Origin of the sequence: Rhodoblastus sp. 17X3 (genome assembly GCF_030056575.1) — a bacterium.
Taxonomy (GTDB): domain Bacteria; phylum Pseudomonadota; class Alphaproteobacteria; order Rhizobiales; family Beijerinckiaceae; genus Rhodoblastus.
In genome coordinates, this window is the sequence record NZ_JASHHX010000008.1 from 57,672 (window position 1) to 112,978 (window position 55,307).

Annotated in this window: 54 protein-coding genes (2 of these 54 cut by a window edge); 31 read left to right on the forward strand and 23 right to left on the reverse strand. The window is 64.4% G+C overall.

Annotated elements, in window-relative coordinates; genetic code table 11:
• Both fdxA and QM467_RS09630 read left to right on the forward strand, forming a co-directional pair.
• Window positions 1-170 carry the 3' portion of a ferredoxin FdxA gene (fdxA, locus tag QM467_RS09625; RefSeq protein WP_283366091.1) on the forward strand. Its footprint begins 169 nt before the window's first position, so only the last 170 of its 339 coding nucleotides appear in the window; its start codon lies off the left edge, out of view; the stop codon is at window positions 168-170.
• Between the two features lie 645 nt (window positions 171-815).
• Window positions 816-1,409 (forward strand): CarD family transcriptional regulator, encoded by a 594-nt coding sequence (locus QM467_RS09630; RefSeq protein WP_283366092.1) that lies wholly within the window; start codon window positions 816-818, stop codon window positions 1,407-1,409.
• A 154-nt stretch (window positions 1,410-1,563) separates the two neighbouring features.
• Here the strand turns inward: QM467_RS09630 and secB are convergent, their stop codons facing one another.
• The gene (secB, locus tag QM467_RS09635; protein WP_283366093.1) at window positions 1,564-2,031 is read right to left on the reverse strand and encodes a protein-export chaperone SecB; all 468 of its coding nucleotides are present in this window, start codon (window positions 2,029-2,031) and stop codon (window positions 1,564-1,566) included.
• Window positions 2,032-2,336: 305 nt separating this feature from the next.
• Between secB and QM467_RS09640 the strand changes: the two genes are divergently transcribed.
• The 4 genes from QM467_RS09640 (at window position 2,337) to QM467_RS09655 (ending at window position 5,903) form a co-directional block, all read left to right on the forward strand.
• A complete protein-coding gene (locus QM467_RS09640; protein WP_283366094.1) occupies window positions 2,337-2,984 on the forward strand; it encodes a Tim44/TimA family putative adaptor protein in 648 nt (215 codons plus the stop codon).
• A 68-nt stretch (window positions 2,985-3,052) separates the two neighbouring features.
• Window positions 3,053-4,183 (forward strand): murein transglycosylase A, encoded by a 1,131-nt coding sequence (mltA, locus tag QM467_RS09645; RefSeq protein ID WP_283366095.1) that lies wholly within the window; start codon window positions 3,053-3,055, stop codon window positions 4,181-4,183.
• A 32-nt stretch (window positions 4,184-4,215) separates the two neighbouring features.
• Window positions 4,216-4,809: a Smr/MutS family protein gene (locus tag QM467_RS09650; RefSeq protein WP_283366096.1), complete on the forward strand. Its 594-nt coding sequence runs from the start codon at window positions 4,216-4,218 to the stop codon at window positions 4,807-4,809.
• 65 nt (window positions 4,810-4,874) lie between these two features.
• On the forward strand, window positions 4,875-5,903 hold the full coding sequence (locus tag QM467_RS09655) for an adenosine kinase (protein ID WP_283366097.1): 1,029 nt from the start codon (window positions 4,875-4,877) through the stop codon (window positions 5,901-5,903).
• A gap of 238 nt (window positions 5,904-6,141) precedes the next feature.
• Here the strand turns inward: QM467_RS09655 and purH are convergent, their stop codons facing one another.
• The 3 genes from purH to QM467_RS09670 all read right to left on the reverse strand — a co-directional run bounded on the left by purH (window position 6,142) and on the right by QM467_RS09670 (window position 11,158).
• Window positions 6,142-7,731: a bifunctional phosphoribosylaminoimidazolecarboxamide formyltransferase/IMP cyclohydrolase gene (purH, locus tag QM467_RS09660; protein ID WP_283366098.1), complete on the reverse strand. Its 1,590-nt coding sequence runs from the start codon at window positions 7,729-7,731 to the stop codon at window positions 6,142-6,144.
• 177 nt (window positions 7,732-7,908) lie between these two features.
• The gene (locus QM467_RS09665) at window positions 7,909-9,639 is read right to left on the reverse strand and encodes a heparinase II/III family protein (protein WP_283366099.1); all 1,731 of its coding nucleotides are present in this window, start codon (window positions 9,637-9,639) and stop codon (window positions 7,909-7,911) included.
• A gap of 94 nt (window positions 9,640-9,733) precedes the next feature.
• A complete protein-coding gene (locus QM467_RS09670; RefSeq protein WP_446737758.1) occupies window positions 9,734-11,158 on the reverse strand; it encodes an RsmB/NOP family class I SAM-dependent RNA methyltransferase in 1,425 nt (474 codons plus the stop codon).
• 175 nt (window positions 11,159-11,333) lie between these two features.
• Between QM467_RS09670 and QM467_RS09675 the strand changes: the two genes are divergently transcribed.
• Together QM467_RS09675 and gluQRS are read left to right on the forward strand one after the other, a co-directional pair.
• Entirely contained in the window at window positions 11,334-11,546 is a 213-nt protein-coding gene (locus QM467_RS09675) for a DUF1674 domain-containing protein (protein WP_283366100.1), read from the forward strand.
• Window positions 11,547-11,549: 3 nt separating this feature from the next.
• Complete coding sequence (gluQRS, locus tag QM467_RS09680; RefSeq protein ID WP_283366101.1) at window positions 11,550-12,458, forward strand: tRNA glutamyl-Q(34) synthetase GluQRS; 909 nt, start codon at window positions 11,550-11,552, stop codon at window positions 12,456-12,458.
• Window positions 12,459-12,535: 77 nt separating this feature from the next.
• Here the strand turns inward: gluQRS and QM467_RS09685 are convergent, their stop codons facing one another.
• The 3 genes from QM467_RS09685 to QM467_RS09695 form a co-directional block, all read right to left on the reverse strand.
• The gene (locus QM467_RS09685; RefSeq protein WP_283366102.1) at window positions 12,536-13,066 is read right to left on the reverse strand and encodes a L,D-transpeptidase; all 531 of its coding nucleotides are present in this window, start codon (window positions 13,064-13,066) and stop codon (window positions 12,536-12,538) included.
• A gap of 219 nt (window positions 13,067-13,285) precedes the next feature.
• A complete protein-coding gene (acs, locus tag QM467_RS09690) occupies window positions 13,286-15,223 on the reverse strand; it encodes an acetate--CoA ligase (RefSeq protein WP_283366103.1) in 1,938 nt (645 codons plus the stop codon).
• Window positions 15,224-15,489: 266 nt separating this feature from the next.
• Window positions 15,490-16,134 (reverse strand): invasion associated locus B family protein, encoded by a 645-nt coding sequence (locus QM467_RS09695; protein ID WP_283366104.1) that lies wholly within the window; start codon window positions 16,132-16,134, stop codon window positions 15,490-15,492.
• 192 nt (window positions 16,135-16,326) lie between these two features.
• Here QM467_RS09695 and QM467_RS09700 point away from each other — a divergent pair, with 192 nt between their 5' ends.
• The 4 genes from QM467_RS09700 to QM467_RS09715 all read left to right on the forward strand — a co-directional run bounded on the left by QM467_RS09700 (window position 16,327) and on the right by QM467_RS09715 (window position 19,569).
• Entirely contained in the window at window positions 16,327-17,307 is a 981-nt protein-coding gene (locus QM467_RS09700; protein WP_283366105.1) for an NADPH:quinone oxidoreductase family protein, read from the forward strand.
• 108 nt (window positions 17,308-17,415) lie between these two features.
• Window positions 17,416-18,012, forward strand: a complete 597-nt coding sequence (locus QM467_RS09705) for a LemA family protein (protein ID WP_283366106.1) — start codon at window positions 17,416-17,418, stop codon at window positions 18,010-18,012.
• 55 nt (window positions 18,013-18,067) lie between these two features.
• Window positions 18,068-18,961, forward strand: a complete 894-nt coding sequence (locus QM467_RS09710; RefSeq protein WP_283366107.1) for a TPM domain-containing protein — start codon at window positions 18,068-18,070, stop codon at window positions 18,959-18,961.
• Window positions 18,961-19,569, forward strand: coding sequence for a TPM domain-containing protein (locus tag QM467_RS09715; RefSeq protein ID WP_283366108.1), 609 nt, complete (start codon window positions 18,961-18,963; stop codon window positions 19,567-19,569). The genes QM467_RS09710 and QM467_RS09715 overlap by 1 nt, the downstream gene beginning before the upstream one ends.
• Here QM467_RS09715 and QM467_RS09720 read toward each other — a convergent pair whose 3' ends face one another.
• From QM467_RS09720 to QM467_RS09760, 9 genes are all read right to left on the reverse strand, one after another.
• On the reverse strand, window positions 19,570-20,748 hold the full coding sequence (locus tag QM467_RS09720; RefSeq protein ID WP_283366109.1) for a lytic murein transglycosylase: 1,179 nt from the start codon (window positions 20,746-20,748) through the stop codon (window positions 19,570-19,572).
• A 50-nt stretch (window positions 20,749-20,798) separates the two neighbouring features.
• Window positions 20,799-21,404 carry a 3-isopropylmalate dehydratase small subunit gene (gene leuD, locus QM467_RS09725; RefSeq protein ID WP_283366110.1) on the reverse strand — a complete coding sequence of 202 codons (606 nt, stop codon included), beginning with the start codon at window positions 21,402-21,404 and terminating at the stop codon, window positions 20,799-20,801.
• A gap of 72 nt (window positions 21,405-21,476) precedes the next feature.
• Window positions 21,477-21,902: a metallopeptidase family protein gene (locus QM467_RS09730; RefSeq protein ID WP_283366111.1), complete on the reverse strand. Its 426-nt coding sequence runs from the start codon at window positions 21,900-21,902 to the stop codon at window positions 21,477-21,479.
• Window positions 21,902-22,420: an OsmC family protein gene (locus QM467_RS09735; RefSeq protein ID WP_283366112.1), complete on the reverse strand. Its 519-nt coding sequence runs from the start codon at window positions 22,418-22,420 to the stop codon at window positions 21,902-21,904. Before QM467_RS09735 ends, QM467_RS09730 begins: the two co-directional genes overlap by 1 nt.
• Window positions 22,421-22,436: 16 nt before the next feature.
• Window positions 22,437-23,855, reverse strand: coding sequence for a 3-isopropylmalate dehydratase large subunit (gene leuC / locus QM467_RS09740; RefSeq protein ID WP_283366113.1), 1,419 nt, complete (start codon window positions 23,853-23,855; stop codon window positions 22,437-22,439).
• A 202-nt stretch (window positions 23,856-24,057) separates the two neighbouring features.
• Window positions 24,058-24,459: a 50S ribosomal protein L19 gene (gene rplS, locus QM467_RS09745; protein WP_283366114.1), complete on the reverse strand. Its 402-nt coding sequence runs from the start codon at window positions 24,457-24,459 to the stop codon at window positions 24,058-24,060.
• A gap of 252 nt (window positions 24,460-24,711) precedes the next feature.
• Complete coding sequence (locus tag QM467_RS09750) at window positions 24,712-26,250, reverse strand: heme biosynthesis protein HemY (RefSeq protein WP_283366115.1); 1,539 nt, start codon at window positions 26,248-26,250, stop codon at window positions 24,712-24,714.
• 66 nt (window positions 26,251-26,316) lie between these two features.
• Window positions 26,317-27,618, reverse strand: coding sequence for a hypothetical protein (locus QM467_RS09755; RefSeq protein WP_283366116.1), 1,302 nt, complete (start codon window positions 27,616-27,618; stop codon window positions 26,317-26,319).
• A 77-nt stretch (window positions 27,619-27,695) separates the two neighbouring features.
• Window positions 27,696-28,577 carry an HpcH/HpaI aldolase/citrate lyase family protein gene (locus QM467_RS09760; RefSeq protein WP_283366117.1) on the reverse strand — a complete coding sequence of 294 codons (882 nt, stop codon included), beginning with the start codon at window positions 28,575-28,577 and terminating at the stop codon, window positions 27,696-27,698.
• 200 nt (window positions 28,578-28,777) lie between these two features.
• Here QM467_RS09760 and QM467_RS09765 point away from each other — a divergent pair, with 200 nt between their 5' ends.
• Entirely contained in the window at window positions 28,778-29,473 is a 696-nt protein-coding gene (locus QM467_RS09765; RefSeq protein ID WP_283366118.1) for a carbonic anhydrase, read from the forward strand.
• 65 nt (window positions 29,474-29,538) lie between these two features.
• Here the strand turns inward: QM467_RS09765 and QM467_RS09770 are convergent, their stop codons facing one another.
• On the reverse strand, window positions 29,539-30,573 hold the full coding sequence (locus QM467_RS09770) for an aspartate-semialdehyde dehydrogenase (RefSeq protein WP_283366119.1): 1,035 nt from the start codon (window positions 30,571-30,573) through the stop codon (window positions 29,539-29,541).
• 77 nt (window positions 30,574-30,650) lie between these two features.
• A complete protein-coding gene (locus QM467_RS09775; protein WP_283366120.1) occupies window positions 30,651-31,430 on the reverse strand; it encodes an RluA family pseudouridine synthase in 780 nt (259 codons plus the stop codon).
• Between the two features lie 120 nt (window positions 31,431-31,550).
• Between QM467_RS09775 and ftsY the strand changes: the two genes are divergently transcribed.
• Window positions 31,551-32,810 (forward strand): signal recognition particle-docking protein FtsY, encoded by a 1,260-nt coding sequence (gene ftsY / locus QM467_RS09780; RefSeq protein ID WP_283366121.1) that lies wholly within the window; start codon window positions 31,551-31,553, stop codon window positions 32,808-32,810.
• A 167-nt stretch (window positions 32,811-32,977) separates the two neighbouring features.
• The gene (locus QM467_RS09785; protein WP_283366122.1) at window positions 32,978-33,625 is read left to right on the forward strand and encodes a septation protein A; all 648 of its coding nucleotides are present in this window, start codon (window positions 32,978-32,980) and stop codon (window positions 33,623-33,625) included.
• 123 nt (window positions 33,626-33,748) lie between these two features.
• Here the strand turns inward: QM467_RS09785 and QM467_RS09790 are convergent, their stop codons facing one another.
• Together QM467_RS09790 and acnA are read right to left on the reverse strand one after the other, a co-directional pair.
• Entirely contained in the window at window positions 33,749-34,270 is a 522-nt protein-coding gene (locus tag QM467_RS09790) for a Cache 3/Cache 2 fusion domain-containing protein (protein WP_283366123.1), read from the reverse strand.
• Window positions 34,271-34,601: 331 nt separating this feature from the next.
• A complete protein-coding gene (gene acnA / locus QM467_RS09795) occupies window positions 34,602-37,328 on the reverse strand; it encodes an aconitate hydratase AcnA (protein ID WP_283366124.1) in 2,727 nt (908 codons plus the stop codon).
• A 142-nt stretch (window positions 37,329-37,470) separates the two neighbouring features.
• Here acnA and ccmA point away from each other — a divergent pair, with 142 nt between their 5' ends.
• Window positions 37,471-38,148: a heme ABC exporter ATP-binding protein CcmA gene (gene ccmA / locus QM467_RS09800; RefSeq protein ID WP_283366125.1), complete on the forward strand. Its 678-nt coding sequence runs from the start codon at window positions 37,471-37,473 to the stop codon at window positions 38,146-38,148.
• Window positions 38,148-38,819 (forward strand): heme exporter protein CcmB, encoded by a 672-nt coding sequence (gene ccmB, locus QM467_RS09805; RefSeq protein ID WP_283366126.1) that lies wholly within the window; start codon window positions 38,148-38,150, stop codon window positions 38,817-38,819. The genes ccmA and ccmB overlap by 1 nt, the downstream gene beginning before the upstream one ends.
• Window positions 38,820-38,875: 56 nt before the next feature.
• Here ccmB and QM467_RS09810 read toward each other — a convergent pair whose 3' ends face one another.
• Window positions 38,876-39,598, reverse strand: a complete 723-nt coding sequence (locus QM467_RS09810) for a carbonic anhydrase (protein WP_283366127.1) — start codon at window positions 39,596-39,598, stop codon at window positions 38,876-38,878.
• Window positions 39,599-39,777: 179 nt separating this feature from the next.
• Window positions 39,778-42,369: a bifunctional aconitate hydratase 2/2-methylisocitrate dehydratase gene (acnB, locus tag QM467_RS09815; protein ID WP_283366128.1), complete on the reverse strand. Its 2,592-nt coding sequence runs from the start codon at window positions 42,367-42,369 to the stop codon at window positions 39,778-39,780.
• 323 nt (window positions 42,370-42,692) lie between these two features.
• On the opposite strand from acnB, the gene QM467_RS09820 reads away from it, so the two are divergent.
• The 13 genes from QM467_RS09820 (at window position 42,693) to trpB (ending at window position 54,341) form a co-directional block, all read left to right on the forward strand.
• Complete coding sequence (locus QM467_RS09820) at window positions 42,693-43,445, forward strand: heme ABC transporter permease (RefSeq protein WP_283366129.1); 753 nt, start codon at window positions 42,693-42,695, stop codon at window positions 43,443-43,445.
• Window positions 43,442-43,585: a heme exporter protein CcmD gene (ccmD, locus tag QM467_RS09825; RefSeq protein ID WP_283366130.1), complete on the forward strand. Its 144-nt coding sequence runs from the start codon at window positions 43,442-43,444 to the stop codon at window positions 43,583-43,585. Before QM467_RS09820 ends, ccmD begins: the two co-directional genes overlap by 4 nt.
• Window positions 43,582-44,181, forward strand: coding sequence for a DsbE family thiol:disulfide interchange protein (locus tag QM467_RS09830; RefSeq protein WP_283366131.1), 600 nt, complete (start codon window positions 43,582-43,584; stop codon window positions 44,179-44,181). The genes ccmD and QM467_RS09830 overlap by 4 nt, the downstream gene beginning before the upstream one ends.
• Window positions 44,182-44,212: 31 nt before the next feature.
• Window positions 44,213-45,559, forward strand: a complete 1,347-nt coding sequence (gene aroA, locus QM467_RS09835; RefSeq protein WP_283366132.1) for a 3-phosphoshikimate 1-carboxyvinyltransferase — start codon at window positions 44,213-44,215, stop codon at window positions 45,557-45,559.
• Window positions 45,556-46,188, forward strand: coding sequence for a (d)CMP kinase (gene cmk / locus QM467_RS09840; protein ID WP_283366133.1), 633 nt, complete (start codon window positions 45,556-45,558; stop codon window positions 46,186-46,188). Before aroA ends, cmk begins: the two co-directional genes overlap by 4 nt.
• An 85-nt stretch (window positions 46,189-46,273) precedes the next feature.
• Window positions 46,274-47,173, forward strand: coding sequence for a hypothetical protein (locus QM467_RS09845; RefSeq protein ID WP_283366134.1), 900 nt, complete (start codon window positions 46,274-46,276; stop codon window positions 47,171-47,173).
• 223 nt (window positions 47,174-47,396) lie between these two features.
• Window positions 47,397-49,121, forward strand: coding sequence for a 30S ribosomal protein S1 (gene rpsA, locus QM467_RS09850; RefSeq protein ID WP_283366135.1), 1,725 nt, complete (start codon window positions 47,397-47,399; stop codon window positions 49,119-49,121).
• 70 nt (window positions 49,122-49,191) lie between these two features.
• Window positions 49,192-50,499, forward strand: a complete 1,308-nt coding sequence (locus QM467_RS09855) for an Hsp70 family protein (protein WP_283366136.1) — start codon at window positions 49,192-49,194, stop codon at window positions 50,497-50,499.
• 50 nt (window positions 50,500-50,549) lie between these two features.
• Entirely contained in the window at window positions 50,550-51,518 is a 969-nt protein-coding gene (sppA, locus tag QM467_RS09860) for a signal peptide peptidase SppA (protein ID WP_283366137.1), read from the forward strand.
• A gap of 35 nt (window positions 51,519-51,553) precedes the next feature.
• Window positions 51,554-51,859 carry an integration host factor subunit beta gene (locus QM467_RS09865; RefSeq protein ID WP_283366189.1) on the forward strand — a complete coding sequence of 102 codons (306 nt, stop codon included), beginning with the start codon at window positions 51,554-51,556 and terminating at the stop codon, window positions 51,857-51,859.
• Between the two features lie 26 nt (window positions 51,860-51,885).
• Window positions 51,886-52,248 carry a LapA family protein gene (locus QM467_RS09870; RefSeq protein WP_283366138.1) on the forward strand — a complete coding sequence of 121 codons (363 nt, stop codon included), beginning with the start codon at window positions 51,886-51,888 and terminating at the stop codon, window positions 52,246-52,248.
• Between the two features lie 6 nt (window positions 52,249-52,254).
• The gene (locus QM467_RS09875) at window positions 52,255-52,908 is read left to right on the forward strand and encodes a phosphoribosylanthranilate isomerase (RefSeq protein ID WP_283366139.1); all 654 of its coding nucleotides are present in this window, start codon (window positions 52,255-52,257) and stop codon (window positions 52,906-52,908) included.
• Between the two features lie 191 nt (window positions 52,909-53,099).
• The gene (gene trpB, locus QM467_RS09880) at window positions 53,100-54,341 is read left to right on the forward strand and encodes a tryptophan synthase subunit beta (protein WP_283366140.1); all 1,242 of its coding nucleotides are present in this window, start codon (window positions 53,100-53,102) and stop codon (window positions 54,339-54,341) included.
• 55 nt (window positions 54,342-54,396) lie between these two features.
• On the opposite strand, the gene QM467_RS09885 is transcribed toward trpB, so the two are convergent.
• On the reverse strand, window positions 54,397-54,846 hold the full coding sequence (locus QM467_RS09885) for a VOC family protein (protein WP_283366141.1): 450 nt from the start codon (window positions 54,844-54,846) through the stop codon (window positions 54,397-54,399).
• 54 nt (window positions 54,847-54,900) lie between these two features.
• Between QM467_RS09885 and QM467_RS09890 the strand changes: the two genes are divergently transcribed.
• Window positions 54,901-55,307: the 5' portion of a MarR family winged helix-turn-helix transcriptional regulator gene (locus tag QM467_RS09890; protein ID WP_283366142.1), read on the forward strand. Its footprint extends 40 nt past the window's final position; the window shows 407 of its 447 coding nt (coding positions 1-407); the start codon lies at window positions 54,901-54,903; its stop codon lies off the right edge, out of view.

The following is a 55,307-nucleotide window of genomic DNA, read 5'->3' on the forward strand; positions in this document are numbered from 1 at the left end:
CCGACACCGAGCCGGATCTCGAAAAGTGGCTCGGATTGAACGCGGAATACGCCCAGCTCTGGCCGAATGTCACGATCAAGCGCGATGCTCTGCCGGAAGCGAAAGAATTCGACGGGCGCGAAGGCAAGTTTGACGCCTATTTCAGCAAGAACGCCGGCCAGGGCGACTGACCACGCCCCCGTTGTCGGGGTTTCTCGTTTTGGCCGCCGCGCTTAACCATCGCGCTGCCCGTTTTCGCGCCGAATCAATTAATCTTTGATTCGCGCGTTAACTTGTGATATTGGTCTTTACCAGAACAATCTGGCCCATCGCTCGCTTAATTTTTGACATTGTCAGCGGCTCCCGCTCCGGCGCGGAGCCTGTTTTTACCTCAGGCCATTAAATTTCCGGGTCGCCCGTCACGGGAGACAGGGAGTTTGTGTTTTGCGGTAATGCGAGGCTTCCGGCAGGTTGTTTCACGCGACCCGACGTCATGATCTCATTTCCATGATTTCATTTCGGAGGGTTGACCATAGCGCCGCGCTCCACTGGAGTGCGCGGGCGATCTGCTAAGGGTGCGTTCTGAAAACAAGCTCCAGACATCAAGATAGCGGGTTTTGCGCTCCCCAAATGCGCCGGCCGTGAGGAATCGACGATTCGTCACGGCCTGAATTCAGCTGAAGAGTCGACTGGCGTGGTTTCTCCTGAACCGATTCAGCTGTCAATGTGGACCTCGAACCATCAGTGATTGGACCAAGGTGACGCAGAAAAAATCAACTCTGGCGGCCGATGCCGCTCCGTTAGCCCCTCGTTCCTCCGATCCGAGCAAAGTTACCGTGTCCCAGACAAAAATCCCGAGCAAAGTCGCCAGCCCCAAGGCCAGCTTCAAGGCCAATGAATTCATCGTCTATCCGGCCCATGGCGTTGGCCAGATCGTCGCGATCGAGGAGCAGGAAGTCGCCGGCTTCAAGCTTGAACTTTATGTCATTTCCTTCGCCAAGGACAAGATGACGCTCAAGGTTCCGACGCCCAAGGTTGCGTCGGTGGGCATGCGCAAGCTGGCCGAGGCGGATGTCGTCCGCAAGGCGCTTGACACCCTGATGGGCCGCGCGCGCATCAAGCGCACCATGTGGTCGCGCCGCGCTCAGGAATATGAAGCCAAGATCAATTCGGGCGACCTCGTCGCGATCGCCGAGGTCGTGAGGGATCTTTATCGTTCGGACGTTCAGCCGGAACAGTCATATTCGGAACGCCAGCTTTACGAAGCGGCGCTCGACCGGATGGCTCGTGAAATCGCCGCCGTGCAGAAGATTGGCGACCCGGAATCGCTCAAGCTGATCGAAGGCCAGCTTTCGAAGGGCCCGCGTCGCCTGGCGAAGGGCGAAGAAGCCGCCGTCGTCGAAGAGACGGACGTCGACGAAGCCGCGTGAAACTTCCATTCGCGCCTGATTTCAAACCCCCGCCGATCGGCGGGGGTTTTTTCGTGCTGCCGGAACGGCGAACAAAAGGAAAGGCGGGCCGTTCTGGCGAAGGGCCCGCCTGAAATTATTGCTTCTTGCGACGAATGGTCCCGGTTCAGGACCTTCAGTTCGGCTGCGTGGCCTGCGCCTGCTGCATGCGCTGCGCATAGAGCGCGGCGAAATCGATCGGATCGAGGTACAGGGGCGGGAAGCCGCCGTTGCGCACCGAATCCGCCACGATCTGCCGGGCGAAGGGGAAGAGAAGGCGCGGGCATTCGATCATGACGACCGGATGGGTCTGTTCCGCCGGGATGTTGACGAGCCGGAACACGCCCGAATAGGTCAGCTCGAACTTGAAGAGCAGATCAGCGCCTTCGCCCGCGGAGCCTTCAAGGAGCAGCTCGACTTCGAAATCGTGCTCGGCCAGTTGCTTGGCGTTGACATTGACCTGGATATTGATGTTCGGGCCGCCTTCCTGCGGGCCGAGCGAGCGTGGCGCATTCGGGTTTTCGAACGAAAGGTCTTTGCAATATTGCACCAGGCAGTTGAGCGCCGGCGCGGCGTTGGCCTGTCCGCCGTTGGTATCCGTCATGAAAATCTCCCGCTAAAGCATGGAATGACGGAGCCAGACCGCCATTTCTTCGTGTGGTTTGGCCGAGATGGCGGAAAAGCCCGAGTTCAGCGCCGGACGCCCGCATCCGGCCGGACAAACCTGCCGCCCGGTAGCACGAAACGCCGGGAAAAAACAAGGTCCGCAATCGGCGACGCTCTGGCTCGCGGGGAATTCCGCATCGGGACTCTGGCGCTTGCTGGCGCCTTGCGGCAATGCTACCCATCGGCGTGTTGCTCAGTCTCGCGCAGCGATCCGCCTGCGTGAAAATCGAATCGGGAGCTCAGATGCAGTTGGATCCGGCCACAGTCATTTTTGCCCTGCTGGCGGTGTTCGTCCTGTGGAAGTTGCGGTCGGTCCTCGGCGAGCGCACGGGCATGGAGCAGCCGCCGGGCGTCGGGCCTTCCCCAAACGCGCTCGCCCCGCAGCCGGCCCCGATCGACGAGACCTTGCGGTGGAAGGATTTCGCGGAGCGCGGCAGCCCTGTCTGGTCCGGCCTCGACGAGGTTTCGCGCGCGCAGCCGGGATTTGACCCCCGCGCCTTTCTCGACGGGGCCAGCCAGGCCTATAAGCTGGTCGTTCAGGCTTTTTCCGCTGGCGACGAGGCGACCCTGCGTTCGCTGACCAGCGACGACGTCTTTGGAAGCTTCAAGGCCGCCCTGGCCGACCGCGCCGCCAAGGGCGAGACGCTGGAGACGACCTTTGTCGGGTTTCAGGACCTCAAGATCGTCGAGGCGGCTTCGGATCCTGTCGGCTGTCGGATTTCCGTCCGCTTCGACGCCCAGTTCATCACGGTGACGCTCGATCGCGCCGGCGAAGTGGTTGAAGGCGACCCCGCGAAGACGTCGAGCATTATCGATATCTGGACGTTCGCCCGGCGCAATGACTCAAGCGCTCCGAACTGGACGCTGGTCGCGACCTCGCCGACGCAATGAACTCATCATTTCCGGCAAGGCGTCTTCGCCACAGGCCGCCTCGCCCGGGAGTTGTCGCGCTCGCCGCATTGCTGAGCGCCTTCACTGTCGCCGGCTCACGGGGCGAGACGCTTCAGTTTCATTTGACGCCCGTCGCCTTTCGCGACCTGCCGGGTTTTTCCGAAGACCGGCTGGACGAGGCGCTGAAAGTCTTCGCAAGGACCTGCGATAGGCCGGCCCGGAGCGAAAAACCCATCGAGGGCTTTAGCCCAGCGGCGCAGGCGAAAGTTTGTGCATCCGCCCGCAAAGGAGAAGGCGCGTCCGACCCGCGCGCTTTCTTTACCCGCCATTTCCGCCCTTGTCTCGTCGCGGCTGATCCGTCAGCCGACGCCTTTTTCACCGGCTATTATCAACCGGAAATTCCCGGTTCGCTCGTCAGAACCAGGGCCTTCGCAACGCCGGCCTATGGCTTGCCGCCCGATCTCGTGACGCTTTCGCGCCAGCAGAGGGTCGGGGCTTTCGCCGATCTGACCGCCGCGCGAAAGGGACCGGACGGCGCGCTGACGCCTTATCCGGATCGCGGGGCCATCGAAGACGGCGCGCTGGAAAAGCTCCCCGGCGTCAAGATCCACGTTTACCTCAGGGACAATGTCGATCTTTTCCTCGCGCAGGTGCAGGGCTCGGCGCGCGTCCGCCTCCCCGACGGCCGCGTGCTCAGGCTCAGCTTCGCCGGCCGCAACGGACAGCCCTATACGGCGCTGGCGCGGGTGCTGGTTCAGCGCGGCGTCGCCGCGCCCGCCGAAATGACCATGCGCCGGCTGACCGACTGGATCAGGGAGCATGGCGTGGCGCGCGGCGAAGCCGGCGACGATCTGCTGCGGCTCAATCGGTCCTTCGTTTTTTTCGACGGGCGTCTCGACACCCGGCCCGACCAGCAGCCGGAAGGTGGAAGCGGCGCGGCGCTGACCCCGCTCCGCTCGATTGCGATCGACTCCCGGATCTGGCCCTATGGGCTGCCCTTTTTCATCGACGCCAGAATGCCGTGGCGCAGCCCGGAGCCGGAGCCGTTCCAGCGGGTCATGATTGCGCAGGACACGGGTTCGGCTATCGTAGGTCCGGCGAGAGCCGATGTTTATTTCGGCCTGGGCGACACGGCGGGCGGGCGCGCCTCCGAAATTCGTCATCATGGCCGGTTTTACCTGCTCTTGCCGATAGATTGACCAGCAAGCACTGCTCGACAGGGGATCGTAGGATGAAAGGCGGCGGGGAGTTCAAGCGTGCGCCGCGCATTCGCAGGCTTTCGCGCGAGGAACTGGCGCTTTGGCGCCACGCGACCGCGGATGTCAAGACGGCGAGGGAACGGACCCGCCCCGACCCGGAGTCGGCGCCGCCAGCTCCCGAACCTCCGGTCGCGCCGCTTGTCGCTTCGCCGGTTCGAACCCCGCCCCGGATCGTGGAGGAAAAGCCAAAAACCCCGGCTCTGGCTCCGCTGGCGCCTTTGGAGCGCCGGATGAAACGCCGGCTGTCGGCGGGCAAGGCGCAGGTGGATGACGTTATCGATCTGCACGGCCTGACCCAGGCGCAGGCGCATCGCGCGCTGAATAATTTCCTCTGGCGCTCCGCCGAGAACGGCGCGAAACTGGTGCTGGTGATCACCGGCAAGGGCGCGCCAGCCGGCGAGGAGGAGCGTTATGACAGCGAACGCGGCGTGCTGCGCCGCAATGCGCCGCACTGGCTACGGACGCCGGAATTGCGCGCCATCGTCCTCTCGATCGAGGAGGCAGCGCGGCCGCATGGCGGGTCGGGCGCCCTTTATGTCCGCCTGCGGCGGCGCTCCCCCGGCTGAGGAAAGAGCTTGACCCCGCTTCCATGCGGGGGCAAGACCCTGACGTTTCCTGAGAGAGTTTCACCATGACCGCCCATCGATATGACGTCCTCGGCCTTGGCAATGCGATTGTCGACGTCATCGCGCCCGTCGACGAGGAGTTCCTCGTCAAAGCCAAGCTTCGCAAGGGCGCGATGCAATTGGTCGACGAACAGCAGGCGCAATGGCTCTATGACGCGATGGGCGCGACGACGATCGTGTCGGGCGGTTCGGCGGCGAACACCATCGCCGGCCTGGCGAGCTTCGGCGGAAAAGGTGTCTTCGTCGGCAAGGTTGCGGCGGACGAGGCGGGCCGCGCCTTCGCCCATGACATCAAGGCGGCGGGCGTTCATTTCGCGACGCCGCCCGCGAGCGACGGCCCCTCCACGGCGCGCTGCCTCGTGCTCGTCACGCCGGACGGCCAGCGCACGATGAACACCTTTCTCGGCGCCTGCCAGAATCTGACCTGCGCCGATCTCAACGCCGCCGACGTCGCCGCGTCGAAGATCATTTACCTCGAAGGCTATCTGTGGGATCCGCCGGCGGCGAAGGAAGCCTTCGTCGAAGCGTCGCGGATCGCCCACGCCGCCCGGCGCGAAGTGGCGCTCACCCTGTCGGACGTGTTTTGCGTCGATCGCCACCAGCAGGAATTCCTGCGGCTGATGCGCGACGGGATCGTCGATATTCTGTTCGCCAATGAATCCGAGCTTCACGCGCTCTATGAAACGGCGGATTTTGCGACCGCTGTCGCTGCGCTGCGTCAGGAAAACGTGCTGGCCGCGATCACGCGCTCCGAGAAAGGCGCGGTCGTGATCAAGGGCGACAAGACCTGGGAAGTTCCCGCCGCGCAGATCGATCGCCTCATCGACACCACGGGGGCCGGCGATCTGTTCGCGGCTGGCTTCCTGACTGGCTATACGAGAGGCGAGCCGCTTGACGCCTGCGCGCGTCTCGGCGCCCTGGCGGCGAGCGAGATCATACAGCATTTCGGCGCGCGTCCGGAGGTCAACCTCGCGCAACTGGCCGAACAGAGCGCCTATCTGCACGCTGACGGCGTGGCGCCACAGAGCGCCTGAACCGAGGGAGCCTGATCAGGCTCAATATTTCAAGGCGGTCATGATCGTCGGCGCTCCAATCGGGCGCCGACGTTTTTTTGCGACTTATACCAAGACTTACAGGTGAGAATCTGTGAGTCTTGGTTAGGCGCGACTGCGCCCAATAGCCCGTCGCAAGACGGGCGTCTTGCGACGCCCTTTGGGCTTACGCGAGGGACTCCTTGACCACGACGAGTCGCGGTCAAGGAGAAGCGGTAAATTAGTGGCGGAAGTGGCGATAGCCGGTCATGACCATCGCCAGACCGGCCTCGTCGGCCGCCTTTATCACTTCATCGTCGCGCATCGAACCGCCGGGCTGGATGACGGCCGTCGCGCCCGCTTCCGCCGCGGCGAGCAGGCCGTCGGCGAAGGGGAAAAAGGCGTCGGAGGCGACCACCGAGCCCTTGGCCCAGCTCTCCGCCGCGCCGGCGGCTTTGGCGGCTTCGGCGGCTTTCCACGCTGCGATGCGCGAGGAATCGACGCGGCTCATCTGGCCAGCGCCGACGCCGACCGTCGCGCCGTTCCTGGCGTAGACGATGGCGTTTGACTTGACGTGCTTGGCGACGCGGAAAGCGAATTTGAGATCGGCCAGCTCCTGCGCCGTGGGCGCGCGCCTGGTCACGACCTTCAGTGGCATGTCGTCGACCACCGCGTTGTCGCGCGACTGGAACAGAAGGCCGCCCGCGACCGAACGGACGCCGAGGCCCGGCGCGCGCGGGTCCGGAAGGCCGCCGGTGAGCAGCAGGCGCAGGTTCTTCTTCCCCGCGACCAAAGCAATGGCCTCTTCATCGGCGTCGGGCGCGATGATGACTTCGGTGAAGATCTTGACGATTTCCGAAGCCGCCTCGGCGTCCAGCTTCCGGTTCAGCGCGACAATGCCGCCGAAGGCGGAGACGGGATCGCAGGCCTGGGCGCGGAGATAGGCCTCCATCAGCGTTGCGCCCTCGGCGACGCCGCAGGGATTGGAATGCTTGATGATCGCCACCGCCGCCGTGCGGGCGGGATCGAATTCCGCAACCAGTTCAAAGGCGGCGTCTGTGTCATTGACATTATTGTAGGAGAGCTGCTTGCCCTGCAGCTGGCGCGCGGAAGCGACGCCGAGGCGGTTCTCGCCGGTCAGATAAAAGCCGGCGTTCTGGTGGGGGTTTTCGCCATAACGCATCGGCTCGGACAATTTGCCGCCCACGGCCCGATATTCGGGGGCGTCGACGCCGATCGCCCGCGCGAGCCAGTTGGAGATCGTGGCGTCATAGGCCGCGGTGCGCGCATAGGCCTTCTGCGCGAGCTTTTTGCGCAGGGCGAGGTCCGCTCCGCCGCCATGCGCGTCCATGGCGGCCAGAATGACCTGATAATCCGCCACATCGACGACAACGGCGACGTCTTCGTGGTTCTTGGCGGCGGCGCGGATCATGGCCGGTCCGCCGATGTCGATATTCTCGATGGTTTCGTCCCAGTCGGCGCCCTTGGCGACCGTCGCCTCGAAGGGATAGAGATTGACGACTAGGAGGTCGATCGGGTCGATGCCATGCGCCAGCATGGCGGCTTCATGTTCGGGGTTTTCGCGGATCGCCAGCAGGCCGCCGTGAACCTTCGGATGTAGCGTCTTGACGCGTCCGTCCATCATTTCGGGAAAGCCGGTGACGTCGGACACGTCCACGACCGCGATTCCAGCGTCGGCGATGGCCTTGCGCGTGCCGCCCGTCGAAATCAGGGTGACGCCGCGCTGGCTCAACGCGCGCGCGAAATCGATCAGGCCGGTCTTGTCGGAAACGGAAAGCAGCGCACGTTTGATGGCGCGAATGTCTGACATGGGCTTACTCTTCAATGGCTCCGCCTCGGCGCCGGGCCGCGCGCGGCGAATCGGGAGCAGGTCTGCGGGCGCAATATCGGGTCGGGCGGCTTGCGGCTCTATGGCTTGCGCCGCGCTTAGCATGTTTCGCCGCGAACGAAAATGCGTCACGCGCCAGACAAAACAAGGAATTTTCTCTCAAACCCGCTCCAGTCGCGAATCGGCGCGTTGGAGCGTGAAGGACCAGTCGACCTCAGCGATATCGGCTGAGGCGCCATAAACGACGATCTGTTCGCAGGCGCGGGGCCCCTCCGGCGCAGCGAACAGGATGCTTTCTTCGATGACGAGCGGCAGCCCCCCGGCCTCGAAGGCCAGTTTCGCGCCGCCGGGCAGTTCCAGAAGCACGCCGGCTCCGTCGCGGATCTGCGTCAGCGTCGCCGCGGGGTGGATATGGAAACGGATGGCGTAATTGACATTCGACCGTTTCGACCCATCGGCCGCGATCAGGCGGTCCTTGCCCTGAAGGCGGCCGCCATCGGCCTGAAGCAGCCAGCGCCGTTCGTGAATGAAGCCGAAACGGCGCAGATAGCCGTCATGCGACGCCAGAACCATCGAGCCCTGGGCGCTGTCCTCGCGGATCGCCGGCACGCGTTCGGGGCCGAGCAGGATTTCGTCGTCGAACCATCGGGCGGTCCCGATCTGCGCGCTGAACAGGCAGGACGAGGAATCGTTCAAAGCCAGCGTCGAGTGAGCGGCGGTGAAGCGCGCGCTCGCCCGCAGCTTGGGGCGAGACGGGCCGGGATTGCCGCAATTGATGACGACCTTGTCCGCGCCCAGCGAGAATTCGAACGACAGGCAGCCGGCGTGAGCGTCGCGCGAGCTGAGCGGCGGCGGCGGGCGGCCGGCGTCGAGGATGACGAGCGCGTCCTGCGCCTCGAGCCGCTGGTAGCCGGAATATCTCGCGTTGAACACCGGCTGGTTCCGATTGTCCTCATAGGCCAGCGCGATGGCGATCCCGTCCGGGGCCGTGACGCCCATGCCATTGAACAAAGCGAGCGAACCATCGCCATGGCGAAACATGCGTAAGGCGGGCGTCATGCGATCGATGGCGTTGAGCAGATCCGGCGGCGGCGAAAGCCCGCGCGCCGCAAAAGCCTGGCGCAGCGGCAAGAGGTCGAACAGCAGGTCGAGCAGGGCTTGCGGGTTGCGGCCGACGGTCCCGCCGTCGGGCAGCACCTGCCGGTTCAACTGCTCGTTCAGAACGGCCACCGAGCGCTTCAACATCGACGCTCCGCCCTGGACGCACAAGGAATAGGCGGTCATGGCGACCGCCATCGTCAGTCGCGTTTCCCCCGCCAAGCCACTGTCGAACTGGCGTCTCAGCCGCCAGTAGCCGCAGGTCAAGACGCGAAGGACGCGGCGGTAATCGGGATAGTCGACGCCTTCCAGCAGCATCGGCGACTGGCTCAGCCAGGAGAGCGTGCGCCGCGCGACGACTTCGGGCTCCCAGGCCGGATGGGCGCGCGGCTTTCCCAGCAAGGCGAGAAATTCTTTCAGAAGCGATCGGGCGTTGGCGCGCGCCAATGCGGTGTCCGCCGCGCGCAAATGGCGCAGCCAGTTGAAGCCGTTCAACTCGCGCGACCAGTCCGCCGAAGGCGGAGGCAACGCGAAAGGTGACTGTCCGTGCGCGTTGACGATTTTTCCGCAGAAGGCGTAATAGCCGGCGTAAATGTCGGCCGCCACGGTTGGATCGCCAGTGCGGATATCCTGAGGCGCGATGAGAAGCCGTTCCGGCGGGCTGCAGCGCCATTCCTCGAAAGACAGAAAAGGCCATTTCGCGACGGAGCGCAGCTTCAGCGCGCCGCGGGCGATCGCCAGGCGGACGAGGCGAAGGCGTTCGGCGAGGGGCAGGGCGCGCGAAATCGTCAAAGGCGGTCCACACTCCGGTCGGCGGGTTCGGGACGCCGGTACGGCTACGCCGCCAGCTGCCTTCCGACTTTCGCCGATCGTGGTTAATGAACGCCTAACGCAAACGTCCCAGTCTCGCGATGAAGAATCCGTCGAGCCCCCTTTGGCGCGAGTCCTCATCCGGGAGCAGGCTGGGCAGCAGACGCAGCTCGCCTTCGGCGTTCGCGGCCTCCGCCGGCAGGCCATAAGCCGCCGGATCGATCGGGTCGCGGACCGCGTCCGGATTGCGCCTCAGCAGCGCGGCGATCTGCGCTTCGCCTTCCTCCGGCTCGAGCGAACAGACGCAATAAACCAGAATGCCGCCGGGCTTCAGCAGGCTGAAGGCGCGATCGAGGATCTTGGTCTGGATCGCGGCGAGCGCTGCGATGTCGCCGGGTTTTTTGGTCCAGAGCACGTCGGGAGAGCGGCGCGCGGTTCCGGTGGCGGAACAGGGGGCGTCGACCAGAATGGCGTCGAAGGGCTCGGCCTTGAAGGAAGCGGCGTCGCCGACGGAAATGGCCGCCTCGAGCTTGAGGCGGGCCAGATTGGCGGAAAGCGCCTTGAGGCGCTCGGCGGATCGGTCCAGCGCGGTCACGCGCGCGCCGGCGGCGGCGAGTTGGGCGGTCTTGCCGCCGGGCGCCGCGCATAGGTCGGCGACGCGCTGTCCAGGCTTGGCGTCGAGGATGCGCGCGGGCAAGGCCGCCGCCGCGTCCTGCACCCACCATTCGCCTTCCTCATAGCCGGGCAACTCGGGGATCGGCGCATGGCTTTCGAGGCGGATCGATCCGGTCGGCAGCAGCCGGCCGCCGAGCTTTTCGGCCCAGGCCGTGGCGTCCGCCTTGACGGTGAGGTCGAGCGTCGGCTCGTCCCCGAAGGCCGATGCGATCCCATGCGCCGCGTCTTCGCCATAGATGCGCCGCCACCGTGCGGCGAGCCAATGCGGAATGTCGTCGTCAAGAGGATCGGACTGTTCGAGAAATTCGTCGCGGCGTCGAATCAGGTTGCGCAGCACGCCATTGACCAGATTGGCGAAACCCGCGTTCTTCGGCTCCAGCCGCGTTGCTCGCACCGCCAGGTCGACGGCGGCGTGATCCGGCGTGTCGAGGAAGAGAATCTGCGCAGCGGCGGCGATCAGATTCCATTCCAGCATGCCGCAATTGCGCGGCAGGCCCTTTTCGACCAGCTGGCTGAGCGCGAGGCGGATCGTTCCGAGCCGCCGCAACGCGACCGTGACAATGGAGCGGGCGAGGCCGCGGTCGCGCGGGTCGAGACCGGCCAGCCGCGAAGGGGCGGCGTCGGACAGGAATCGTTCATCCAGCGTGTGTCCGCCCTGGACGATGTCGCAAAGGATCGCGGCGGCGGCGACGCGCGCGGCAAGGCCCGGATGGGCGAGCATGCTCTCGGGCGCCTGATCCGGCCGGGCGCCTTTCGCCCGCAGACCTTGCGTAGCTGTCCTGCCCTTGCCGGAGCGGCCGAAATTATTGCCGTTATTGGTGTTCATTCGCCCCGTGACCAGGTCGGAGTTGCGCGCAGGAAGGTTTCGATTATGAATCGGCCTGCTGGATTTTTACTATAGCGCCGCGCGCGCGGAAATGCGCGTCCGCGCCGGTTCGGACCTGCTGTTTTCGCTTCGGACCCGGTTCCATCGGCGGGCGCTAGGATTGGAAGGCTTGACCATGGCGGCGAAAGACAATGGCGGTCCCGGGGCCGGGGAGGCTGAAAAGCCGAAGGTTTTGAGCCCCGAGGCCCGGCGCGCCCTCGCGGAAGCGGAGGAGCGCCGCCGCAATGCGATTGAGGCGTCCCTGCCCCGCGAAATCAATGGCCCCAAAGGCCCCGAGCCGATTCGTTATGGCGACTGGGAGCGCAAGGGCATCGCGAGCGATTTCTGACTCATGGCGCAGGAGGACGCTCCGGACGGCAAGGCCGCGACTCAGCCCGTATTTCGCTTTGCGCCCTCCCCCAATGGCTATTTGCATCTGGGACACGCTTTTTCGGCGCTGCTCAATCTGAAATTGGCGAAGGCCCATCACGCTCGGATGCTCCTGCGCATTGAGGACATCGACCCCGAACGGTCGCGTCGGCACTTCGAAACCGCGCTGATGGAAGATCTGAACTGGCTCGGCTTCCATTGGGACGAGCCGCCGCGCCGCCAGTCCGAGCATCTGGCGGATTACGCCTCAGCCCTTGAGGGGCTGGTCGAACGGGGGCTGGCCTATCCCTGCTTTTGCTCGCGCTCCGATATCGCCCGCGCCTGCGCGGCAAAGACGGATTGGCCGCGCGATCCCGACGGCGCCTTTCTCTACCCGGGCGTCTGCCGCGCGCTTTCGCCGTCCGAACGGGGAGCGCGCATGGCGTCGGGCGCGCGTTTTTCCCTGCGCCTCGACATGGCGAAGGCGGTCGCGGCGATTCGGGGGCCTTTGACCTATCGGGAGTTTCACGAAGGCGAAGACGGCCTTGCCGTTATCGCGGCGCCGGAGCCTTGGGGCGACGTCCTTATCGGGCGGCGCGACGTGCCCGCTTCCTACCATATCGCCTGCGTCCTCGACGACGCCGCGCAGGGCGTGACCGATATCGTCCGGGGCGCCGACCTCGAAGCCGCGACCGGGCTGCACCGGTTGCTACAGGCGCTTCTGGGACTGCAAACGCCCAATTACCGGCATCATCGGCTGGTGACGGATGCCGAGGGCTGCAAACTTTCGAAGAGCAAGTCTTCGCCCTGTCTCCGCGATCTGCGCGCCCGAGGCGCGAGCCCGGCCGGGATCCGCGCCGAATTGGGGCGACTGATGAACGTCGAATTCTGACGATTCAAAAAAAACAGGCCCGGATCTCCCGCATTGCGCTGCGGGATCCGGGCCAGAACTTGCGAGGCGTCGTTCGATCAGGGCTGCATGACCACGGCCGTGCCAACATCGACGCGCTCATAGAGGTCGGAGACGTCCTCATTCAGCATGCGAATGCAGCCATAAGACGCGCGGGAGCCGATTGAGGCGCGCATGCTGCTGGTGGTGCCGTGGATCGCTATTTGATCGCGGTCGAGCACCATGGCGGCGACGCCCATCGGATTGCGCGGCGAGCCGCCCGGGATGAAATTGGGCAGTCTGGGATGGTCGGCCTTGACGATGGCCGGCGGCGCCCAGTCGGGATGAGAATATTTGCCTTGAATGCGGGCAGGCCCGAGCCATTCCTTGCCCGGCTTGGCGACGGCGACGGGGTATTGGATCGCGCGTCCATCGTCGAGGACCAGATAGAGTTTGCGCTGGCTCATGCTGATGACGATGGTGCCAGCGTCATATTGAGAATGGAACGAGACGAGATGGGTATTGGCGTTTGCGGCGCCTTGGGGCGTCGCGAGGCCAAGGAGCGTCGCGCCAAACAACGCAGCCGTTCGCAAGCTCTTGAACTGAGGCATCTATTTTCTCCGGCAGGCGGAATCATTCGACGAGGATCATTTTCCGCAAACTGCCTTTGAATCGCCTTAATAACTAGAGCATGGGCGCCACACTTCGTTGGAATGTCGCCGGACGAGGGAATTTGCTGCAATTGAAGTTATTAAAACTTTAATTGCTGAAAAGACGAAAGCCGGACGACATGCGCCCGGCTTCCATCAATTGCGATTTGCGACGAATGATCAGCCGCCGCGGTTCTGGATCAGGTCGTCCACCACAGTCGGATCGGCAAGGGTCGAGGTGTCGCCCAGCGAGCCGAATTCGTTCTCGGCGATCTTGCGCAGGATGCGGCGCATGATCTTGCCCGAACGGGTCTTCGGCAGGCCCGGAGCGAACTGAACGACGTCCGGCGACGCGATTGGGCCGATTTCCTTGCGGACCCAGGCGACCAGCTCCTTGCGCAGGGTCTCGGTCGGCTCGACGCCTTCCATCACGGTGACATAGGCGTAAATGCCCTGGCCCTTGAGGTCGTGCGGATAGCCGACGACAGCAGCTTCCGATACCGCCGGATGGGCGACGAGCGCGCTTTCGACTTCCGCCGTGCCCATACGGTGGCCGGACACGTTGATGACGTCGTCGACGCGGCCCGTGATCCAGTAATAGCCGTCCTCATCCCGGCGGCAGCCGTCGCCGGTGAAATATTTGCCCGGATAGGTCGAGAAATAGGTCTGCTGGAAGCGCTCGTGATCGCCATAGACGGTGCGCATCATGCCCGGCCAGGCGTCGGCGATGACAAGATTGCCCTCGCAGGCGCCTTCGATGATATTGCCCGAGGCGTCGACGATCTGCGGCTGGACGCCGAAGAACGGACGGGTCGCGGAGCCCGGCTTGAGCGCGGTGGCGCCCGGCAGCGGGGTGATCAGGATGCCGCCGGTCTCGGTCTGCCACCAGGTGTCGACGATCGGGCAGCGCTCTTCGCCGACGACGCGATAGTACCATTCCCAGGCTTCGGGGTTGATCGGCTCGCCGACCGAGCCGAGCAGGCGCAGGGTCTTGCGCGAGGTTTTCTTGACCGGCTCCTCGCCGGCGCCCATCAGCGAGCGGATGGCGGTCGGGGCGGTGTAGAAGATGTTGACGCCGTGCTTGTCCACCACGTCCCAGAAGCGGGAAATGGACGGATAGTTCGGGATGCCCTCGAACATCAGCGTGGTCGCGCCGTTGGCGAGCGGGCCATAGACGATATAGCTGTGGCCGGTCACCCAACCCACGTCGGCGGTGCACCAGTAAATGTCGCCGTCATGGTAGTCGAAGATGTACTGGTGCGTCATCGCCGCATAGACGAGATAGCCGCCGGTGCAATGCACAACGCCCTTGGGCGCGCCGGTCGAACCCGACGTATAGAGAATGAACAGCGGGTCTTCGGCGTTGATCTCGGTGGGGGGGCAGTCCGGCGAAGCCTTGGCGGTTTCTTCATGCCACCAGCAATCGCGGCCTTCCTTCCAGTCGATCTTGCCGCCGGTGCGCTTGACGACGATCTGGGTCTGGACAATGTCGCCGGTCTTGTCGATGGCGACATCCGAATTGGCCTTGAGCGGGACCTTGCGGCCGCCGCGCAGACCTTCGTCGGCCGTGATGACAACCTTGGACCTGGAGCCTTCGATGCGGCCGGCCAGCGAATCAGGCGAGAAGCCGCCAAAAATGATGGTGTGAATTGCGCCGATGCGGGCGCAGGCCAGCATGGCGTAGGCCGCCTCGGGGATCATCGGCAGGTAGATCGAGACGGTGTCGCCCTTGCCGACGCCCTTGGCCTTCAGCACATTGGCGAAGCGGCTGACTTCCTCATGCAGCTGCTTGTAGGTGATCTTCTTGGATTCGTCGGGGCTGTCGCCTTCCCAGATGATGGCGACCTGATCGCCGCGCGTGGCGAGGTGGCGGTCGATGCAGTTCATCGAAACATTGGTAGTGCCGTCTTCGAACCATTTGATCGACACGTTATGCGGATCGAAGGATGTATTCTTGACCTTGGTGAAAGGCTTGATCCAGTCGATGCGCTTGCCGTGCTCGGCCCAGAACCCCTCCGGGTCGGAAACTGAGCGAGCGTACATTTCCTTGTACTTCGCGTCATTGATGAACGCGTGGTTTTCCCACTCCGTCGGAACGGCGTAAACTTTCTCCGACATAGACTTCCTCCCGGACAAAAACCGACGCCGCTGCTTGCCTGCAGCGCGCGCCGTTCAATCGGGGGGCATTATGGCCCATCGGCCTGAAGCCTCACAAGCGTCGCGGCGTCACACTTTGGTCCTGCGACCTTGGGGGGAAGCGGGGCCGAAACGCCGTTTCAAGCCATAATTTTGGGCAGAACCAGGCAAAATGGCCGAGCGACGATAAGGGCCGAGCCCGTGGACGCGACCCGATTTGCGTCAGACGAGAGCTTCGCCGCGCGCCCTTACTGGCAATCCTTGCGGACCTTGTCCAGCGCCTGGCCGATGCCGGAGAGGGAATAGGTGTCGGTCGTGGCCTTGCCCTTGGTGGAGGTGGCCTTCACGATCAGCTTCGAGCCCTTTTTCATCGCGTCGATCAGCCGGCCTTCTTCCGCAGGGTTTTTGACCCAGGCGTTGGAGCCCTTCGCGATCAGGCTGAACGAGGCGTCGCCAATTTCCGCCGTCGCCTCGCCGCCATCCTTCATGGGAAAGCCCATGATGACCGAAATCTCGCTCTTCACATTTTCCGCTGGCCGGGTCGAAATGAAGACATAGGCGGAATCGCGCTTCACCGATGACGGCTCCCGGGTCTTCGGCTGCGCCAGGGCGTAGCAGGTCTTGGATTTGCCCTGGGTCGCATAGGCGCCCCATTCGCCGAAGGTCCCCAGCAGGGCGGCCTTCCCTGGCTCGGCAGTCTTTCCGCCTTTGGCGTCCTTGCCCTTCGCGTCCTTGCCCTTGGCCGCGTCTTGCGTCGCGGCGGCCTTGTCCGTCTTCGAATGGCTGGTTTTTTCCTTGGCCAGAACATTCGGCGCGGAGCCGACCATGCAGACGAGGGCCAAGGCGGCGCCGGCGAGAAGGTTGCGCGCGCGAAGAGGGGCGAAGGCTATCATGATGCGACCATGAAAGAGGTTGGCGGGAACGAATCAATTGATCGGATCATAGCGCCAATCATGTAAGCGCTGGAATCCGGCGGCGCTGGCTTTATGCGCTGAAACAGGCAAAAATCGGACCTGTGATCGGCTTGGACGAAACGGCGCCTTTGGCGTCGCCGGGCACCCTGCCTTGAAACGGAAAGAGATTCAATGATCGCCGCGCTTTGTGAAATTCATGGCCCGCCCGAGAGCCTCGTCCTGCGGGAATTGCCGGATCCGGCGCCGGGCCCGGGCGAAGTGCTGGTCGCCCCGAACCGGGTCGCCCTGAATTTCTTCGACACCCTGATCATCGAGAATAAATATCAGCTCAAGCCGGCGCTGCCCTTTTCGCCGGGCGGCGAATTTTGCGGAACGGTGCTCGCGCTTGGCGCCGGCGTGGACGGCTTCGCCATCGGCCAGCGCGTCGCGGGCTATTGTTCCTATGGCGCCGCGCGTTCGCGACTCGTCGCGCCGGCCTCGATCCTGACCTCGGTGCCCGACAATCTGAGCGACGATCAGGCGGCTGGCCTTTTCATCACCTATGGCACGTCGATGTATGGCTTGCGGCAAAGGGCCAATCTGCAGAAAGGCGAGACGCTCGCCGTTCTCGGCGCCTCGGGCGGAGTCGGATTGGCGGCGGTCGAAATCGGCGCCGCGATGGGCGCGCATGTCATCGCCTGCGCCTCCTCGCCCGAAAAGCTCGCCTTTGCGCAGCAATATGGCGCCCATGAGGGCCTCGATTATGCGCGCGACGACCTCAAGGAGGGCCTGAAGCAGCGCACCGGAGGCAAGGGCGTCGATTGCGTTTATGACGCCATCGGCGGCGCCTATAGCGAAGCCGCCTTGCGCGCCCTGGCCTGGAAGGGCCGCCTGCTCGTCGTCGGCTTCGCCGCCGGGGAAATCCCGAAAATCCCGCTCAATCTCGTCCTGCTCAAGGGCTGCGCCATCCTCGGCGTCTATTGGGGGGAATTCGTCAAGCGCGAGCCGCAGGCCCATCTCGAGAACATGGCCCAGATTTTCGACTGGACCGCGAAGGGACTCCTGTCCGCCCATGTCCATGCGGAGCTGCCGCTGCACGACATCGCCAAGGCGCTGACGATGCTCAAGGAACGCAAGGCGCAGGGCAAAATCGTCCTTTCCATCCCGCGATAAGGCTTTTTTGCTCTGGCCTCGCCGGAAAAGCCTGCCTAGATTACGCCCATCTCAGCCCCGGAACGTTTCCTGGCGCGCCGGGAGCCCGATGAATGAGGAAGAGCCGCCATGTCGTACTCGTCCCGCCTGCGCAATATCGTCGCTGTCGTCCTGATCGGACTGAGCCTCTCGGCTTGCGGCTACAACACCATTCCCACCGCCGAGGAAACCGCCAATGCGCGCTGGGCCGACGTCCAGAACAATTACCAGCGCCGCGCCGACCTGATCCCGAACCTCGTGGCGACGGTTCAGGGCTACGCCAAGCAGGAAAAGGACGTGCTGACCGCCGTCATCGAGGCGCGCGCCAAGGCGACGCAGGTTCATGTCGACGCTTCGCAGCTCACAGATCCCGACAAGATGAAGCAGTTTCAGGACGCCCAGAACCAGCTTTCCGGCGCCTTGGGCCGCCTGCTCGCGGTTAGCGAGAATTATCCCGATCTGAAGTCGAACCAGAACTTCCTGGCGCTGCAGTCGCAGCTCGAAGGCACGGAAAACCGCATCGCCGTGGCGCGGCGCGATTACATCGCCGCGGTCCGCGATTATAATCTGACGCTACAGACCTTCCCCAGCATGCTGTGGGCGATGACGGTCTTCCGCGGCAAGAAGCCGATGGCGAATTTCGCCGCTTCGGACAACGCGCAGACGCCCCCGGCCGTGAAATTCTGACCGATCGGCGGGGCGCGCCATGGCCGAGGCCCTAGAGCCGCGTGCGAAAAAGTGGATGCCGGTTTTTCGCGAAAACGCGGCGGAAACAGAGGAGTCCAGAGTTGACGGCGATTCCGTTGAATCGCCGTCAACTCTGGTTCGCAGCGCGCGGGCCGTCCACGCCGGCAGGCTTTGGCTGGCGGCGCTGGTTTGGCTGGCGCTCGCACTGGCCGCCGGCTCCCTTCGCGCGGAAGCGCTCGTCTTCCCGGACCTGACCGGCCATGTCGTCGATCAGGCGGGCCTGCTGTCCGTCGACGCCCGGCAAAGCCTCGAACAAAAGCTGGCCGATCTCGAGCAGAAGTCCGGCATCCAGTTCGTCGTCGCCACGGTCAATTCGTTGCAGGGCCAGGAAGTCGAGCCCTACGCCAATGAATTGTTCCGGCATTGGGCGTTGGGCGAAAAGACCAAGAACAATGGCGTGCTGCTTCTGGTCGCGCCGAAGGAAAAAAAGATCCGGATCGAAGTCGGCTATGGCCTCGAAGGCACGCTGACCGACGCCTTGTCGAAAATCGTCATCGTCAACGCCATCGCGCCGCGCTTCAAGACGGGCGATTTCGCCGGCGGCGTCACGCGTGGCGTCGACGACGTCATCACGATCCTGACGACCGATTCAAGCGAATGGACGAAAAAGCCGCATGTCCGTCCGGATCATCCCGAGACGGCTTTCGACGCCATTCTGCCTTTCCTGATCGTCGCTCTCGTCATTTTCATCATCTGGCGCAGCAGCGGAGGCGGCGGCGGGGGCGGCCGCGGTCGGCGCGGGGGCGGCGGTCCGTTCATCATTCTGCCGGGTCCCGGCTGGTCGGGCGGAGGCAGTTCTTCCGGCGGCCTCTCTGGCGGGGATTGGGGCGGCGGCTTTTCGGGCGGCGGCGGTTCGTCGGGCGGCGGCGGCGCCTCAGGAGACTGGTGATGCAGGGCCTTGCGGACGAAAACGCCATTATCGCGGCGGTGCGCGCCGCCGAAGCGCGCACCCGCGGTCAGATCGTCTGCGTGCTGGCGCGACGATCCAGCGATCCGGCGGCTTTCGTCGCGCTCTATGCGGCGGCGCTCGCTCTGATCGCGCCCTGGCCGATGCTCGAATGGACGCAGCTTTCGGCGCAGGTCGTTTTCGCCGTCCAGATCGCCGTTTTCGTCCTGTCCTTGCTGGTCCTGGGATGGACGCGGATTGGCGTCGCGCTGACGCCGCGCGCCGTGAAAAGACGTCAGGCCTATCGCGCCGCGCTGGAACAATTCTTCATACGGGGTGTGAGGCGGACGCCCTCCCGCGCCGGCGTGCTGATCTTTGTTTCGCTCGCCGAGCATTATGCCCGCATCGTCGCCGACGAGGGTTTTGACGGCAAGGTTTCGGAAGAGGAATGGCGCGTCGCCGTCGAGGAGATGACGGCTCGCCTGCACGAGGGGCAGATCACGGAGGGCTTCGTCGCCGCCATCGCGCGCTGCGGCGACCTGATGGCGCGCGAGGCGCCGCCCGACGGCGGCGGCAATGACCTGCCCGACGCCCTGGTGCGATTGAACTAGTTATTTTCCGGCGCGCAGCGCGGCGAGCAATTTCTTGCTGGCGCGGCCGTCGCGTTTCATGCCGACACGCTGCTGGTAATCGGCGATCGCCTCGCGGGTTTTCGTTCCCATCACGCCGTCGATCTTGCCGCCGATATCATAGCCGCGCTGCGACAGCAGCGACTGCACTTCGCGGCGTTCTACGCGCGGAATCCCGGGATCGTCGGTCGGCCAGGGCGTGACGACGCCGCCGCCGCCCTTCAGCCGGTCGGCCAGAATGCCGATCGCCAGGGCATAGGATTCGGCGGCGTTGTAGGAATAGAAGGCGTCGAAATTCCGCGACACCAGGAAAGCCGGGCCATGCGGCCCCGACGGCAGCAGCAGGCCATAGGCGCCCGATTCCGAAAGCGGCGAGCCGTCGATATGCGTCACGCCCTGCGCCGCCCAGAAGGAGGCCGGCTTCTTGCCGCTCCGACCGGAAGGGCCGCTGTAATTGCCGGGCAGCCGGACTTCAAAGCCCCAGCGCAGGCCGTCGACCCACCCCGCATGATGAAGGAAATTCGCCGTCGATCCCAGCGCGTCGGGCACGGAATTAATCACGTCGCGCTTGCCGTCGCCGTCGAGATCGACGGCGAGACGCAGGAAAGTCGACGGCATGAATTGGGTGTTGCCGAAGGCGCCCGCCCAGGAGCCGTTGAATTCCTCCAGCTTGACGTCGCCGTGATCGAGGATCTTCAGCGCCGCGATCAGCTCGCCGCGAAAATAGTCCGAGCGGCGGTTGGGCGTGCAGGCGAGGGTGGTCAGCGACTGGATGATCGGTCGTCCGCCGAAACTCTTGCCGAAATCGGATTCGACGCCCCAGACGGCGACGATCGCCGCAGCGTCGACGCCATAGCGATGCTGCGCTGCGAGCGCGGCCTGCCGATATTGCGAGAAACGCGCCTGGCCGTCGCGCACGCGCTCGTCATCGACGAGGCCGGCGATGTAGTCCCAGATCGGGGTGGTAAATTCCGGCTGGACGCCGAGAAAACTGACGGCGTCATTGGGCTCGAGCCCGTCGAGGGCGCGGGCGAGCGTCGCCTGCGAGACGCCGGCGGCGGCCGCCTGCGCCTTGACCTGCTGCTTGCATGAGCCAAAATCCGCGCGCGCGGTCTGACCGAGCGCGAGAACAAGCGAAAGCGCGAGAATCCCTGACTTCATGGCGTGAGCCTAACGTGATTCTCGAAAGCGCAGAACCGAAAAAGCGTTTTTCAGATCCAGGGCCGCTCAGCTGCCAGTTTGGTTTCGAAATCCGCGATTTTGGGCGCCTTGACGAGCGTGAGGCCGATATCGTCGAGACCTTCCAGCAGGCAATGCCGGCGGTGCGGATCGATGTCAAATTTCACGACGCCGCCGTCAGGGCCACGGATTTCCTGCGCTTCGAGATCAACCGTCAGCGTGGCGTTGGCGCCTCGGCTGGCGTCGTCCATCAGTTTGGCGAGATCTTCCTTCGACACCTTGATCGGCAGAATGCCGTTCTTGAAGCAGTTGTTATAGAAAATATCGGCGAAGCTGGTCGAAATGATCGCGCGAACGCCGAAGTCGAGCAGGGCCCAGGGCGCGTGCTCGCGCGAGGAGCCGCAGCCGAAATTGTCCTCGGCCACCAGGATCTCCGCCTTGCGATAGGCCGGCTTGTTCAGCACGAAATCCGGATTCTCCGAGCCGTCCTCGCGATAGCGCATTTCCGAAAACAGGCCCTTGCCAAGACCCGTGCGGGCGATGGTCTTCAGATATTGCTTCGGAATGATCATGTCCGTGTCGATATTGGTGATCGGCAGGGGCGCGGCGACGCCGGTCAATTTCGTGAATTTTTCCATGTCTCAAGCCTGAATTTGGCGCCGGATCGGCATTTTAAGGGTCATGTAGCAAAAGGCGGGCGTACGAGCAATTCAGTCGGCTTCCCGCTCGATGCGGTCCATGTCCGCATCGGACAGGCCGAAGTGATGGCCGATTTCATGCACCAGAACATGCCGGATCAGATCGCCCAGCGTGTCCTCGCCCTCGGCCCAGACGTCGAGAATGGGCCGGCGAAAGAGGTGGATCATGTTCGGGAACTGGCCGGTCTGGCTGGTTTCCGACTGGGCGAGGCCTTGGCCGCGAAACAGGCCGAGCAGCTCGAATTCCGACGACGCCTCGAATTCCTCGAGCACCTCGTCGTCGGGAAAATCCTCGACGCGAATGACGAGTCCTTCGCAGGCGCGCTGGAAGCGCTGCGGCAGGCGGCGGAAGGCTGCATCGGCCATCGTCTCGAAATCCTCCAGCGAGGGCGCGGCGCGCGAGGACCATTCCTGCGCCGGCGGTCTGACGCTGCCCATCAGGCCTCAGCTCCCCGCGCGACGGCCAGGACCAGTTTCGGCGGATGGGCCAGGGTCTGGAACACCACGCAATAGCGTTCGGTCAGTTTGGTCAGGGCGTCGATCCGTTCCTGCGGCTCGTCGGTATCGAGTTCGAAAAACAGCCGGATGTTGGTGAATCCAACCGGCGCGTCCTTGGCGATTCCGAGCGTGCCGCGAAAGTCGAGATCGCCTTCCGCGCGCACGGCCCCGCCCCTGAGCCGGAAATCGAGCGCCGTGGCCACGGCCTTGAGGGTCACGCCGGAACAGGCGACCAGCGCCTCCAGCAGCATGTCGCCGGAACAGGCCTGCAGGCCCGTTCCGCCCGTCGCCGGGTGAAGGCCGGCCTCAATCAGGGCGCGCGAGGTCGAAACCTTGCACGCGAGGCCCTCGCCGGAGAGATCGCCGCTCGCCTTCAGAGTGACGAAGGCGGCCTTGGCTTCCGCCTTGTATTTCTCCTTCAGCGGCGCCTGAAGGGCGCGAAGGTCATTTGCGTCCATCAGAGCGGCTCCCGGCTCATTTCAGCGTGCGAACGTCCACGAAATGGCCGGTCACCGCGGCCGCCGCCGCCATGGCGGGCGAGACGAGGTGAGTGCGGCCTTTAAAGCCCTGGCGGCCTTCGAAATTGCGGTTCGAGGTCGAGGCGCAGCGCTCGCCCGGCGCCAGACGATCCGGGTTCATGGCCAGACACATCGAGCAGCCCGGCTCGCGCCATTCGAAGCCGGCGGCGAGGAAGATCTTGTCGAGGCCCTCGGCTTCGGCCTGTTCCTTGACGAGACCCGAGCCCGGCACGACCATGGCGTTGACATGGGACGCCACCTTGCGGCCTTCGGCGATCTTGGCGGCGGCGCGCAGGTCTTCGATGCGGCCATTGGTGCAGGAGCCGATGAAGACGCGGTCGATCTTGATGTCGGCGGGCTTCTCGCCGCCCTTGAGGCCCATATAGTCGAGAGCGCGCTGGATTTTTGCGCGCTGGGCTTCGGTCTTCGCGGTCTCGACCGTGGGGACGACGCCATCAATCGTCATGACGTCTTCCGGGCTGGTGCCCCAGGTCATGACCGGCGGCAACGCGCCGGCGTCGAGTTCGATCACGGCGTCATAATGGGCGTCCGGGTCGCTCTTGAGCTGCTTCCAGTAATGCACGGCCTGCTCGAAAGCCTCGCCTTTCGGCGCCTTGGGGCGATCCTTGATATAAGCGAAGGTCTTTTCGTCGGGCGCGATCAGGCCGGCGCGGGCGCCCGCCTCGATCGACATGTTGCAAACCGTCATGCGGCCTTCGATCGACAGGGCTTCGATGGCTTCGCCGGCATATTCGATGACATAGCCGGTTCCGCCAGCGGTGCCGATCTTGCCGATGATCGCGAGCACGATGTCCTTGGCGGTGACGCCCTCGCCGAGCTTGCCATTGACCTTGACCAGCATGTTCCTGGCCTTGGCCTGGATCAGGGTCTGGGTCGCGAGGACATGCTCGACTTCAGACGTGCCGATGCCATGGGCCAGCGCGCCGAAGGCGCCGTGCGTCGATGTGTGGCTGTCGCCGCAAACGATGGTCGCGCCGGGCAGCGTGAAGCCCTGCTCGGGGCCGATGATGTGGACCACGCCCTGGCGATGGTCATGCTCATTGAAATATTCGACGCCGAAATCGCGGGCGTTGATGGCCAGCTGCTCGACTTGCGCCCGGCTCTCGGGATCTTCGATCGGCTTGGAGCGATCGGTGGTCGGAACGTTGTGATCGACGACGGCCAGCGTCTTTTCCGGCGCATGCACCGTGCGCTTGGCCAGCCGCAAGCCCTCGAAGGCCTGAGGGCTGGTCACTTCATGGATCAGATGGCGGTCGATATAGATCAGGGCGGTGCCGTCGGGCTGAATGTCGACGACATGGTCGTCCCAGATCTTGTCATAAAGGGTGCGCGGCTTGCCCGTGGTCTCAACCATGTCCTTCATCCCTGTCGCGGTCTTCCGTCCTGACGTCGCCTCGGCTCAACGCCGCCGGCCCGTTCGTCATTGACGAGATAGAATTTTTCGCGTCCCCGGCAAGACCCGAAGCATGGCCGAGGCCGCGAAAATGCTTCAAATGCGAAAAGGCCGGCGCAGCGGCCAGCCTTCGCGAAAAGTCAGAGCTGACCCCGATAGGAGATCACTCGGCTTTGCCAGCCTTGGCCTTGGCCTTCGCCTTGAGGTCGGTGCGCTCCGCAATGCGGGCCGACTTGCCGCGCCGGTCGCGGAGGTAATAGAGCTTGGCGCGGCGGACCTTGCCGCGACGCACGACCTTGATCGAATCGATCAGCGGGCCATAGACGGGGAAGACGCGCTCGACGCCTTCGCCATAGGAAATCTTGCGGACGGTGAAGCTCTCGTTGAGGCCGCCGCCGTTGCGGGCGATCACGACGCCTTCATAGGCCTGAACGCGGCTGCGCTCGCCTTCCTTCACCTTGACGTTGACGATCACCGTATCGCCGGGACCAAATTCGGGAATGGTCTTTTCGGCGGAAAGCCGGGCGAGCTGCTCGGCTTCGAGCTGTTCAATGATATTGGCCATTTTGGACTCCGTTTCGCCTTGCGGCGAGCGTTTCGGAACGCTGTTTTCAATTGGCGCCGCCGTCGCCCTGGGGAGATCGGCAGTGCTGTTGGCCGCGCCAATGGATGGAAATCGGCGCAGAGGCGGCGCTATACAAAGTTTTCCGCGCCTTGTCGAGCGTTAGAGCATTTTCGAGCGAAGTGGATGCCGGTTCGCGTGAAGAACCGAAGGTCCGCGAAGCGAATAAGCGCCAAAGCCGTAGCTAAAAGACGTTCAATAAAGCCGGGTTTCGGCCTCCTGCTTTTTCGGCCCCGGGTCGTCGGGCGGCGTCGGCAGCGGGAAGATCACCGGCTGCGACGAAAACGTTTTGCGCGCGGCAGTCCTGGCAGGTTCCGCAGCTGCCGTTTCCTGCACAGGCTCCGGCTCCGATACGGTCGCGGGGGGCGTTTCAGCCGGGGGCAGGACCTCGGGGGCGGGCTCGGCTTCGAGCGCGGGCGGCTCATAGGCGGGCGGCGGCTCTTCGACCGGGCCGGTCAAAGCCTCCTTGGGCTGCATCCACCGATAGGCGTCGAGCTTGCCGGTGAGCGGGGAAACCGGCGCCCATTGTTTCGACCAATGGCCGTCGGCGACCCAGACCGCGTCGCGCGGCGCGCGCGAGCCGCGCGAAAGCCATTCGCGCACCAGACCCTGCGCATTGTGCTCGCGCTCTTCCAGTTCGGCCATGATCAGGCACATGCGCGCGGTCGGGCGCTCGCCGCTGGCGATCAGCGGCGCCATGGCCTCGCGCGCCCGGACGAAATCGCGCGCGCCCAAAGCCGCCGCCGCGATCATCATCGCGCTTTCCGGATCATTGGGCGCGAATTTGGCCAGGGTCTTCGCCCGGGCCAGCCGCTCGGTCGAGGAATCTCCCTGCCGCATATCGACATAGGCCCGGGCCAGATCGGGATGCGGGGCCTTGGCGTAAGCGGCTTCGATCAGTTTGGACGCCGCGCGGAAATCGCCGCGCCGCGACAGAAGACGCGCCAGCAAGGCGGTCGCAGGCACGAGATCCGGCGCTTTTTTCACTGCGGCGCGCAGCAGCTTGATGGCGCGCTCCGGCTCCATCATCTCGCATTCCATCGCCTGCGCCGTGTCCAGAACGGCTTTCTGGCGATTGGCCGCCTCCGGTTCGATGACCTTCGCCCGGAGGTTTTGGGAGACGCAAAGCCGCGCCGCCTCCCAGTCGTTCTGCGCGGTGTAACGGTCGAGCAAGGCTTGGCCCGACCACGCCAGCGGCGCGATATTCTGCGCCTCCAGCGCAATCTGATGCGCGCGGTCGTGATCCCCTTGCCGCAAGGATTCCGCGTGGAGGCCGCGCAGGCCGAGCAATTTGGTCTCGGGCCGCTCGGTCATGGCCCGGAAGGCGCGCTCCGCCCCGGCGCGGTCGCCGCCGAGTTGCGCCGCCTGGGCTTCCAGCAGCAGGGTCAGGGGTTCATGAGGGACGAGCTTTTTCGCATCCAGGCTCGCCTTCCTGGCCTTGCGGACGTCGCCCACGCCCGCCGCGACAATGCCGCGCGCCAGAGCCTCGTGGCCCCGGGCGCGCTTGCGGGCGCGGGCGGTGAACGAGACAAGGCTCGGCAAGTTGAGGACAAAGCGGATCACGCTCCAGAGCAGGATCGCGCCAAGCGCGACGGCGCCGAGCCCGACGAGAGGCGAGGTGTCGACATGATAGCCGAACCATGTCAGCGACAGCGATCCGGGCTGCTCGATGAGAATGCCCAGCCCCAGCGCGACGACGCCGATCACGAACAGAAAAACCAGAATGCGGAACATCGGCTTTACTCGAATGGGGGAATGGCGGCGGCGTGGCGGACCCGCCGCCGCGCCGGGAAGGAAGCTTCAGCTTTTGGTCTTGGTCAAATTCTGCAAGGCGTCCGTGAGTTCCGCCCGTGCGGCCGTCTCCGCGTCGAGCCTGGTCTGGACGAGGCGCGCCCAATCGGCGGAAACCGCGAGCGCGGGAGCCGGCAATTGCTGGCGGTCGGCGAGCGCGGCCGCCAGATCGCCGGAGCGCAATTCCTTCTCGATCTTTTCGATCTGGAGGGCGGTGGCGTCCTTGTCGGGCGCCCCGGCGGGGCGGATGCGCACGAGTTTGCGCGCCTGGGCCTGGAGATAAGCCAGGACGGACTCGCGTGCGCCCTGCGGCGTCGCGGAGTCTTCCGCCGGCCTGGCAGGCGCGACGGCGGCGGCGATTTTTGGCGCCAGCGCAGTGAACTCCGTCGTCAGCCGGCTGAGCGTCGGGGCGGAAAGGCCGGCGCGCAGACGCGCCAGACGCGCGGGATCGCCGCCGAAATTCTGCAAGGCCGCGAGTTGCGCCGAATAGTCGTCGCCCTGGCGAAGCGCGGTCTGCAGGCTTTGCGCCACGACCAGCCGCGCCGCCGCTTCGCCAGCGTTGCCGGGGCCTGCTTCGCGCGTCGAGAGCGTGGCGCGCGCGCTGTCTTTCGGTGCAGCCAATTGACCTTCCACGGTCTGGAGCCGCTGCGTGAGGCGTTCGACCGCCGCCTGCGCTGCTGCGAGCTTGGCGGCCATATCGGCGACAGCTTTATCGGCTTCAGGAGATGCAGCGTCTGGAGCGGTCTCAGCGGCCTTGCTCTCAGTCGGCTTGATCTCCGCCTGTTTCGACGCCTCGGCGACTGGCGCGGGGGCGGCTTCCGGCATCTTCGCCGCCGCTTCGCGCGGTGGTGGTTCGGGCGCCGCGACGGGCGGAATGATCCTTTCGGCGGCGGGCGGCGTCAGTGCGATCCGCGCGGGCGGGGCGGGAGGCGTCGCGACATAGGCGTCCCAAAGATAATAGGCGCCGCCGCCAAGCGCGACCGCGCCGATCAGCAGAGCGACCGGCCGGAGCGCGCCGCCCCTGCGCGGCGAATCATCCGTCGCCGGATGACCCGCTTCCGCCTTCGCTTCGCCGCGGGATTCCGCTTTGCGATCATGGTCGGGATCGGATTCGAGTTCGGCGGAGGCCGCCGAATCCCTGGTTTCGGATGGGTCCGGCTTATGCTCGGCCGTGGGGTTGAAAGCTTCGCCTTCAATCACCGGCGGGACGTGATGTTCCCCGAAAGCGGAGCCTGACGGGGCGTCAGAACTGCTCCGGGGCCTGGAGTCGGCTTCGCTTGTTTCGGTCTTGCCGCCGTTTTGGTCGCTCATCCCACGCCCCTCTGTTTTGCGCGCCATTATATCCGGCGTGCGCGCCGAGGAAACCCGCAATTGGCCGGGGGCGCCTGTCAGGCGCTGGCGGCGATCGCGTCGGCGATGGCGACCGTGCGGCGCGCCATGTCGGCGTGGAGCCGCTCCACCATCTTGCCGTCGATCTGCAGCGCGCCCTTGGAGGCGTTCTCGGGCAGGTCGAACACCCCGATGATCTTGCGCGCGAAGGCGACTTCGGCCTCGGATGGCGCGAAGACCTCGTTGCAGATCGCCACTTGGTTGGGGTGGATGAGGGTCTTGCCGTCCATTCCGAAGTCGCGGCCCTGCTCGCATTCCGCGCGGAAGCCGGCTTCGTTGGAGAAGTCGTTATAGACGCCGTCGACGATTTCCACATCGTGCGCCCTGGCGGCCGCGACGCAGATCGACAGATAGGCCAGCATGGACGGGCGTCCCGCGGTCAGGCGGGCGCGGGTCTCCTTGGCGATGTCATTGGTGCCCATGACCAGGACCGCGAGCCGCGAATGGGGATCGAGCGCGGTGCGCACGATCGAATCGGCGTTGAGGATGGCGGTCGGCGTCTCCATCATCGCCCAGAGCCGGGTATGGTCCGGGGCGCCGGCGTCGCGCAGGGCCTTTGCGGTGACCATGATGTCGCCGGGCGAGGAAACCTTCGGGATGAGAATGGCGTCGGGTCCGGCCTTGGCGGCGGCGACGAGATCGTCCTCGCCCCAGGGCGTCGCGGCGCCATTGATGCGGATTACGACTTCGCGGCGTCCGAATCCGCCGGCCTTGACGGCGGCGGCGACCTGGTTGCGCGCCAGCTCCTTGGCGTCGGGCGCGACGGCGTCCTCGAGGTCGAGAATCAGGGCGTCGGCGGCGATCGTCTTGGCCTTTTCCAGCGCGCGCGCGTTCGAGCCGGGCATATAGAGGACGCTGCGGCGGGGACGAAGGCTGGACATGGCGGCTCCATTGTTGAACTGTTTTCGCAGGGCACAATAATGAAGGCGCGAGCTTCACGCCATTGTCATTTTGCTGTTTTGGTTTCCCGGCGGAGCTCTCGCGGACAGGTTCGACAAAGGCAAGGTTGCTCTTGCTGCCGCAATGCGGCAAAACTTCGCCTCAGGGTCGGCTCGCGCCGAGGCGCCGGTATGAGGATCGAATGGGCGAAGCGAATTTTCCGAAGCGGCTGGCCGAGGGCTACGAGAATTTTCTGAACGGGCGATTTCCGCGCGAGCGCGAGCGATTCGAGGATCTCGCCAAACGCGGGCAGAGCCCGGAAATCCTCCTGATCGGCTGTTGCGATTCCCGCGTCTCGCCGGAACTGATCTTCGACGCCGGGCCGGGCGAAATGTTCGTGGTCCGCAATGTCGCCAATCTGGTGCCGCCTTATCAGCCCAATGACGATTATCACGGCACGTCGGCGGCGATCGAATTCGCGGTGATGGGCCTCAAGGTCAAGCACATCGTCATCATGGGCCACGCCCAATGCGGCGGCGTGAAGGCCTTCGCCGAATTGCAGAGCGATCCCTACATGCGTCCGCTCGCGCCGGGCGATTTCATCGGGGGCTGGATCAAGCTGCTCGCCCCGGCGGCGGAAAAGATCGGAAAGCCGGCAGAACCGCTGCAGCAATGGTCGGAGCGGCTGGCCTGGGAATCGATCAAGCAGAGCATCGCCAACCTGCGCAGCTTTCCCTATATCGCCACTTTGGAGCAGCGTGGCTGGCTGAGCTTGCACGGCGCCTATTTCGGCGTGAAGGGGGGAGAGCTGATGGCGCTGGACGAAAGCGCCGGCACGTTCCATCAGGTCGCGGAGGAGGCGCATCACGAAGCGCTTGGCAAGACGCCGCGATTTTAAGGGCGCAGCCACAAAAAGAAAACGCCGGGTTTCCCCGGCGTTTCGCGTTTCAGGCCGCTTTTTGCTCAGGCCGCTTTTTGCTTGGGCCGCAGTAGCTTGCGGTTGATCAGCGCTTCCGCGATCTGGATCGCGTTCAGCGCCGCGCCCTTGCGCAGATTGTCAGACACGCACCAGAAGGCGAGGCCGTTCTCGACGGTGGCGTCTTCGCGGATGCGCGAAATATAGGTGGCGTCTTCTCCCGCCGCCTCATGCGGGGTGATGTAGCCGCCGGGTTCGCGCTTGTCGATCACCAGAATGCCCGGCGCCTCGCGCAGGATTTTCCGCGCGGCGTCTGCCGTGATCGGCTTCTCGCATTCGATATTGACGCTTTCGGAATGCGAGATGAACACCGGCACGCGCACGCAGGTGGCGGTCAGCTTGATCTTGGGGTCGAGAATTTTCTTGGTCTCGGCCATCATCTTCCACTCTTCCTTGGTGAAGCCGTCTTCCATGAAGACGTCGATCTGCGGAATGAGATTGAAGGCGATGCGCTTGGGGAATTTCTTGTTCTCGACCTGATCGGAGACGAAGACGGCGCGCGTCTGGGCGAAAAGCTCGTCCATCGCGTCCTTGCCGGCGCCGGAAACCGACTGATAGGTCGAAACCACCACCCGCTTGATGCCGAAATGGTCGTGCAGGGGCTTCAGTGCCACCACGAGCTGCGCGGTCGAGCAGTTCGGATTGGCGATGATGTTCTTGCGGCCGAAATCCTTCAGGGCGTCGGCGTTGACTTCCGGCACCACCAGCGGAACGTCGGAATCATAGCGCCAAGCCGATGAATTATCGATCACGACGCAATTCTGCGCGCCGATGCGCGGCGACCATTCCTTGGAAATGGCGCCGCCGGCGGACATCAGGGCGATATCGCAATCGGAGAAATCAAACGTGTCGAGATGCTTGCACTTGAGTATCTTGTCGCCATAGGAAACTTCAGTGCCGATCGACCGCGACGACGCAAGCGCCACGACCTCGTCCGCCGGGAACTGGCGTTCGGCCAAAATATCCAGCATTTCGCGGCCCACATTGCCCGTGGCGCCGACGACAGCGACCTTGTAACCCATGCTGCTCTCCACGCGTTAAGCGCGCTTCCCTACAGCAAGCAGGCGCTCAGGGCAATGCGCCTTCGGCGTCTGGGCGCTCAAATCTCTCCGACTTTGGCCTCAAGCCGGGCTGTTTCGCGCTCTTCTTCGCGCTTCCGGCGCTCCGCGAGAACGGCGTCGTCGAGAGCCTGCGTCCAGCCGCAAGCGGCGAGGCGCTCCTTCATATGGTCCGGCGCGCAGGCGTCAACCTCGATGGCGGGCTTGTTGTTCGACAGCGGAATCCTGATGGCGCGGGCGTGCAGATGCAGGACGGCGTCCGGCGCGCCGCCCGCGCCATAGATCGGATCGCCGAAAATCGGGAAGTCCCGCGCTGCGCAATGTACGCGCAATTGATGTGTGCGGCCGGTCAGTGGCGACAGCGCCAGCCAGGCGAGCGGCGCGCCGGAGGCGTCGCGCCCGCGGCCGAGCACGCGCCAGCGCGTCTGTGAGGGCAGGCCGTCGGGATCGACTTTCATCCACCAGCCACGCGTCGCGTCGAGGCGGCCGAGCGGCAGGTCGATCAGGCCTTCGTCCTCCTCCGGCCCGCCGCACACCACGGCCCAATAGGTCTTGCCGATCTTGCCCTGCTTGAACAAAAGCATCAGCTTTTCCAGCGCCTTGCGATGGCGCCCCAGCACCAGGCAGCCGGAAGTGTCCTTGTCGAGCCGATGCGCCAGCGACGGGCTGCGCGGCAGGCCAAACCGCAGATGGGAAAAGGAGTCCTCGAAATTCTCACCGCCCTTGGGGCCGCGATGGACGGGAATGCCCGCCGGCTTGTCCAGCACCAGCAGAAGGCCGTCGCGATAAAGCAGCCGCGCATAAATCTCTTCCGGCGTCATGCGGGAAAGGCTATCGAGAGGGCGACAAGGTTTTTGGCGGCGGGCGTCATGCGCGCTTATTGCAAAAACCCGTGAGTTTGAGAAGGGCGACCCGCCCGGACGAAAGCGAGCTTGGAGCGCATGAGCGCAGATTCGAAAGACAAGGCCGGCTTCATCGGACGCCTGTTCAAGATGCGGCACGCCGAGGAATCCTTCTGGGAGGAAAAGCCGGACGGTGTCGAGGAAGCCAAGACCCCGGCCCCGGCGCCTCAAGAGAATTTCCCTCCGGAGCCCGCGCCCGAACCCGCGCCGGCGCCAGAGCCGCCCGCCCCGGCCGCCCAAATCGCCCCTGCGCCGATTGCGCCGGAAACCCGTTGGGAGCCGCCGGCCCCGGCCATTGAGATCGTTCCCGAGCCGGTTGCGCCCCTGCCTCCGCCTCCCGAGCCCGTTCCAGCGCCAGTTGTTGCGGAGGCTGCGCCGAAGGAGAGCTGGTGGACGCGGCTGCGTCAGGGTCTGGCGCGGTCGTCGTCGTCCATCGCCCAGGGCGTCGCGGATATTTTCACCAAGAAAAAGCTCTCCGCCGACATGCTGGAGGATCTGGAGGACGTGCTGGTCCGCTCCGATCTCGGCGTCGCCGCCGCGACGCGCATTGCGGCGCTGGTCGGCAAGGGCCGCTACGACAAGCAGATCGCGCCGGAAGAAGTTCGCTCCATTCTCGCGGACGAGGTCGAGCGCGTGCTCGCCCCCGTGGCCAGGCCGCTGGAGATCGACGCCTGCAAGAAGCCCTTCGTCATTCTCGTCGTCGGCGTCAACGGCTCCGGCAAGACCACGACTATCGGCAAGCTCTGCGCGAAATTCTCCGCCGAAGGCAAGACGCTGATGCTCGCCGCCGGCGACACTTTTCGCGCGGCGGCGATTGAGCAGTTGCGCATCTGGGGCGGGCGGATGAATGTGCCGGTCATCGCGCGCGAAACGGGCGCCGATGCGGCGGGCCTCGCCTTCGACGCCATCGAGGCCGCGAAGAACCAGAATGTCGACGTCCTGCTGATGGACACGGCGGGCCGGTTGCAGAACCGCACCGAACTGATGGCCGAGCTGGAAAAGATCATCCGTGTGATGAAGAAGGTCGACGCCGAGGCGCCGCATGCGGTGCTGCTGGTGCTCGACGCCACGGTCGGCCAGAACGCCTTGAGCCAGGTCGAGATTTTCGGCAAGGTCGCGGGCGTCACCGGCCTTGTCATGACCAAGCTCGACGGCACCGCCCGGGGCGGCATCCTTGTCGCCATCGCCGACAAATTCCAGCTGCCGGTCCATTTCATCGGCGTCGGCGAACAGGCCGACGATCTCGAACCCTTCACCGCCCGCGAATTCGCCCGCGCCATCGCCGGCTTCGAAGACTGACGCCAAGGCGTACAGCTATTAACCGGTAAGCCTTGGTTAGGCGCGACTGTGCCCAATAGCCCGTCGAATGACGGGCGTCTTTCTACACCCCTTGGCTGATGCGAGGGAGTCCTTGACCGCGACGCGTCGCGGTCAAGGAAAAATGGTAAAAACGCCTGAGGTTCTTCATGTCTGCCGAAGTTGCGCGAAAAAAAGTCAATCCGCTGCTGAAACTGGTGTTGGAAATGGGCCCTCTGGTCCTGTTCTTCCTCGCCAGCTCCCGGCCCGCGCTGTTTCACGGCCTCGTCGGGCCGTTTCTGCCCGAGGGGCTGCCGCAAGAGAAAATCGCCATCCTGACCTCGACCGCCGTGCTGATGGTGGCCGTCGTCGTGGCCCTGATCGCGTCATGGGTGCTGACCAAGCATCTACCGATCATGCCGGTCGTCACGGCGGTCGCGGTGCTGTTCTTCGGCGCGCTGACCCTCGTCTTTCAGGACCGGACCTTCATCCAGCTCAAGCCGACGATTGTGAATTGCCTGTTCGGCGCCGCGCTGCTGGGCGGTCTGGCTTTTGGCAAGCTGCTGCTGCCGGTCGCGCTCGACAGCGTGATGCATCTCGACGAGCAAGGCTGGCGCAAGCTCACCCTGCGCTGGGGCCTGTTCTTCTTCGTGCTTGCCGGGCTGAACGAAATTGTGCGGCTGACCCAGACCTGGGATTTCTGGGCCGGCTTCAAGAGCTTTGGCATCATGCCGCTGACGGTGATCTTCGCGCTGGCCCAGACGCCGCTGATCCTGAAGCACGAGATCAAACCCGAGGCGGATACGGAGCATTTTTGAAGAACGCCGCCTTTTTACCGCCGTAACAGCTTCGGTCGGGCGGCGCCATCGGGGCGTCTTTTGGACGCCGATGGCGCCGCCAATGAGCGGACGCGCAATGGCGTCCGTCGGTCGGCGGGCAACTTATTTCATATACCCCACGTAATATATTCCGATAACCGCTTTCGATGGATCGCGTATTGGCTCGTATCCAGTAATGTAGGGCTTTCCAAGGATATCGACTTCTCCATAGAAGGCTTCATTTTTCTGGATTGAGGCAATGGCTTTGCCTTTAGGATCGAGCATTGTGCCGATGGCGCGCGATCCATCATCTTTTTTCACATTCGTGGCGACCCGGACAAAATCGCTTCCGCTTTTCGCAAAGATTGTGGCGGTGCCGCCGGCTTTCTTCACGACATCATCGACGAGCTCGAAATTATTATTCATCTTGGTCGAGCCAAAAAAAATCGCGGGAACCTGCTTCCCGGCGACCATGTCGGTTCCTTCTATTTTGGCCGGGCCGAGTTTTTCAGCCATAGATTTCAAGGTTTCCATAGCCGCTTTTACTTTGGCATCCTGGGCCAGGCTGGAGCTTGGCGTCAAGGCGACGCCAGCGGCGAATGACGCAGCCAACAGCAGGCCGGAAAATGTCTTTCCCCATTTCATGGCTTTCCTCCCCTGGACAGGCGCCGGGGGCATGTGGCCGCTGCTCTCGTTTTAGAAGCGAAGAAAGCTTGCGAGGCGAAAAGACCGCCGGCGCACCCGCTTCGCGGTTCATCACGCGATTTACGGATACGGAAGACTCAACTCTGTCAGAACGTGAAGGTTGCGCTGCGAATCGACAATTTCTCCGGCGAACGCAATTGATGACGCGTTTTCATCCTCGCGAGGGCTTTTCCGGCTGCCGTTGGACAGTTCCGTCTGAAGGTCAGCGACACGCCATGAAAAAAGCCGCCGGAAATTTCGGCGGCTTTTTCATTCAGGTCACATAAAACGGTCACGCCACGGCGAGTTGGCGCAACACATAGTGCAGGATGCCGCCGTTCTTGTAATATTCGACTTCGTCCGCCGTCTGGATGCGCGAGTTGAGCGGCGCCTTCTTCACCGTGCCGTCGGCAAAAGTGATTTCGGCTTCCAGTTTCTGGCGCGGGGAGAGGTCGGTCAGGCCCTTGATGCTGACCATTTCGTCGCCCTTCAGGCCGAGGGTCTTCCAGCTCGTTCCTTCCTCGAAGGTCAGCGGCAGAATGCCCATGCCGACGAGATTGGAGCGATGGATGCGCTCGAAGCTTTCGGCGATCACGGCGCGGACGCCGAGCAGGTTCGTTCCCTTGGCCGCCCAGTCGCGCGAAGAGCCGTTGCCATATTCGACGCCGGCGAAGACGACCAGCGGAACCTTGGCCTTCTCATATTTCATCGCGGCGTCGTAGATCGACAGAACATCGCCGCCGGGGAAATATTTGGTGTTGCCGCCTTCCGGCACATTGCCGCTCTCATCGGCCAGGATGAAGTTCTTGATGCGGATATTGGCGAAGGTGCCGCGCATCATCACTTCATGGTTGCCGCGCCGCGTGCCGTACTGGTTGAAGTCTTCCGGCTTCACCTTGTTGGCCTGCAGATATTTGCCGGCGGGCGAAGCCGCCTTGATCGAGCCGGCCGGAGAAATGTGGTCGGTGGTGATCTTGTCGCCAAACAGGGCGAGGACGCGGGCGCCCTCGATATCCGTCACGGCCTTCGGCTGCATGGTGATGCCCTTGAAATAGGGCGGGTTCTGGACATAGGTCGACTTGTTGTCCCAGGCGTAGGTCTGGCTCTCCGGCGCCTTGACCTTGCGCCAGTTGACGTCGCCCTTGAACACGTCGGCGTATTTCGCCTTGAACAGCGACTTGGTCACGTTCTTGCGAATATAGTCCTGGATTTCCTGCGAAGTGGGCCAGATGTCGCGCAGGAAGATCGCCGCGCCCTTCTTGTTATGGCCGAGCGGCTCCTTGGTCAGGTCCTTCTGCACCGAACCGGCCAGCGCATAAGCGACAACCAGCGGCGGCGACGCGAGATAGTTCGCCTGCACGTCCGGCGAGACGCGGCCTTCGAAATTGCGGTTGCCCGAGAGAACCGCCGCCGCGACGACGTGATTGGCGTTGATGGCCTTGGAGATCTTCTCCGGCAGCGGACCCGAATTGCCGATGCAGGTGGTGCAGCCGAAGCCGACGATGTTGAAGCCGAGCTTGTCGAGCGACTTCTGAAGGCCGGCCTTGGCGAGATATTCCGCCACGACCTGCGAACCGGGCGCGAGCGAAGTCTTGACCCAGGGCTGCACGGTCAGGCCGGCGGCGACGGCGTTGCGCGCCAGCAGGCCCGCGCCGATCAACACGCTCGGGTTCGAGGTGTTGGTGCAGGAGGTGATCGCCGCGATCACGACATCGCCCTGCCCGATGTCGAAATTTTCGCCCTCGACCTTGTAGCGCTCGGACAGCGCGGAGAGCTTCTTGTATTCCGTGTCCATCGCGGCGGTGAAGCCGGCGGCGACGGCGTCGAGGGCGATGCGGCCCTCGGGGCGCTTCGGACCGGCGAGCGACGGGACGACCGAGCCGAGATCGAGTTCGATCGTGTCGGTGAAGACCGGTTCGCCGGCGGCGCGGGTGCGGAACAGGCCCTGGGCGCGGGCGTATTTCTCGACCAGCGCGACGCGGGCCGGCTTGCGGGCAGTCTTTTCGAGATAGTTGATGGTTTCGGCGTCGATCGGAAAGAAGCCGCAGGTCGCGCCATATTCCGGACCCATATTGGCGATGGTCGCGCGATCGGCGAGCGTCAGGGCGTCGAGGCCGGGGCCGAAGAATTCCACGAATTTGCCGACGACGCCCTTCTTGCGCAGCATCTGCGTGATGGTCAGCACGACGTCGGTGGCCGTGATGCCTTCCTTGATCTTGCCGCTCAGTTTGAAGCCGATCACTTCCGGCAGCAGCATGGATTGCGGCTGGCCAAGCATGGCGGCTTCGGCCTCGATGCCGCCCACGCCCCAGCCGAGAACGGCAAGGCCGTTGACCATGGTGGTGTGCGAATCTGTGCCGACCACGGTGTCGGGATAGGCGACTTCAACATTGATCGCCTTGCCGCGCGCCGGCTGGAACTTCTCCTTGCGCGTCCAGACCGTCTGAGCGAGATATTCGAGGTTCACCTGATGGCAGATGCCGGTGCCGGGGGGCACGACGGAGAAATTGTCGAGCGCGCCCTGGCCCCATTTCAGGAAGGTGTAGCGTTCGCCGTTGCGGGAATATTCGAGATCGACATTGGTCTTCAGCGCCTTCTTGGAGCCGAAGGCGTCGACGATGACCGAATGGTCGATGACCAGATCGACGGGAACCAGCGGATTGATCTTTTCCGGATCGCCGCCAAGCGACTGGATGCCGTCGCGCATCGCGGCGAGATCGACCACGGCCGGCACGCCGGTGAAGTCCTGCATCAGCACGCGGGCCGGCCGGAAGGCGATTTCCTTCTCCACCTTGCCCTTGTTCTTGATCCACTCGGCGACGCCGAGGATATCTTCCCTGGTGACCGTGCGGCCATCCTCGTTGCGGAGAAGGTTTTCGAGCAGGACCTTCATCGAATAAGGCAGTTTCGAAACGCCTTCGAGGCCATTCTTCTCGGCGGCCTTCAGCGAGAAGTAGTGATAAGTCTTGGCGCCGACCTTGAGGGTCTTGCGGCTTTTGAAGCTGTCGAGAGAGGCCATCGCTGGGAGATCCCGAAAAAGTTGGGGAGAAAGGCGAATGTTCAGCTTATAAACAAATCCGCCAAGACAGGCTACACAAACAAAAGTTTCGACTCGCCATATGCGCTCGGCGCGACGAGCCGATCAGACTGGAATTTTCGTTTTGTCACAGGATGTTGAAAGACTCCATCTTTCCGCGCGGTCGCTTCGGGTCGAGCGCGGCGGCCGCGCCATCGTCACGGACGTTTCGTTCGAACTCGCGTCGGGCGAAGCCTTGTTGGTGCTCGGACGCAATGGCGCGGGCAAGTCGACCTTGCTTCGCGCGCTCGCCGGCTTCCTGCCGCTGCGGGGCGGCGAAATGGTTTTCACCGGCGGCGACGCGCCTTTGTCGGAACGGGCGCATTACGTTGGCCATGCCGACGGGCTGAAATCGGCGCTGACCGCGCTGGAAAATCTCAGCTTCTGGGCGTCCATGCTGGGCGCGGCGAAAACATGCCCTGATGGAAAATTGTCGCCGCAGCAGGCGCTTGAAAAAGTCGGCCTCGCGCGGATCGGCGATTTTCCGGTCGGCTATCTTTCCGCCGGCCAGAAGCGCCGCGTCGCGCTGGCGCGGCTATTCGTCGCCGCGCGTCCGGTCTGGATTCTCGACGAACCGGCGACCGCGCTCGACGTCGGCTCGCAGGACCGGTTCGCGCAGGCGATGATCGAGCATCGCGCCAGCGGCGGCATGATCCTCGCCGCCACCCATGCGCCGCTTGGCCTCGTCGACGCCCGGGAATTGCGCCTGGACGCGGCCGCTTCCGCCGCGCGAGCCTGCCCTTCCACCGCCGGAGCCTGCTGATGTCTTCGCCGCTTCTGGCTCTGTTCCGGCGCGAGGCGCGCATCGCCCGCTCCATCGGCGGCGGCGGCGCCATGGGCGTGGTCTTCTTCCTGATTCTCGTCAGCCTGACCCCTTTCGCCATCGGGCCGGATCTCAACCTGCTCTCGCGGATCGGTCCGGCCATATTGTGGATCGCCGCGCTGCTCGCGACGCTGCTCGGCCTCGACCGGCTGTTTCAGGCCGACGCCGACGATGGTTCGCTCGACCTTTTCATGATGACCTCGACGCCGCTTGAGCTGGTGGTCCTCGTCAAATGCGCCGCCCATTGGACGCTCACGGCCTTGCCGTTGGTCGCGGCGGCGCCTTTGCTTGGCCTGATGCTCGGGCTGGAGCCGGAGGCGCAGGCCGGCGTCGCCGCCTCGCTATTGGCGGGAACGCCCGCCTTGACCCTGCTCGGCGCGATCGGCGCGGCGCTGACGGCGGGACTGCGGCGCGGCGGTCTGCTGATGGCGGTGCTGATCCTGCCGCTGACGACGCCGGTGCTGATCTTCGGCGTTTCGACAGCGGCGGCCGCAAGCGGCGGCACGGTGCCCTTTCACACGCCCTTCCTGATCCTCTGCGCCCTCTCGCTGGCGACCATAGCCGGGGCGCCCTTCGCCGCAGCGGCGGCGCTGCGGGCGCGGGAAGGGTGAGAGATCAAAGGCCCTCGAAACACGCTCGCGGCGGAATTGCGGCTGATGCTCCCTGATTAGCCGAGATAGCTCACTACTCCGGTCTGGATATCGTAGATCGCCGCGACGATCTTGAGCTTGCCGGCGCCGGCGAGTCCGGAGATGAGCGTGCTGGCCGCGGCCAGCCGCGCCGCTGTTCGTTGCGCGCTCAGTTTGGCGGTGGCGTTGACATAGTCGCCCGCATCGTCCCGCGCTGCCAGCGCGGCCGGCAGTATCGGCTCGATCATCGGCCCAATCGCGCCGGGATAGGTAGCGTTCTTTTTCACGACGTCGCATGCCGCCTTGACGGCGCCGCAGCTCGTATGAGCGAGGACGACGATGAGCGGCGACCCGAGCACCGCCGCGCCATATTCGACCGTGCCGAGCGTCGCCGTGTCGACGAGGTTGCCTGCATTGCGGGCGACGAACAACTGGCCGACCCCCTGGCCGCCGAAAATAAGTTCCGGCGGGACGCGACTGTCGGCGCAGGCGATGACCGTCGCCCATGGCGCCTGGTGGCCCGCGACCGAGGCGCGCTCCGCAGCCATGTCGATCGAGCAGAGCTCCGGGTGGCTGACATAGCGCGCATTGCCTTCCTTGAGCGCGGCGAGCGCTTCGTCCGGCGAGAGGGACGTCGGAGCGCCATCGGCCGCCCGCGCCGGGTTTGTCATTCCGGCCATCGCGGCCCCGGCCAGTCCGGAAGCCGCGACCCTGAGGAAATCCCGTCGGCCCACAGTTTTGCTCTCGCACGTTCTGCACATTTTCGGTCGCTCCATAGGGTCCAAAGCCGACAGGGCCGATTGAACTTTAAACTCCGCCTGTTGCGAGGCTTTGACAAGAGCGCTGGCGTTCTTCCCGCAATCCAACCGTCCAAATGGCAAACGGCCCGCTGGTTGCGCCAGCGGGCCGTTCATTTCGGGACGATCAGAGCCGCGTCAGATCACGCGTCCACCGTCTCCGCCACTTCCACGAATTCCGGAATCTGATCGAAATTCATGTAGCGATAGACGTCGCCTTCCTTGCCCTTCAGCCCGCCGAGCTGCTCCATATATTCCGCGAAGGTCGGGATCTTGCCTAGCAGCGCCGCGACCGAGGCGAGTTCCGCCGAGGAGAGATAGACGCGGGTGTCGATGCCCAGACGGTTGGGGAAGTTGCGGGTTGAGGTCGAGACGGCCGTCGCGCCCTTGCGGACCTGGGCCTGGTTGCCCATGCACAGCGAGCAGCCGGGCATTTCCATGCGGGCGCCGGACTTGCCGAGTGTCGCGTAATAGCCTTCCTCGGTCAGGATATGGGCGTCCATCTTGGTCGGCGGCGCGATCCACAGCCGGGTCGGGATGTCCGACTTGCCGGAGAGAATCTTGCCGGCGGCGCGGAAGTGGCCGATGTTGGTCATGCACGAGCCGATGAAGACCTCGTCGATCTTGTCGCCGGCGACTTCCGACAGAACCTTGACGTCGTCCGGATCGTTCGGGCAAGCCAGAATCGGCTCCTTGATCGTGGCCAGATCGATCTCGAACACGGCGGCATATTCGGCGTCCGCGTCGGGCTGCAGCAGGACCGGGTTGGCGATCCAGGCCTTCATGGCGGCGATGCGGCGCTCGAGCGAGTGGCGGTCCTGATAGCCATTGGCGATCATCCACTTCATGAGCACGATGTTCGAATTCATATATTCGATGATCGGCTCCTTGTTCAGGCGCACCGTGCAGGCGGCGGCAGAACGCTCGGCGGAGGCGTCGGAAAGCTCGAAGGCCTGTTCCACCTTCAGGTCCGGCAGGCCCTCGATTTCGAGGATGCGGCCATTGAAGACGTTCTTCTTGCCCTTCTTCTCGACCGTCAGCGTGCCGGCCTTGATCGCCGCCAGCGGAATGGCGTTGACGAGATCGCGCAGGGTGATGCCGGGCTGCATTTCACCCTTGAAGCGGACGAGCACGGATTCCGGCATGTCGAGCGGCATGACGCCGGTCGCCGCCGCGAAGGCGACGAGGCCGGAGCCCGCCGGGAAGGAAATGCCGATCGGGAAGCGGGTGTGGCTGTCGCCGCCGGTGCCGACGGTGTCGGGCATCAGCAGGCGGTTGAGCCAGGAGTGGATGACGCCGTCGCCGGGACGCAGCGAGACGCCGCCACGATTGGAGATGAAGCCCGGCAGATCGCGGTGGGTCTGGACGTCGACCAGCTTGGGATAGGCCGCCGTGTGGCAGAAGGACTGCATCACCAGATCGGCGGAGAAGCCGAGGCAGGCGAGGTCCTTGAGCTCGTCGCGGGTCATCGGGCCGGTGGTGTCCTGCGAGCCGACGGTGGTCATCTTCGGTTCGCAATAGGTGCCGGGGCGCACGCCCTTGCCCTCGGGCAGGTGGCAGGCGCGGCCGACCATCTTCTGGGCGAGGGTGAAGCCCTTGCCGCTGTCCTTCGGCTCGGCCGGCAGGCGGAACAGGGTCGAGACCGGAAGGCCGAGCGCCTCGCGGGCGCGGGCGGTGAGGCCGCGGCCGATGATCAGCGGAATGCGGCCGCCGGCGCGCACTTCGTCGAAGATCACGTCGGATTTGACGGTGAACTCGGAAATGACTTCGCCGTTCTTCAGCGCCTTGCCCTCATAGGGGCGCAGCTCGACGACATCGCCGGTCTCCATCTTCGAGACGTCGAGCTCGATCGGCAGGGCGCCGGCGTCTTCCATGGTGTTGTAGAAGATCGGGGCGATCTTTGTGCCGAGGCAAACGCCGCCGAAGCGCTTGTTGGGGACAAAAGGAATGTCCTCGCCAGTGAACCACAACACGGAATTGGTGGCCGACTTGCGCGAGGAGCCGGTGCCGACGACGTCGCCGACATAGGCGACCGGCAGGCCCTTGGCCACCAGCGCCTCGAGCTGCTTGATCGGGCCGCGGACGCCCGGCTCGTCAGGGACGATGCCGGGGCGGGCGTTCTTCAACATGGCGAGGGCGTGCAGCGGGATGTCGGGACGGGTCGAGGCGTCGGGCGCCGGCGACAGATCGTCGGTATTGGTCTCGCCATTGACCTTGAACACGGCGACGGTGAGCGAAGCCGGGACCTCGGGACGCGAGGTGAACCATTCGGCGTCGGCCCAGGACTGCAGCACGGCCTTGGCGTTGGCGTCGCCCTTGTCGGCAAGGGCTTTGACGTCATGGAAATAATCGAACATCAGCAGGGTCTTCTTGAGACCCTCGGCGGCGACGGCGCCGACTTCCGAATCGGGAAGCAGGTCGATCAGCGGCTTGATGTTGAAGCCGCCGAGCATGGTGGCGAGCAATTCGGCAGCGAGCTTGCGGGACACGAGAGCATTCTTCTCTTCGCCCTTGGCCACGGCGTCGAGGAAGCCGGCCTTGATCCGAGCGGCGTCGTCGACGCCCGCCGGCACGCGGTGGGTCAGCAGGTCGATCAGAAACGCTTCTTCCCCGGCCGGCGGATCGCGCAGCAGGGCGATCAGCCCTTCCGTCTGCTTGGCCGAGAGCGGCAGCGGCGGAATTCCAAGAGCGGCGCGCTCCGCCACATGAGAACGATAGGTTTCAAGCATCGACATCATTGACTCTTTCTCTGGAAGTGAGCGAGCGTGGCGAAGCGATAGCCTCGCTCGGAAAGAAACTCGGCACGCATAAACGACAAGCGCGCCCTTCGCGTCAATTAACGTTCTTGCTAATATGACGATCGGCTTGGCGGGGGCCGCCGGTTTCGTCGGGAGCCAACAGGACCGCCGGGAGCGCGAACGATCGGTTCGGAATGTCCGGCGCCAAATACAGCCTCAAATTTTTGCGCTTCGCCGTCATTTCGCCCGCTATCAATTGCATTTGGCGGCCAGCCCGCCTAATCAAGCGGCGCAAGCCAGACGAGGACGGCTGAAGGTCGATGCTCAAATACGCCAATCCGACGCTTTTTCTTGCGCTGGCCGCCCGGCTCATCCCCTGGCTCGGCGGCGCGTCCGCGCTCGCCCTCGCACTGGGCCTCTATCTGACCTTTTTCGTCGCGCCTGACGATTACCAGCAGGGCGCCTCCGTCAAGATCATGTATGTCCATGTGCCCGCGGCCTGGCTCGGCATGATGTGCTATATGGTCATGACCTCCGCGGCGCTCGGCACGCTGGTCTGGCGCCATCCCCTCGCCGACGCCGCGCAGAAGGCCGCCGCCCCGCTTGGCGCGGCCTTCACCCTGCTTTGCCTCGTCACCGGCTCGCTCTGGGGCAAGCCGATGTGGGGAACCTGGTGGGTGTGGGACGCCCGCCTGACCTCGGTGCTGGTGTTGTTCCTGATCTATCTGGGCCTGATCGGCCTGTGGCGGACCATCGAGGAGCCCTCCCAGGCCGCGCGCGCCGCCGCGATCCTCACCCTTGTCGGCGTGGTGAACATTCCGATCATCAAATTCTCGGTCGACTGGTGGAACACCCTGCACCAGCCCTCGTCCGTGTTCCGGCTCGGCGGGCCGGCGATCTCGTCGGCGATGATGTGGCCGCTGCTCATCATGGCGCTGGCCTTCACCCTGCTGTTCTTCACGCTGCACCTGATGGAGGTGCGCAACGAGATCCTGCGCCGGCGCCTGCGCCGCCTGAGCATTCTCGCGGCCAGCGCGGAAGACCCGGACCTGTCGGCGGAGGCGGCGCAATGAAGGATTATTCCTTCTATATTTTCTTCGCCTATGGCTTCGCCGCCGTGGTCATCGGCTCGCTCGTCGCCCGGATCACGCTCGATTATCGCGATCTCAAGCGGAAGCTGGCGCGATTCGAGCAGCAGGAGAAGGGCCGATGAGCGCGCAGGACAACGCCGGGGAAAATAGACCTGCCGGGGGGCGGCGCTGGGCTGCGGCGCTCCCGTTGCTGATCTTCGCCGGCATGGCCGCCTTCTTCGCCTGGCGGCTGTTTCTGGGCCATGATCCTGCGGCCTTGCCTTCAGTCCTGATCGGCCACCCCGCGCCTGCCTTCAACCTGCCGGCGCTCGCGGAATCGGGCAAGCCGGGCCTCTCCGACGCCGATCTGCGCAAGGGCGGCGTCACGGTGGTGAATATTTTCGCCTCCTGGTGCGGACCATGCCGGATCGAGCATCCGAACCTGCGCAAGCTTTCGGAAAACCAGGCGCTCGCCGCGATGGGCGTGCGTCTCGTCGGCGTCAATTACAAGGACGACCCGGCCAACGCCATGAAGTTCCTGAAGGCGGAAGGCGACCCCTATGCCGCGATCGGCGTGGATTCCAGCGGGCGCGTCGGCATCGACTGGGGTCTGACCGGCGTGCCGGAGACCTTCATCATTCGTGGCGACGGAACCATCGCCTTCAAATATACGGGGCCGATCACCGAAGAGGCCCTGAACCAGACCATCCTGCCGCAGATCGAAAAAGCCCTGCGCTGATCTGGCGGCCTCATTCCGGCGCTTTTCCTCCATGTCCCATTCCGCTTCGCCCGCCAAACCCCTCACCGCCACTGCTTGCGGCCCGCTGCGCGGAAAAGCCCGCCCGCCCGGCGACAAGAGCATTTCCCACCGCGCCTTCCTGCTCGGTCTGCTATCCGTCGGCGAAACGCGGGTCTCCGGCCTGCTCGAAGGCGAGGACGTGCTGAATACGGGGCGCGCCTGCGCCCAGCTCGGCGCGAAGATCGAGCGTCTCGGCGAAGGAAGCTGGTCCATTCAAGGCATGGGTCTCGGTTCGCTGCTGGAGCCGCGTGAAACACTGGATTTTGGTAATGCCGGGACCGGCTCGCGCCTGATGATGGGTGTTGTCGGCGGCCATGGAATCACCGCGCGCTTCGACGGCGACGCTTCGCTGCGCAAGCGCCCGATGCGCCGCATTCTCGATCCGCTCGTGCTGATGGGCGCTCAGGTGCTGGAGCAGGCGGAGGGCGGGCGATGCCCGATCCTGCTCAAGGGAACGTCCGAGCCGGCGCCGATCGAATATCGCACCCCGGTCGCCTCGGCGCAGATCAAATCGGCGGTTCTGCTCGCGGGGCTCAATGCGCTGGGCCGCACGACGGTCATCGAGAGCGAGGCCAGCCGCGACCACACCGAGAAAATGCTGACCTATTTCGGCGCCAGCCTGACCTCCGAGCCCTTCGGCGCGCATGGCCGCAAGATTACGCTGGAAGGCCGGCCGGAACTGACGCCGCGTAAAATCGTCGTGCCGGTCGACCCGTCTTCCGCCGCCTTCCTCATCGCGGCGGCGCTGCTGGTCAAGGGGTCGGACATTGTCGTGGAAGGGATGATGATGAATCCCCTGCGCACCGGCCTTCTGACCACTTTGCTCGAAATGGGCGCGCGGATCGACATTCTCGACCGCCGCGAGGAAGGCGGCGAAGAGGTCGCCGATCTTCGCGTTCGTCACAGCGAATTGACGGGGGTCGATGTCCCGGCGGCGCGCGCCCCGGCCATGATCGACGAATATCTCATTCTCGCCGTGGTCGCGGGTTTTGCACGCGGCTTGACGCGGATGAATGGGTTGCAGGAATTGCGGGTCAAGGAATCCGACCGCCTCGCGGCGACGGCTGCAGGGCTGGTCGCCAATGGCGTCGCGGCGCATATCGAGGGCGACGACCTCATCGTCGAGGGCGGCGCGGGGGCCTGTCCCGGCGGTGGCCTGGTCGCGACCCATCTCGACCATCGCCTCGCCATGAGTTTTCTGGTCATGGGGCTCGCGTCCGACAAGCCGGTGACGGTCGACGACGAAACCATGATCGCCACCTCCTTTCCGACTTTCAAGCCGCTGATGGCGCAGCTCGGCGCGGAATTCGTGGCATGATCATCGCCATTGACGGCCCGGCCGCCTCGGGCAAGGGCACCATCGCCCGGCGCCTCGCCGCCCATTTCGGCCTGCCCCATCTTGACACCGGCCTGCTCTATCGCGCCACCGCCCGCGTCTTGCTCGACCAGGGCTCGAAACTCGACGATATCGAGAACGCGGTGAGCGCCGCGCGCGGGCTGGCTTTGCTCGATTTCGAGGAAGACCGCCTGCGCGGCCGGGAAATGGGCGAGGCGGCCTCGGTCGTCGCCGCGATCCCGCAAGTTCGCGCCGCGCTGATCGACATGCAGCGCGCTTTTGCTGCCCGGCCGCAGGGCGCCGTGCTCGATGGCCGCGACATCGGGACGGTGATCGCTCCCGACGCCAACATCAAAATCTTTGTGACAGCGAGCCCCGAAATCCGCGCCCAGCGCCGGTCGCTTGAACTGCGCGGGCGCGGCGAAAAGGTCGATTACCCGGCCATCCTCGAAGACATCAGGAAGCGCGACCGGCGCGACAGCGAGCGCGCCGACGCCCCGCTGATGCCGGCCGACGACGCCACGATTCTGGATACGACCGATCTGAATGTCGAAGGCGCCTTCGCCGCGGCTCTGGACATTGTCGGGCGCGCGCAACGCGAGGCCCTGTAAGACCGGCCTTCCCAGGCCTCGGCGACGCGGTATGATGTCCAGCCGCTCCGACGCCTTGGGAATCCGTCGAAGGAGATTTGTCCAAATGACCGGAAATGTCGCCAGTCTCGAAGCCAGCGATTTTGCGATGCGGAACTGGAGAGGCGCCGAAGCCGGGCCTGTCCGGATCGGCTCGCCCGAGCATTTGCGCCTGTTCACGCGCATGCTGCTCGACACGCATAACCCCTACAAGCCCGCCGTTATCGATTGGCCGAAACTCGAGCCGGACGCGCTCGCGCGCGTGACCTCGCTGCCGATCTGGGACATTGCCGTCCAGACCGAGGGCCGGGCGTCGATCCGGGTCAAGACTTTCGCGGAAACCCTTCGCGATCCGCTCCTGCGCGAGGCGCTGGAGATGGACGCCGCCGAAGAGGCGCGCCACAAGGTTGTCCTCTCGAAACTCGTCGAGGCTTACGGCATCCCGCTCGCCCCGGAGCCGGCCTATGACGCGCCGAAGGACGCCATGTGGGCCTGGCTGGTGACCGGCTACAGCGAGTGCATCGACAGTTTCTTCGCCTTCGGCCTGTTCGAAACCGCGCGCCGGTCCGGCTACTTCCCCAACGAGCTGGTCGAAACCTTCGAGCCGGTGATTCAGGAAGAGGGACGCCACATCCTGTTCTTCGCCAATTGGGTCGCCTGGCATCGCCGCAACCTGCCCTGGTGGAAGCGCCTTCACTTCCGCGCCACCGAAGCGGCGGTCTGGGTCTTCCTGATCTGGGAGCGGATCGGCATCGCGCGCGGCCTCGACAACTCGGGCGAGATGCAGGACGCGAATTTCGCCATGCAGGGAACGGGCGCCGTGGGCATCGAACTATCCCCGGCGGAACTGATCGATCTCTGCCTTGTCGAGAACGACCGGCGCATGGCCGGCTATGACGAGCGGCTGCTCCGCCCCCGGCTGGTTCCGGCGCTGGCCCGCTTCGCGCGGCGGTTCCTGAAGAAATAAGCGGGGGGCGGCCCGGCGCCGCCATCTCCCGCCTTGTGGAAAACCCGCGCCTTTGCTAAAACGCCGCCTTCAAACTGCTCCCGCCCGCCGGCCCGCGCCGGCAGTCCCGGATAATTTCCCTGGACGAGGCGCATCGCAACGTCGATGCGCGCTGGCGGAACGGAGCGATTGTCAACGCCAACCCAGGACCGGCGCGCGCCCTATCGGGCCATTAGGAGAAAATATGTCGTCTGCCAGCAACGCGGGTATGAACCCGTCGCGTGATGATTTTGCCGCCCTGCTCGCGGAGAGCTATGGCGAGAGCGAGGCGTTCGAAGGGTCGGTCGTCAAGGGCCGCGTCGTCGCCATCGAGAAGGACGTCGCCGTCATCGATATCGGTCTGAAGACTGAAGGCCGCGTCGCCCTCAAGGAATTCACCGGCCACGGCCGCGATCCGGCCCCGGCGGTCGGCGATGAAGTCGAAGTCTATCTCGAACGCGTCGAGAACGCGCTCGGCGAAGCGGTCATCTCGCGCGACAAGGCGCGCCGCGAGGAGAGCTGGGTCAAGCTCGAAAAGGCGTTCGAGGCCAATGAAAAGGTCGACGGCGTCATCTTCAACCAGGTCAAGGGCGGCTTCACCGTCGATCTCGACGGCGCCGTGGCCTTCCTGCCGCGCTCGCAGGTCGATATCCGTCCGATCCGCGACGTCACCCCGCTGCTCGGCGTGCCGCAGCCCTTCCAGATTCTGAAGATGGATCGCCGCCGCGGCAATATCGTCGTGTCGCGCCGCACCGTGCTCGAAGAGAGCCGCGCCGAACAGCGCCATGAAATCGTCGCCAACCTCGAAGAAGGCGTGACGATCGAGGGCGTGGTCAAGAACATCACCGATTACGGCGCGTTCGTGGACCTCGGCGGCATCGACGGCCTGCTGCATGTCACCGACATCGCCTGGCGCCGCGTCAATCATCCGAGCGAAGTGCTCAACATCGGCCAGACGGTGAAGGTGAAGATCATCAAGATCAATCACGAAACCCACCGCATCTCGCTGGGCATGAAGCAGCTGCTCGACGATCCGTGGCAGGGCATCGAGGCCAAGTACCCGATCAACTCGCGCTTCCATGGCCGCGTGACCAACATCACCGACTACGGCGCGTTCGTCGAGCTGGAGCCGGGCATCGAAGGTCTGATCCACGTTTCGGAAATGTCCTGGACCAAGAAGAACGTCCATCCCGGCAAGATCGTCTCGACCAGCCAGGAAGTCGACGTGCAGGTGCTGGAAGTCGATTCCGTCAAGCGCCGCATTTCGCTGGGCCTCAAGCAGACCCTGCAGAATCCCTGGGAAGCCTTCGCCGAAAAGCATCCGGTGGGTTCGGACGTTGAAGGCGAGGTCAAGAACAAGACCGAATTCGGTCTGTTCATCGGTCTCGACGGCGATGTGGACGGCATGGTCCATCTCTCCGACCTCGACTGGAACCGTCCCGGCGAGCAGGCGATCGAAGACTACAAGAAGGGCGATGTCGTTCACGCCCGCGTCCTCGACGTCGATGTCGAGAAGGAGCGCATCTCGCTCGGCGTGAAGCAGCTGGGCGGCGACCCCTTCGCCTCGGCTCCGACCACGGGCGAAGACGGCGAGCTGAAGAAGGGCGCGATCGTCACCTGCGAAATCCTGGAAGTCAAAGACGGCGGCCTTGAAGTCAAGATCGTCGGCTCCGACCTGCAGGCCTTCATCAAGCGCAACGAACTGGCCCGCGACCGCGCCGACCAGCGTCCCGACCGCTTCGCCGTCGGCGAAAAGGTCGACGCCCGCGTCACCCTGTTCGACCGCAAGGCGCGCAAGGTGGCTGTGTCGATCAAGGCGCTGGAAGTGGCCGAGGAGAAGGAAGCCATCGCTCAATATGGCTCCGCCGACTCGGGCGCCTCGCTCGGCGACATTCTCGGCGCCGCGCTGAAAGCCCGCGAAACCAAGTAAGTCCTTTCCCTTCAGGGAAACCCGCCCCGCGCGAAAAATTTTCGCGCGGGGTTTTTTATTCGGAGACAGAATGACTTACGCCGTCGGCGTCGATTTTGGCACCACCAATAGCGTCATCGCCTTCGCCGATGAAAAAGGTGAAGTGCGGACCATGACCTGGCCCAGCGCCAAGGGGCCGACGCAGACCTTCCGCACCGCCCTGACCTTCTGGAAGCAGGGCCGCGGTCTGGGCCATGTCGCGGGGCCGCAGGCGCTGGAGCGCGCGATCTCCGCCGAGCCGACCGAGCGTTTCATCCAGTCCTTCAAGAGCCATCTCGCCAGCCGCGTCTTTTCGGAAGCGCGGCTGTTCGGCCAGAAGGTGACCATCGAGGATATGGTCGCGATCTTTCTGGGCCATCTGTTCGAGGCGCAGGGCGGGACGGCGGTCGCCGACGGCGCCTTCCTGGCCGCTGGTCGCCCGGTGGTTTTCGCCGGCGAAAGGCCGGACGAGGACCTCGCGTTGAGGCGGCTGTCGCAGTCCTATGCCCGCGCGGGGCTGGCGCAGGCGGAATTCGCCTATGAGCCGCTCGGGGCCGCCTATTGGCATGCGCGCAATCTGCGCCGCGACGAAACCGTGCTGGTCGCGGATTTCGGCGGCGGCACCAGCGATTTCGCCCTGCTGCATTTCTCGCATGGGGCGGACGGCCTCGAAGCGGAGGCCCTCGGCCATGGCGGCTGCGGCGTGGCGGGCGATTCCTTCGATTTCCGTCTGATCGACCATGTGATCTCGCCGCGCCTCGGCAAGGGCGCGACCTATCGCTCGCTGGAGAAAGTGCTGCCTCTGCCGGCCTATTTCCACGCCTCTTTCGCGCAGTGGCACCAGATTTCCTGGCTGAAGACACAGAAGACCCTGACCGAGTTGCGCCGTTTCGCGGAGGTTTCGGCCCGGGGCGCCGAACTGGAGGCTCTGGCCGAACTGATCGAGCTTGATCTCGGCTTCGAACTTTACCAGACGGTCGGCGCCGTCAAGGCGGCGCTGTCCTCCGCGCCCGAGGCGCCGCTCCGTTTCGCGCATGGCGGCGTGTCGATCGATTCGATGGTTTCGCGGACCGATTTCGAGACATGGATCGCGCCCGATCTCGCCAAAATCGAAGGCGCGCTGGACGATACGATGGCGGCGGCGAAATATTCCGCCGACCGCGTCGACGCGGTCTTCATGACGGGCGGAACCTCCTTCATTCCGAGCTTGCGCGCCGTATTCGAACGCCGCTTTGGCGCGCAAAAGCTGCATTACGACAATCCGTTCCAGTCGGTCGCCGCTGGTCTCGCGCTGCTCGCCGCGGACCGGCGCCGCCGCGCCGGAAACCAGAACGTGAAAAGAATCGCCGGACCGCATTGAGGTTCGCAGGACGAGACCTTAAGTTCGCAAACGCAAGCGGAGAGCCCGGCATGACGCAAAACGCGCCCGTTGAAACCATCCTCGACCGGCGGCAGTTGCGCCGCAAACTCACATTCTGGCGGATCGCGGCCATCGGGCTCGCTGCGGTGGCGGTCGTGGTCGCGGCGGCCCGTTTCGGCGGCGCTTCGACGCATCTGACGCCCCATATCGCGCGCCTCGACGTCAAGGGCCTGATCACCGGCGATCGCGAAACGCTGAAGCTCATCAAGGACGTCGGCGAATCAAAGGCGACCGCGCTCATCGTCGAAATCTCCAGCCCCGGCGGCACGGTGACGGGCTCCGAGCAGATCTATGACGAATTGCGTCGGGTCTCGGCCAAAAAGCCGGTCGTCGCGGTGGTGGACAGCCTGGCGGCCTCGGGCGGCTATATCGCCGCGCTCGGCGCCGACCGCATCTTCGCCGACAGCAACGCGCTCGTCGGATCCATCGGCGTGCTGTTCCAGTTCCCCAATGTCACCAAATTGCTCGACACGATCGGGGTCAAGGTCGAGACGATCAAATCCTCGCCGCTCAAGGCCTCGCCCAACGGGTTCGAGCCGACCAGCGAGGCCGCGCGCGCCGCGATCAATTCGCTCGTGGTCGATTCCTATGACTGGTTCAAGGGGCTGGTGAAGGACCGCCGCAAGATGAGCGATTCGGATTTGGCGACCGTCTCCGACGGCCGCGTCTTCACTGCCCGGCAGGGTCTGCCGCTCAAGCTGGTCGATGCTTTCGGCGGAGAGCGGGAAGCCGTCGCCTGGCTGGAGCAGGAAAAGGGAATCGCCAAAGGGCTGCCGGTCCGCGAATGGAAAAAGCCGAGCGCGGCGAACCGGCTGGGTCTTTTCAGTCTCGCTTCGGACGCTCTCGGGCTGATGGGGTTCACGCAGGCGGCCGAACTGGCCCTGAAGGCTGGAAACGCCCGCGACTCCGCGGCGCTTGACGGCCTTTTGGCGATTTGGCAAGTTGACGCCCAACATTAAGAAAAATTGCGCCGAGCCATTTCCCCGCGCGCGAAATAGGGACGACTTCAGTGATTAAATCGGAACTCGTTCAACGTATTGCCGACAGAAACCCCCATCTCTACCTTCGCGATGTCGAAAACATCGTAAATGCTATTCTCGATGAGGTCACCGAGGCCTTGTCGCGTGGCGATCGCGTGGAATTGCGCGGCTTCGGCGCCTTTTCGGTCAAGAAGCGCGACGCGCGCGTCGGCCGCAATCCGCGCACCGGCGATCAGGTTGAGGTCGCCGAGAAATTCGTGCCCTTCTTCAAGACGGGTAAGGAATTGCGCGAGCGCCTGAACGATCAGGACGCGTCCTGAACCGGGACCGGAACACGGGGCGAGCGATGCGCAATTTGCTGAAATTTCTGGTCATTGCGCCGCTGGCTCTGATCTTCCTCATCTTCGCCCTGGCCAATCGCCAGAACGTCGTCGTTTCCTTTGATCCCTTCAATGGCGGCGACATTCCTTCGCCGCAACTCGTCCTGCCGCTTTTCATCGTGCTGATCGGCGCGGCCATGGCGGGCGTCTTGCTCGGCGGCTTTGCGACCTGGCTGCGTCAGGGCCGGTTCCGCAAGGCTTTGCGCGACGCGAAGGGTCAGGCGGAGGTTCTGCGCGGCGAAAACGAATCCCTGCGCGCGCAGGTCAAGGCGCTACAGGCGCCCAACGACCCTTCGACGGCGCTTGCTCCGCCCCGCAGCGCCGCCTGACGTCCCATGTCCATCATCGTCAAGATTTGCGGCCTGAAACGACCGGAGCCGCTTGAGGCCGCTTTGGCCGGCGGCGCCGACATGGTCGGATTCGTCTTTTTCGAGAAAAGCCCGCGCCATCTCGAGCTCGCCGAGGCGCGCCAGCTATCGGAACAGGTTCGCGGGCGGGCGGAAAAAGTCGCGCTCGTCGTCAATGCCGACGATTCGCGCATCGCCTCCGTCATCGAGGCCTTGGCGCCGGATTGGCTGCAATTGCACGGCGCCGAAACGCCGGAGCGCGTCGCGCAAATCCGCGCCACTTTCGGTCTTCCCATCCTCAAGGCCCTCGGTGTCGCCGAACAGGCGGATTTTTTATGTGCGCCGGACTATGAGGCCGTTTCAGACCGCCTGCTGTTCGACGCCAAGCCGCCGAAGGATTCCGTTTTGCCCGGCGGCAATGGCTTGAGCTTCGACTGGACGCTGCTGCGCAATCATGCGCGCTTGGCGACGAAGAAAAACTGGATGCTGTCGGGCGGGCTTGATTCTGAAAATGTCGGCGCGGCGATCCGCCTGACCGGCGCGCCGGGCGTCGATGTCTCGTCCGGCGTCGAGGATGCGCCGGGCGAAAAGAGCGCCGCGAAGATTCTCGCTTTCATCGCCGCCGCCCGCGCCGCCGCGTGAAGCGCAAATTCGGCTTGCAAGATCGACTTCCAAACCGACTTGGCCTCCCCGCTGGAAGCGTTTAAGAGAGCAGGCTCTGGCGCTTTTCTCATATCGCGGCGATCCTCCCGGCGGGAAAATGCGTTAAATCGTTCAGTCGGCCCTTCCCGGCGCTCCGTCCCGGCGCGCGCGAAAGAGCCAAGAGCAGAGCCATGAACAGTCAATCGCCCCAACTTGCGCCCAAATTTACGGCCAATTCCTTGCGTCAGGGCCCCGACGCGCGCGGCCATTTCGGCATATTCGGCGGGCGTTTCGTCGCCGAAACCCTGATGCCGCTGATCCTGTCGCTGGAAAAGGCCTATGACGCGGCGCGGCAGGACCCGGCCTATCACGCCGAGCTGAAATATCTGCTCACCCATTATGTCGGTCGGCCGAGCCCGCTCTATTTCGCGGAGCGCATGACCGAGCATCTCGGCGGCGCCAAGATCTATTTCAAGCGCGAGGAGCTGAACCACACCGGCGCGCACAAGATCAATAATGTGCTGGGCCAGATCCTGCTCGCCCGCCGCATGGGCAAGAAGCGCATCATCGCCGAAACCGGCGCGGGACAGCATGGCGTCGCCACCGCCACGGCCTGCGCGCGTTTCGGCCTCGAATGCGTGGTCTATATGGGGGCGGTGGATGTCGAGCGGCAGAAGCCGAATGTCTTCCGCATGAACCTGCTCGGCGCCAAGGTCGTGCCGGTCCAGTCGGGCGCCCGCACGCTCAAGGACGCCATGAACGAGGCCCTGCGCGATTGGGTCACCAATGTCGACGACACCTTCTATTGCATCGGCACCGCGGCCGGTCCGCATCCCTATCCCGCCATGGTGCGCGATTTCCAATGCGTGATCGGCGATGAAACCCGCGAACAGATGGTCGCCGCCGAGGGCCGCCTGCCGGATTCGCTGTTCGCCTGCATCGGCGGCGGGTCCAACGCCATCGGCCTGTTCCATCCCTTCCTCGACGATCCTTCGGTCGAGCTTTACGGCGTCGAGGCGGCGGGCCATGGGCTTGGCGTGGAAAACGGCCATGCCGCTTCGCTGGCCGGCGGTCGCCCCGGCGTGCTGCACGGCAACCGCACTTACCTTTTGATGGACGACGACGGCCAGATTCTCGAAGGCCATTCGATCTCGGCGGGTCTGGACTATCCCGGCATCGGCCCGGAACACGCCTGGTTGAAGGAAAATGGCCGCGTGACCTATCTTTCGGCGACCGACAAGGAGGCTCTGGACGCCTTCCAGCTTTGTTCGCAGCTCGAAGGCATCATTCCTGCGCTGGAGCCGGCCCACGCCCTTGCGCGAATCATCGAGATCGCGCCGAAAAAGGCGAAGGACCATTTGATGGTCCTCGGCCTGTCGGGGCGCGGCGACAAGGATATCTTCGCCGTCGCGGAACATCTCGGCGGCATGTGACGCGGCTGCGCCTTACGGCGCAGTTCGCCAGCGCCGCGTCATGTCTGGACTTATGTCAGGCCTTGGCCAGATTGGCTGCGAGTTCTTCCGGCGCGCGCGGGCAATCGACCATCCATGAGCCGCCGAAGCGGTCGGCAAACATGGCGTAATAGCGGGACCAGAAGGTCTCGCCGGGCGGCATGAACATCTGCCCGCCCTCCGCAAGCGTGGCGATGATGCGCTTCGCCTCTTCGACGTCCGCGACGGAAATATGCACGGTGACGTTGCGAGTCTGGCCGCTGTCCGGGCCGCAGTCCTGCGCCATGTCGCTGGCCATCAGGCGGAAGCCGTCCTTTTCGAGACAGGCGTGCATCACCTTTTTTTCGGCGCCCGGGGCGATGGGCGTTCCGGCGGGCGCCTGGGCGTAAGGAAACATGGCGACGATTTTCGCGCCGAGCGCCTTCTCGTAATGGGCGAATGCTTCAGCGCAATTTCCTGGGAACATCAGATAGGGCGTGAACTGCATTGGAAACCTCCCGATTTTCCTTGACAATTAAGTTGATATCAACATAAATAAACCATGTCAACCGAGCCTGATTTGCTCTCCTTCGAGACGACCCAACGCATACGCGACGCCTGCCTGTGCCTTCACGCCCAGAGGGCGGCGCGCGCCTTGGCCAGGACCTTCGACGAGGCGCTGCGTCCTCTCGACCTCACCAATGGCCAGTTTTCCCTGCTCAACGCGTTGAATCGTCCGTCGCCAGCCGCCATGTCGCCTGTGGCGTCCCTCCTGGCCATGGACCGGACCACGCTCACCGCCGCCTTGAAGCCTCTGGAGCGGCGCGGCCTCGTCGCGATCGAGAAAGATCCCAAAGACCGGCGCGGCAAGCTGCTGATCCTGACCCCGGAGGGGCGGGCGTTGCTGGCGCGCGCCGCGCCCGTCTGGGAGCGGGTTCACGCCGCAATCGAGGGGCCTCTCGGCGCCCG

What these genes read in the sequence shown, in the direction of transcription:
- QM467_RS09755 (WP_283366116.1), bottom strand. Translation starts at nt 27,618, where the DNA reads ATGAGCGACCAAAACGGCGGCAAGACCGAAACAAGCGAAGCCGACTCC.
- QM467_RS09735 (WP_283366112.1), bottom strand. Translation starts at nt 22,420, where the DNA reads ATGGACGCAAATGACCTTCGCGCCCTTCAGGCGCCGCTGAAGGAGAAA.
- ftsY (WP_283366121.1), top strand. Translation starts at nt 31,551, where the DNA reads ATGAGCGCAGATTCGAAAGACAAGGCCGGCTTCATCGGACGCCTGTTC.
- QM467_RS09670 (WP_446737758.1), bottom strand. Translation starts at nt 11,158, where the DNA reads ATGAACACCAATAACGGCAATAATTTCGGCCGCTCCGGCAAGGGCAGG.
- trpB (WP_283366140.1), top strand. Translation starts at nt 53,100, where the DNA reads ATGAACAGTCAATCGCCCCAACTTGCGCCCAAATTTACGGCCAATTCC.
- purH (WP_283366098.1), bottom strand. Translation starts at nt 7,731, where the DNA reads ATGTCAGACATTCGCGCCATCAAACGTGCGCTGCTTTCCGTTTCCGAC.
- rplS (WP_283366114.1), bottom strand. Translation starts at nt 24,459, where the DNA reads ATGGCCAATATCATTGAACAGCTCGAAGCCGAGCAGCTCGCCCGGCTT.
- QM467_RS09750 (WP_283366115.1), bottom strand. Translation starts at nt 26,250, where the DNA reads ATGTTCCGCATTCTGGTTTTTCTGTTCGTGATCGGCGTCGTCGCGCTG.
- leuC (WP_283366113.1), bottom strand. Translation starts at nt 23,855, where the DNA reads ATGGTTGAGACCACGGGCAAGCCGCGCACCCTTTATGACAAGATCTGG.
- QM467_RS09695 (WP_283366104.1), bottom strand. Translation starts at nt 16,134, where the DNA reads ATGATAGCCTTCGCCCCTCTTCGCGCGCGCAACCTTCTCGCCGGCGCC.
- QM467_RS09855 (WP_283366136.1), top strand. Translation starts at nt 49,192, where the DNA reads ATGACTTACGCCGTCGGCGTCGATTTTGGCACCACCAATAGCGTCATC.
- QM467_RS09830 (WP_283366131.1), top strand. Translation starts at nt 43,582, where the DNA reads ATGAGCGCGCAGGACAACGCCGGGGAAAATAGACCTGCCGGGGGGCGG.
- QM467_RS09655 (WP_283366097.1), top strand. Translation starts at nt 4,875, where the DNA reads ATGACCGCCCATCGATATGACGTCCTCGGCCTTGGCAATGCGATTGTC.
- QM467_RS09885 (WP_283366141.1), bottom strand. Translation starts at nt 54,846, where the DNA reads ATGCAGTTCACGCCCTATCTGATGTTCCCAGGAAATTGCGCTGAAGCA.
- leuD (WP_283366110.1), bottom strand. Translation starts at nt 21,404, where the DNA reads ATGGAAAAATTCACGAAATTGACCGGCGTCGCCGCGCCCCTGCCGATC.
- acs (WP_283366103.1), bottom strand. Translation starts at nt 15,223, where the DNA reads ATGTCGGAGAAAGTTTACGCCGTTCCGACGGAGTGGGAAAACCACGCG.
- QM467_RS09820 (WP_283366129.1), top strand. Translation starts at nt 42,693, where the DNA reads ATGCTCAAATACGCCAATCCGACGCTTTTTCTTGCGCTGGCCGCCCGG.
- QM467_RS09765 (WP_283366118.1), top strand. Translation starts at nt 28,778, where the DNA reads ATGGGCGAAGCGAATTTTCCGAAGCGGCTGGCCGAGGGCTACGAGAAT.
- QM467_RS09705 (WP_283366106.1), top strand. Translation starts at nt 17,416, where the DNA reads ATGTCGTACTCGTCCCGCCTGCGCAATATCGTCGCTGTCGTCCTGATC.
- sppA (WP_283366137.1), top strand. Translation starts at nt 50,550, where the DNA reads ATGACGCAAAACGCGCCCGTTGAAACCATCCTCGACCGGCGGCAGTTG.
- QM467_RS09715 (WP_283366108.1), top strand. Translation starts at nt 18,961, where the DNA reads ATGCAGGGCCTTGCGGACGAAAACGCCATTATCGCGGCGGTGCGCGCC.
- QM467_RS09870 (WP_283366138.1), top strand. Translation starts at nt 51,886, where the DNA reads ATGCGCAATTTGCTGAAATTTCTGGTCATTGCGCCGCTGGCTCTGATC.
- acnA (WP_283366124.1), bottom strand. Translation starts at nt 37,328, where the DNA reads ATGGCCTCTCTCGACAGCTTCAAAAGCCGCAAGACCCTCAAGGTCGGC.
- QM467_RS09785 (WP_283366122.1), top strand. Translation starts at nt 32,978, where the DNA reads ATGTCTGCCGAAGTTGCGCGAAAAAAAGTCAATCCGCTGCTGAAACTG.
- QM467_RS09845 (WP_283366134.1), top strand. Translation starts at nt 46,274, where the DNA reads ATGACCGGAAATGTCGCCAGTCTCGAAGCCAGCGATTTTGCGATGCGG.
- QM467_RS09720 (WP_283366109.1), bottom strand. Translation starts at nt 20,748, where the DNA reads ATGAAGTCAGGGATTCTCGCGCTTTCGCTTGTTCTCGCGCTCGGTCAG.
- ccmD (WP_283366130.1), top strand. Translation starts at nt 43,442, where the DNA reads ATGAAGGATTATTCCTTCTATATTTTCTTCGCCTATGGCTTCGCCGCC.
- cmk (WP_283366133.1), top strand. Translation starts at nt 45,556, where the DNA reads ATGATCATCGCCATTGACGGCCCGGCCGCCTCGGGCAAGGGCACCATC.
- QM467_RS09760 (WP_283366117.1), bottom strand. Translation starts at nt 28,577, where the DNA reads ATGTCCAGCCTTCGTCCCCGCCGCAGCGTCCTCTATATGCCCGGCTCG.
- QM467_RS09730 (WP_283366111.1), bottom strand. Translation starts at nt 21,902, where the DNA reads ATGGGCAGCGTCAGACCGCCGGCGCAGGAATGGTCCTCGCGCGCCGCG.
- QM467_RS09700 (WP_283366105.1), top strand. Translation starts at nt 16,327, where the DNA reads ATGATCGCCGCGCTTTGTGAAATTCATGGCCCGCCCGAGAGCCTCGTC.
- QM467_RS09650 (WP_283366096.1), top strand. Translation starts at nt 4,216, where the DNA reads ATGAAAGGCGGCGGGGAGTTCAAGCGTGCGCCGCGCATTCGCAGGCTT.
- QM467_RS09875 (WP_283366139.1), top strand. Translation starts at nt 52,255, where the DNA reads ATGTCCATCATCGTCAAGATTTGCGGCCTGAAACGACCGGAGCCGCTT.
- QM467_RS09790 (WP_283366123.1), bottom strand. Translation starts at nt 34,270, where the DNA reads ATGAAATGGGGAAAGACATTTTCCGGCCTGCTGTTGGCTGCGTCATTC.
- QM467_RS09710 (WP_283366107.1), top strand. Translation starts at nt 18,068, where the DNA reads ATGCCGGTTTTTCGCGAAAACGCGGCGGAAACAGAGGAGTCCAGAGTT.
- QM467_RS09810 (WP_283366127.1), bottom strand. Translation starts at nt 39,598, where the DNA reads ATGTGCAGAACGTGCGAGAGCAAAACTGTGGGCCGACGGGATTTCCTC.
- gluQRS (WP_283366101.1), top strand. Translation starts at nt 11,550, where the DNA reads ATGGCGCAGGAGGACGCTCCGGACGGCAAGGCCGCGACTCAGCCCGTA.
- QM467_RS09640 (WP_283366094.1), top strand. Translation starts at nt 2,337, where the DNA reads ATGCAGTTGGATCCGGCCACAGTCATTTTTGCCCTGCTGGCGGTGTTC.
- QM467_RS09685 (WP_283366102.1), bottom strand. Translation starts at nt 13,066, where the DNA reads ATGCCTCAGTTCAAGAGCTTGCGAACGGCTGCGTTGTTTGGCGCGACG.
- QM467_RS09770 (WP_283366119.1), bottom strand. Translation starts at nt 30,573, where the DNA reads ATGGGTTACAAGGTCGCTGTCGTCGGCGCCACGGGCAATGTGGGCCGC.
- acnB (WP_283366128.1), bottom strand. Translation starts at nt 42,369, where the DNA reads ATGTCGATGCTTGAAACCTATCGTTCTCATGTGGCGGAGCGCGCCGCT.
- secB (WP_283366093.1), bottom strand. Translation starts at nt 2,031, where the DNA reads ATGACGGATACCAACGGCGGACAGGCCAACGCCGCGCCGGCGCTCAAC.
- QM467_RS09675 (WP_283366100.1), top strand. Translation starts at nt 11,334, where the DNA reads ATGGCGGCGAAAGACAATGGCGGTCCCGGGGCCGGGGAGGCTGAAAAG.
- QM467_RS09775 (WP_283366120.1), bottom strand. Translation starts at nt 31,430, where the DNA reads ATGACGCCGGAAGAGATTTATGCGCGGCTGCTTTATCGCGACGGCCTT.
- aroA (WP_283366132.1), top strand. Translation starts at nt 44,213, where the DNA reads ATGTCCCATTCCGCTTCGCCCGCCAAACCCCTCACCGCCACTGCTTGC.
- rpsA (WP_283366135.1), top strand. Translation starts at nt 47,397, where the DNA reads ATGTCGTCTGCCAGCAACGCGGGTATGAACCCGTCGCGTGATGATTTT.
- ccmB (WP_283366126.1), top strand. Translation starts at nt 38,148, where the DNA reads ATGTCTTCGCCGCTTCTGGCTCTGTTCCGGCGCGAGGCGCGCATCGCC.